The 57,269-nt window shown below is 71.2% G+C and carries 48 protein-coding genes and 1 pseudogene (2 of these 49 only partly in view); 25 read left to right on the top strand and 24 right to left on the bottom strand.

The window, feature by feature from the left end; all coding sequences use genetic code 11:
- Positions 1–147, bottom strand: the beginning of a protein-coding gene (locus WAT24_RS11790; RefSeq protein WP_336808072.1) for a GNAT family N-acetyltransferase. It extends 426 nt beyond the left edge of the window; only the first 147 of its 573 coding nucleotides appear in the window; its start codon is at positions 145–147; the stop codon falls past the left edge of the window.
- 69 nt (positions 148–216) lie between these two features.
- Between WAT24_RS11790 and folD the strand changes: the two genes are divergently transcribed.
- The 3 genes from folD to guaA all read left to right on the top strand — a co-directional run bounded on the left by folD (position 217) and on the right by guaA (position 4,423).
- Positions 217–1,074: a bifunctional methylenetetrahydrofolate dehydrogenase/methenyltetrahydrofolate cyclohydrolase FolD gene (folD, locus tag WAT24_RS11785; RefSeq protein WP_336808071.1), complete on the top strand. Its 858-nt coding sequence runs from the start codon at positions 217–219 to the stop codon at positions 1,072–1,074.
- Between the two features lie 107 nt (positions 1,075–1,181).
- Positions 1,182–2,639, top strand: a complete 1,458-nt coding sequence (gene guaB / locus WAT24_RS11780; protein ID WP_336808070.1) for an IMP dehydrogenase — start codon at positions 1,182–1,184, stop codon at positions 2,637–2,639.
- Positions 2,640–2,842: 203 nt separating this feature from the next.
- Positions 2,843–4,423 carry a glutamine-hydrolyzing GMP synthase gene (gene guaA, locus WAT24_RS11775; RefSeq protein ID WP_336808113.1) on the top strand — a complete coding sequence of 527 codons (1,581 nt, stop codon included), beginning with the start codon at positions 2,843–2,845 and terminating at the stop codon, positions 4,421–4,423.
- Positions 4,424–4,475: 52 nt separating this feature from the next.
- Here guaA and WAT24_RS11770 read toward each other — a convergent pair whose 3' ends face one another.
- Both WAT24_RS11770 and WAT24_RS11765 read right to left on the bottom strand, forming a co-directional pair.
- The gene (locus tag WAT24_RS11770; protein ID WP_336808069.1) at positions 4,476–5,240 is read right to left on the bottom strand and encodes an SDR family NAD(P)-dependent oxidoreductase; all 765 of its coding nucleotides are present in this window, start codon (positions 5,238–5,240) and stop codon (positions 4,476–4,478) included.
- 33 nt (positions 5,241–5,273) lie between these two features.
- Positions 5,274–5,906 (bottom strand): peroxiredoxin-like family protein, encoded by a 633-nt coding sequence (locus tag WAT24_RS11765; RefSeq protein ID WP_336808068.1) that lies wholly within the window; start codon positions 5,904–5,906, stop codon positions 5,274–5,276.
- A gap of 401 nt (positions 5,907–6,307) precedes the next feature.
- Between WAT24_RS11765 and tadA the strand changes: the two genes are divergently transcribed.
- Positions 6,308–6,793: a tRNA adenosine(34) deaminase TadA gene (gene tadA / locus WAT24_RS11760; protein ID WP_336808067.1), complete on the top strand. Its 486-nt coding sequence runs from the start codon at positions 6,308–6,310 to the stop codon at positions 6,791–6,793.
- A gap of 101 nt (positions 6,794–6,894) precedes the next feature.
- On the opposite strand, the gene WAT24_RS11755 is transcribed toward tadA, so the two are convergent.
- Entirely contained in the window at positions 6,895–7,728 is an 834-nt protein-coding gene (locus WAT24_RS11755) for an NAD-dependent protein deacetylase (protein ID WP_336808066.1), read from the bottom strand.
- Positions 7,729–7,871: 143 nt separating this feature from the next.
- On the opposite strand from WAT24_RS11755, the gene WAT24_RS11750 reads away from it, so the two are divergent.
- From WAT24_RS11750 to treY, 8 genes are all read left to right on the top strand, one after another.
- Positions 7,872–8,087, top strand: a complete 216-nt coding sequence (locus WAT24_RS11750; RefSeq protein WP_336808065.1) for a DUF3606 domain-containing protein — start codon at positions 7,872–7,874, stop codon at positions 8,085–8,087.
- 26 nt (positions 8,088–8,113) lie between these two features.
- Positions 8,114–11,326: a maltotransferase domain-containing protein gene (locus tag WAT24_RS11745; RefSeq protein ID WP_336808064.1), complete on the top strand. Its 3,213-nt coding sequence runs from the start codon at positions 8,114–8,116 to the stop codon at positions 11,324–11,326.
- A gap of 3 nt (positions 11,327–11,329) precedes the next feature.
- Positions 11,330–14,638: a maltose alpha-D-glucosyltransferase gene (treS, locus tag WAT24_RS11740; RefSeq protein ID WP_336808063.1), complete on the top strand. Its 3,309-nt coding sequence runs from the start codon at positions 11,330–11,332 to the stop codon at positions 14,636–14,638.
- Positions 14,635–16,830, top strand: coding sequence for a 1,4-alpha-glucan branching protein GlgB (glgB, locus tag WAT24_RS11735; protein ID WP_336808062.1), 2,196 nt, complete (start codon positions 14,635–14,637; stop codon positions 16,828–16,830). The genes treS and glgB overlap by 4 nt, the downstream gene beginning before the upstream one ends.
- Positions 16,831–16,847: 17 nt before the next feature.
- Entirely contained in the window at positions 16,848–18,959 is a 2,112-nt protein-coding gene (glgX, locus tag WAT24_RS11730) for a glycogen debranching protein GlgX (RefSeq protein WP_336808061.1), read from the top strand.
- Positions 18,956–20,740 (top strand): malto-oligosyltrehalose trehalohydrolase, encoded by a 1,785-nt coding sequence (treZ, locus tag WAT24_RS11725; RefSeq protein ID WP_336808060.1) that lies wholly within the window; start codon positions 18,956–18,958, stop codon positions 20,738–20,740. Before glgX ends, treZ begins: the two co-directional genes overlap by 4 nt.
- A gap of 123 nt (positions 20,741–20,863) precedes the next feature.
- Positions 20,864–22,954, top strand: a complete 2,091-nt coding sequence (gene malQ / locus WAT24_RS11720; RefSeq protein WP_336808059.1) for a 4-alpha-glucanotransferase — start codon at positions 20,864–20,866, stop codon at positions 22,952–22,954.
- 2 nt (positions 22,955–22,956) lie between these two features.
- The gene (gene treY, locus WAT24_RS11715; protein WP_336808058.1) at positions 22,957–25,635 is read left to right on the top strand and encodes a malto-oligosyltrehalose synthase; all 2,679 of its coding nucleotides are present in this window, start codon (positions 22,957–22,959) and stop codon (positions 25,633–25,635) included.
- Positions 25,636–25,715: 80 nt separating this feature from the next.
- Here the strand turns inward: treY and WAT24_RS11710 are convergent, their stop codons facing one another.
- The 9 genes from WAT24_RS11710 to WAT24_RS11670 form a co-directional block, all read right to left on the bottom strand.
- Complete coding sequence (locus tag WAT24_RS11710; RefSeq protein WP_336808057.1) at positions 25,716–26,000, bottom strand: hypothetical protein; 285 nt, start codon at positions 25,998–26,000, stop codon at positions 25,716–25,718.
- 467 nt (positions 26,001–26,467) lie between these two features.
- Positions 26,468–26,794: a four-helix bundle copper-binding protein gene (locus WAT24_RS11705; protein WP_336808056.1), complete on the bottom strand. Its 327-nt coding sequence runs from the start codon at positions 26,792–26,794 to the stop codon at positions 26,468–26,470.
- A gap of 116 nt (positions 26,795–26,910) precedes the next feature.
- On the bottom strand, positions 26,911–27,297 hold the full coding sequence (locus WAT24_RS11700) for an STAS domain-containing protein (protein WP_336808055.1): 387 nt from the start codon (positions 27,295–27,297) through the stop codon (positions 26,911–26,913).
- A complete protein-coding gene (locus tag WAT24_RS11695; protein WP_336808054.1) occupies positions 27,294–29,567 on the bottom strand; it encodes a SpoIIE family protein phosphatase in 2,274 nt (757 codons plus the stop codon). Before WAT24_RS11695 ends, WAT24_RS11700 begins: the two co-directional genes overlap by 4 nt.
- Before the next feature lie 124 nt (positions 29,568–29,691).
- Positions 29,692–30,255: a c-type cytochrome gene (locus WAT24_RS11690; protein ID WP_336808053.1), complete on the bottom strand. Its 564-nt coding sequence runs from the start codon at positions 30,253–30,255 to the stop codon at positions 29,692–29,694.
- Positions 30,256–30,584: 329 nt separating this feature from the next.
- Positions 30,585–30,938, bottom strand: a complete 354-nt coding sequence (locus WAT24_RS11685; RefSeq protein ID WP_336808052.1) for a hypothetical protein — start codon at positions 30,936–30,938, stop codon at positions 30,585–30,587.
- 188 nt (positions 30,939–31,126) lie between these two features.
- Positions 31,127–32,302 (bottom strand): acetate/propionate family kinase, encoded by a 1,176-nt coding sequence (locus tag WAT24_RS11680; RefSeq protein WP_336808051.1) that lies wholly within the window; start codon positions 32,300–32,302, stop codon positions 31,127–31,129.
- 13 nt (positions 32,303–32,315) lie between these two features.
- Positions 32,316–34,682 (bottom strand): phosphoketolase family protein, encoded by a 2,367-nt coding sequence (locus WAT24_RS11675; RefSeq protein WP_336808050.1) that lies wholly within the window; start codon positions 34,680–34,682, stop codon positions 32,316–32,318.
- A gap of 91 nt (positions 34,683–34,773) precedes the next feature.
- Complete coding sequence (locus WAT24_RS11670; protein ID WP_336808049.1) at positions 34,774–35,577, bottom strand: universal stress protein; 804 nt, start codon at positions 35,575–35,577, stop codon at positions 34,774–34,776.
- Positions 35,578–35,756: 179 nt separating this feature from the next.
- Between WAT24_RS11670 and WAT24_RS11665 the strand changes: the two genes are divergently transcribed.
- From WAT24_RS11665 to WAT24_RS11655, 3 genes are all read left to right on the top strand, one after another.
- The gene (locus tag WAT24_RS11665; protein WP_336808048.1) at positions 35,757–36,527 is read left to right on the top strand and encodes an SDR family NAD(P)-dependent oxidoreductase; all 771 of its coding nucleotides are present in this window, start codon (positions 35,757–35,759) and stop codon (positions 36,525–36,527) included.
- A gap of 304 nt (positions 36,528–36,831) precedes the next feature.
- Positions 36,832–37,407, top strand: a complete 576-nt coding sequence (locus WAT24_RS11660; protein WP_336808047.1) for a GNAT family N-acetyltransferase — start codon at positions 36,832–36,834, stop codon at positions 37,405–37,407.
- 13 nt (positions 37,408–37,420) lie between these two features.
- Positions 37,421–38,311 (top strand): universal stress protein, encoded by an 891-nt coding sequence (locus WAT24_RS11655; RefSeq protein WP_336808046.1) that lies wholly within the window; start codon positions 37,421–37,423, stop codon positions 38,309–38,311.
- Positions 38,312–38,349: 38 nt separating this feature from the next.
- On the opposite strand, the gene WAT24_RS11650 is transcribed toward WAT24_RS11655, so the two are convergent.
- Positions 38,350–39,150: a universal stress protein gene (locus WAT24_RS11650; RefSeq protein ID WP_336808045.1), complete on the bottom strand. Its 801-nt coding sequence runs from the start codon at positions 39,148–39,150 to the stop codon at positions 38,350–38,352.
- Positions 39,151–39,378: 228 nt separating this feature from the next.
- Between WAT24_RS11650 and WAT24_RS11645 the strand changes: the two genes are divergently transcribed.
- The 3 genes from WAT24_RS11645 to WAT24_RS11635 are packed head-to-tail and all read left to right on the top strand — an operon-like array spanning position 39,379 to position 42,023.
- Positions 39,379–40,206 (top strand): universal stress protein, encoded by an 828-nt coding sequence (locus WAT24_RS11645; protein ID WP_336808044.1) that lies wholly within the window; start codon positions 39,379–39,381, stop codon positions 40,204–40,206.
- A gap of 21 nt (positions 40,207–40,227) precedes the next feature.
- Complete coding sequence (locus WAT24_RS11640) at positions 40,228–40,665, top strand: alcohol dehydrogenase catalytic domain-containing protein (RefSeq protein ID WP_336808043.1); 438 nt, start codon at positions 40,228–40,230, stop codon at positions 40,663–40,665.
- The gene (locus tag WAT24_RS11635) at positions 40,632–42,023 is read left to right on the top strand and encodes a helix-turn-helix domain-containing protein (protein WP_336808042.1); all 1,392 of its coding nucleotides are present in this window, start codon (positions 40,632–40,634) and stop codon (positions 42,021–42,023) included. The genes WAT24_RS11640 and WAT24_RS11635 overlap by 34 nt, the downstream gene beginning before the upstream one ends.
- A gap of 17 nt (positions 42,024–42,040) precedes the next feature.
- Here WAT24_RS11635 and WAT24_RS11630 read toward each other — a convergent pair whose 3' ends face one another.
- The 3 genes and pseudogenes from WAT24_RS11630 to WAT24_RS16525 all read right to left on the bottom strand — a co-directional run.
- Positions 42,041–44,071, bottom strand: coding sequence for a PAS domain S-box protein (locus WAT24_RS11630; RefSeq protein WP_336808041.1), 2,031 nt, complete (start codon positions 44,069–44,071; stop codon positions 42,041–42,043).
- Positions 44,072–44,075: 4 nt separating this feature from the next.
- Positions 44,076–44,828 carry a response regulator gene (locus tag WAT24_RS11625; protein ID WP_336808040.1) on the bottom strand — a complete coding sequence of 251 codons (753 nt, stop codon included), beginning with the start codon at positions 44,826–44,828 and terminating at the stop codon, positions 44,076–44,078.
- 223 nt (positions 44,829–45,051) lie between these two features.
- A pseudogene (locus WAT24_RS16525) lies at positions 45,052–45,213 on the bottom strand (MerR family DNA-binding protein); the annotation flags it as partial.
- Between the two features lie 191 nt (positions 45,214–45,404).
- On the opposite strand from WAT24_RS16525, the gene WAT24_RS11620 reads away from it, so the two are divergent.
- A complete protein-coding gene (locus WAT24_RS11620) occupies positions 45,405–46,022 on the top strand; it encodes a cation efflux transmembrane domain-containing protein (RefSeq protein WP_336808039.1) in 618 nt (205 codons plus the stop codon).
- A gap of 181 nt (positions 46,023–46,203) precedes the next feature.
- On the opposite strand, the gene WAT24_RS11615 is transcribed toward WAT24_RS11620, so the two are convergent.
- Positions 46,204–46,974: a COG4705 family protein gene (locus WAT24_RS11615; RefSeq protein ID WP_336808038.1), complete on the bottom strand. Its 771-nt coding sequence runs from the start codon at positions 46,972–46,974 to the stop codon at positions 46,204–46,206.
- A gap of 159 nt (positions 46,975–47,133) precedes the next feature.
- Here WAT24_RS11615 and WAT24_RS11610 point away from each other — a divergent pair, with 159 nt between their 5' ends.
- Genes WAT24_RS11610 through WAT24_RS11585 form a run of 6 tightly spaced genes read left to right on the top strand, consistent with a single transcriptional unit; the run spans position 47,134 to position 52,742 of the window.
- A complete protein-coding gene (locus WAT24_RS11610; protein ID WP_336808037.1) occupies positions 47,134–47,838 on the top strand; it encodes an MtnX-like HAD-IB family phosphatase in 705 nt (234 codons plus the stop codon).
- A gap of 14 nt (positions 47,839–47,852) precedes the next feature.
- The gene (locus WAT24_RS11605; protein WP_336808035.1) at positions 47,853–49,256 is read left to right on the top strand and encodes an aspartate aminotransferase family protein; all 1,404 of its coding nucleotides are present in this window, start codon (positions 47,853–47,855) and stop codon (positions 49,254–49,256) included.
- A 33-nt stretch (positions 49,257–49,289) separates the two neighbouring features.
- Positions 49,290–49,574 (top strand): acyl carrier protein, encoded by a 285-nt coding sequence (locus tag WAT24_RS11600; RefSeq protein WP_336808034.1) that lies wholly within the window; start codon positions 49,290–49,292, stop codon positions 49,572–49,574.
- On the top strand, positions 49,571–50,797 hold the full coding sequence (locus tag WAT24_RS11595; protein WP_336808033.1) for a beta-ketoacyl-[acyl-carrier-protein] synthase family protein: 1,227 nt from the start codon (positions 49,571–49,573) through the stop codon (positions 50,795–50,797). Before WAT24_RS11600 ends, WAT24_RS11595 begins: the two co-directional genes overlap by 4 nt.
- Before the next feature lie 5 nt (positions 50,798–50,802).
- The gene (locus tag WAT24_RS11590; RefSeq protein ID WP_336808032.1) at positions 50,803–51,870 is read left to right on the top strand and encodes a peptidogalycan biosysnthesis protein; all 1,068 of its coding nucleotides are present in this window, start codon (positions 50,803–50,805) and stop codon (positions 51,868–51,870) included.
- Positions 51,867–52,742, top strand: a complete 876-nt coding sequence (locus tag WAT24_RS11585) for a hypothetical protein (RefSeq protein WP_336808031.1) — start codon at positions 51,867–51,869, stop codon at positions 52,740–52,742. The genes WAT24_RS11590 and WAT24_RS11585 overlap by 4 nt, the downstream gene beginning before the upstream one ends.
- 42 nt (positions 52,743–52,784) lie before the next feature.
- On the opposite strand, the gene WAT24_RS11580 is transcribed toward WAT24_RS11585, so the two are convergent.
- The 6 genes in view from WAT24_RS11580 to WAT24_RS11555 are tightly spaced (at most 45 nt apart) and all read right to left on the bottom strand, a layout consistent with a single transcriptional unit that may run on beyond the window.
- Positions 52,785–53,996, bottom strand: a complete 1,212-nt coding sequence (locus WAT24_RS11580) for a DegT/DnrJ/EryC1/StrS family aminotransferase (protein WP_336808030.1) — start codon at positions 53,994–53,996, stop codon at positions 52,785–52,787.
- A gap of 9 nt (positions 53,997–54,005) precedes the next feature.
- Positions 54,006–54,416 carry a DMT family transporter gene (locus WAT24_RS11575; protein WP_336808029.1) on the bottom strand — a complete coding sequence of 137 codons (411 nt, stop codon included), beginning with the start codon at positions 54,414–54,416 and terminating at the stop codon, positions 54,006–54,008.
- Entirely contained in the window at positions 54,413–54,772 is a 360-nt protein-coding gene (locus WAT24_RS11570) for an EamA family transporter (protein WP_336808028.1), read from the bottom strand. Before WAT24_RS11570 ends, WAT24_RS11575 begins: the two co-directional genes overlap by 4 nt.
- Positions 54,769–55,602, bottom strand: a complete 834-nt coding sequence (locus WAT24_RS11565; RefSeq protein ID WP_336808027.1) for an alpha/beta hydrolase — start codon at positions 55,600–55,602, stop codon at positions 54,769–54,771. The genes WAT24_RS11570 and WAT24_RS11565 overlap by 4 nt, the downstream gene beginning before the upstream one ends.
- Positions 55,603–55,647: 45 nt before the next feature.
- Positions 55,648–56,568 carry an efflux RND transporter periplasmic adaptor subunit gene (locus WAT24_RS11560; RefSeq protein ID WP_336808026.1) on the bottom strand — a complete coding sequence of 307 codons (921 nt, stop codon included), beginning with the start codon at positions 56,566–56,568 and terminating at the stop codon, positions 55,648–55,650.
- A protein-coding gene (locus WAT24_RS11555; protein ID WP_336808025.1) for an ABC transporter ATP-binding protein crosses the window boundary here: on the bottom strand, positions 56,565–57,269 show its 3' portion. Its footprint extends 33 nt past the window's final position; the window shows 705 of its 738 coding nt (coding positions 34–738); the start codon falls outside the window, past its right edge; the stop codon is at positions 56,565–56,567. Before WAT24_RS11555 ends, WAT24_RS11560 begins: the two co-directional genes overlap by 4 nt.

The following is a 57,269-nucleotide window of genomic DNA, read 5'->3' as shown; positions in this document are numbered from 1 at the left end:
GTACCCCGCGTGGCACCAGGGCAGCCAGCGGCCGAGGCTTTCGACCGACGCATGAACCGCCTCGTACAGCGCCGGTGCATCCTCCGCGCACCAGGGGCGGATCAGCAGGGGGCCTTCGGGAAGTTCCGTCTCGAAAGGGATGGGCACGGCCGGTCCGTTTGTGCATGCTTGGCGACCCCGGGATAATAGATGCCTTTGCAGAGCAGGCATCAGCCTATGGCCGCACGCATCCTCGACGGCAAACGCATCGCGCAGGAACTGCTGGATCGCGTGGGCCGCCGCGTCGCCGAACGCAAGGCGCAGGGCCTGCCCGAGCCGGGGCTGGCGGTGGTGCTGGTGGGCGACGACGCCGCCTCGTCGGTGTACGTGCGCAACAAGCGCAAGGCCTGCCACCAGGTGGGCTTCCGTTCCTTCGATTTCGACCTGCCGGCCAGCACCACCCAGGCAGAACTGTTCGCGCTGATCGACCGGCTCAATGTCGATCCGGCCGTGCACGGCATCCTGGTGCAGTCGCCGCTGCCGCCGCACATCGACGAGGATGCGCTGGTCGATCGCATCGATGCCGGCAAGGACGTGGACGGCTTCCAGGCGGTGAACGTCGGCCGCCTGGCACTGCGCCGCTTCGGCCTTCGACCGTGCACGCCCAAGGGCGTGATGACCCTGCTCGGGCACACCGACCGCCCGGTGCGCGGCCAGCACGCGGTGGTGGTGGGCGTGTCCAACCACGTCGGCCGCCCGCTGGCGCTGGAACTGCTGATCGCCGGCTGCACCACCACCTGCTGTCATCGCTTCACCCGCGACCTGGAGAGCTACGTGCGCCAGGCCGACATCGTGATCGTCGCGGTGGGCAAGCCGGGGCTGGTCAAGGGCGAGTGGATCAAGCCGGGCGCGGTGGTGATCGACGTTGGCATCAACCGGCTGGACGACGGGCGGCTGGTGGGCGACGTCGAGTTCGCCCCGGCGGCCGAGCGCGCCAGCTGGATCACGCCGGTGCCGGGCGGCGTCGGCCCGATGACCGTGGCCACGCTGATGGAAAACACGCTCGAGGCCGCCGAAGCCCGCGCCTCCCTGTAGGAGCGAGCTCGCTCCTGCACGGCGGTCGTGGCGGTTCGGGAAGGCGATTGTGGCGGGGTAGGGGAGAGGGCGCGTATAATCCCATCTTTGCAGCGAGACCCACCCGCATGCGCATCCTCGCCGAGGCTCTGACCTACGACGACGTGTACCTCGTTCCGGCCCATTCGGCCGTCCTGCCGCGCGACGTCGACACCTCCACCCGGCTCACCCGCAACCTGCGCCTGAACATCCCGATCGTGTCCGCCGCCATGGACACCGTGACCGAGGCGCGCCTGGCCATCACCATGGCGCAGCAGGGCGGCATCGGCATCATCCACAAGAACATGACCGTCGAGCGCCAGGCCGCCGAAGTGCGTCTGGTGAAGAAGTTCGAGGCCGGCGTGATCCGCAGCCCGATCAGCGTGGGTCCGCAGACCTCGATCCGCGAAGTGCTGCAGCTGACCCGCGCGCACAACATCTCCGGCGTGCCGGTGGTGGATGGCGAGAAGCTCGTCGGCATCGTCACCAGCCGCGACCTGCGCTTCGAGCGCAAGCTGGAAGACCCGGTGCGCAACATCATGACGCGCCAGGACAAGCTGGTCACGGTGAAGGAAGGCGCCAGCCAGGATGAGGTGCTGCAACTGCTGCACAAGTTCCGCATCGAGAAGGTGCTGGTGGTCAACGACGACTTCCAGTTGCGCGGCCTGATCACGGTCAAGGACATCCAGAAGGCCCGCGACAATCCCAATGCCGCCAAGGACGCGCACGAGCGCCTGCTGGTCGGCGCAGCGGTCGGCGTGGGCGGCGACACCGAGCAGCGCGTGGAGGCGCTGGTCGACGCCGGGGTGGACGTGCTGGTGGTGGACACCGCGCACGGCCATTCGCAGGGCGTGATCGAGCGTGCCGGCTGGGTCAAGAAGCGCTATCCGCAGGTGCAGGTGATCGCCGGCAACATCGTCACCGGCGAGGCGGCGCGCGCGCTGCTCGACGCCGGCGTGGACGCGGTCAAGGTCGGCGTGGGTCCCGGCTCCATCTGCACCACCCGCGTGGTCGCCGGCGTGGGCGTGCCGCAGATCACCGCGATCGACCTGGTCGCCACCGCGCTGAAGGACGAGATCCCGCTGATCGCCGACGGCGGCATCCGCTACTCCGGCGATATTCCCAAGGCGCTGGCCGCCGGCGCGTCCAGCGTGATGCTCGGTTCGATGTTCGCCGGCACGGAGGAGTCGCCGGGCGAGGTGGAGCTGTTCCAGGGCCGCTCGTACAAGAGCTACCGCGGCATGGGCTCGCTGGGCGCGATGGCGCTGGGTTCCAAGGACCGCTACTTCCAGGACGAGGCCGACGCCGACAAGCTGGTGCCCGAGGGCATCGAGGGCCGCGTGCCGTACCGCGGCCCGCTGCGCAACATCATCCACCAGCTGATCGGCGGCCTGCGCGCCTCGATGGGCTACCTGGGCGCGGCAACCATCGAGGACGTGCGCCAGAAGGCGCAGTTCGTGAAGGTGACGTCCGCCGGCGTGACCGAGGCGCACCCGCACGACATCCAGATCACCAAGGAAGCGCCGAACTATCGGCTGAATTCGTGAGGCGGGAGACAGCGTGGGCGCGAAGGTCCGCCTTCACGAAGTCCCCGCGGGTCGGATGAAAGACGCGGCCGTGGCCGCGTTTTCCGTAGCGCAGCCAGGCTTGCCGAGCTCTTCAGCCGCGCGCATCCGCCATTCCCTTCCCATCCCTCGCGACAACCGACGGCGTCCGTAGACCGACGACGCTCAACCGCATGGCCCATCCCATGACCGACCTGCACAGCGACAAGATCCTGATCCTCGACTTCGGCGCACAGTACACCCAGCTGATCGCGCGCCGCGTGCGCGAGCTCGGGGTCTACTGCGAGATCTGGGCCTGGGACCACGACCCCTCGCAGATCGCCGGCTTCGGCGCCAGGGGCATCATCCTCTCCGGCGGCCCGGAATCCACCACGCTGCCCGGCGCGCCCGCGGCGCCGCAGGAAGTGTTCGACTCGGGCCTGCCCATCCTCGGCATCTGCTACGGCATGCAGACCCTGGCCGCGCAGCTGGGCGGCGCCACCGAGGCGGCCGACGCGCGCGAGTTCGGCCATGCCGAGGTCGACATCGTGGCGAGCAGCCGGCTGTTCGACGGGCTCACCGACCATCCGGGCGCGCACCGCCTGGACGTGTGGATGAGCCACGGCGACCACGTCAGCAAGGCACCGCCGGGCTTCGTCGTCACCGGCGTCACCGACCGCATCCCGGTCGCGGTGATGGAGAACGAGGCCAAGCGCTGGTACGGCGTGCAGTTCCACCCGGAGGTCACGCATACCAGGCAGGGCAACGCGCTGCTGCGGCGCTTCGTGGTCGACATCTGCGGCTGCGCCACGCTGTGGACCGCCGACAACATCATCGAGGACCAGATCGCGCGCGTGCGTGCCCAGGTCGGCGACGACCACGTGCTGCTGGGCCTCTCCGGCGGCGTCGATTCCTCGGTGGTCGCCGCGCTGCTGCACAAGGCGATCGGCGACCAGCTCACCTGCGTGTTCGTCGACACCGGCCTGCTGCGCTTCCAGGAAGGCGACCAGGTGATGGCCACCATGGCCGAGCACATGGGCGTCAAGGTGATCCGCGTGGACGCCGCCGACCGCTATTTCAAGGCGCTGGAAGGCGTCGCCGACCCGGAGGCCAAGCGCAAGATCATCGGCCGCCTGTTCGTGGAGATCTTCGACGAGGAGTCGGCCAAGGTCACCGCCGCCGGCAACGGCCACGTGAAGTGGCTGGCGCAGGGCACCATCTACCCGGACGTGATCGAGTCGGCCGGCAGCAAGACCGGCAAGGCCCACGTCATCAAGAGCCACCACAACGTCGGCGGCCTGCCCGAGGACATGAAGCTCGGCCTGGTCGAGCCGCTGCGCGAGCTGTTCAAGGACGAGGTGCGCCGCATCGGCGTGGCGCTGGGCCTGCCCCGGGAAATGGTCTACCGCCACCCGTTCCCAGGCCCCGGCCTGGGCGTGCGCATCCTGGGCGAGGTGAAGCGCGAGTACGCCGAGCTGCTGGCGCGCGCGGACGCCATCTTCATCGAGGAGCTGCGCAAGGCCGACCTGTACGACAGCGTGAGCCAGGCTTTCGCCGTGTTCCTGCCGGTGAAGTCGGTGGGCGTGGTGGGCGATGCACGCGCCTACGAATGGGTGATCGCTCTGCGTGCGGTCGAGACCATCGACTTCATGACCGCGCACTGGGCGCACCTGCCGTACGACTTCCTCGGCAAGGTTTCCAACCGCATCATCAACGAGCTGCGCGGCGTCTCGCGCGTGGTCTACGACATTAGCGGCAAGCCGCCCGCCACGATCGAGTGGGAGTAGGCAGCGCCGGCCGTGACGTGCGGCGGCGCGGCCGCATGGCCGGCGCCGGACCTCAGGGTAGGGCCACGCCGGTCAACTCACGAAGGCGCGCGAGGAGCGCATCCTGGAAGGCGTGGTCCGTGGCCTGCGCGGCAGGCGGCTCCGGTTTCATGTGGTGCCAGTAACGGCCACTGATGTGCGCCTCGGGGTCCGTGCTGACGGCAAGCCAGCTCTGCGTGCGCTGCCCGGTGTCGATGCCCACCGGGGCGCCAGGGCCGCCCATCCGGGTGCGCACCCAGCCGGGGTCGACGGCGCTGCTGATCACGCCGGGCCACCGGCGCGCCAGGAAGAGGGCCAGCGCCACCACGTACAGCTTGCTCTCGGCGTAGGCCCGCGAGGGGTCCCAGCGGCGTTCCTGCCAGTCGATGTCGTCCAGCGGACCTTCGCCCTGGCGATGCAGGCCGCTGCTGAGGTAGATCAGCCGGCGAGGCCGTGCCATCAGTGCCGTCAGCATGTAGGGCGCGAGGGTGTTCACCGCCAGGGTGCCGGCGTGGCCTTCGGGGGTGGTGTCGCGGCCGGGACGGGCGTACACCCCGGCGTTGTGGATGATGGCATCCATGGTTCCGATTGCGTTGACCTGCCGCGCGATGTGCCAGGTCTGGGCGCGGCTGGCCAGGTCGCCGACCGCGACGCCCGCCGCCCGCGGAACGAGGTCCGCCAGCGTCGACGCGCGTTCCCCCGACCGTGCATGCAAGACGACCTCGTGCCCTTGCCTGAGCAGCGTCCGTGCCGCCGCGCGGCCCAGGCCATCGGTACTCCCGGTGATGAAGACGCGCACGCGGCTCTCTCCCGTCTGACGCGGTCCAGCCTCTCAGGCGGAGCCGGCGTACTGGTCCACCGCGCCGGCCATTTCCTTGAGCGTCTGCTCCATCGACTTGACGCCATAAGGGTAGAAGTTCGTCTTTACCCCTGCATCCCACTGGCGCTTGAGTTCCGGATCGGACAGATCCCAATCGCCACGGATGCCGCGGGTGAGCTCGCGCAGTTCGGCATGCAGCTCGGCGGTCGACGGCCGGCCCCAGTAGTAGTAGCCATTCCAGACCCGGTGGATCTTGAGCCCCGGTCCGAGCAGGAAGGTGTGCGGGACCATCGGGTCATGCTGGGTGTCGGTGTACTCGGGGATGTCCAGCTCGTCGCGCACCTGTCTCTTCTCGTCGTAGAGGAAGGGGTAGTGCGCGTCCAGCTGCTGGCGCAGGTTGTTGGTGGTGTGCCAATCGTCGGTGGTGATCACCACCAGCCGGCAACTGCCGACCACCAGCTGCGGATAGAAGCGGTTGAGTTCCTTCAGTTGCTCGCGGTCCTTGGGGCAGAAGAAGCCGCGGATCAGCACCAGCAGCATCGGGTCGTCCTTGCCCTGCAGGGCCGAGAGCCGGCGCGGGATCCTGGTGTGATCGGGCAGCACGTAATCGGGAAAGGATTTCCCCGGAGCGATGTCGGGATTCATGGCAGCCTCGCGCCGCGGCGGATAACGCAACGCTAGTTCCCTGTGCCTCAAGTCCGGATAAAGGCGCGCAGGCGCTGTGGCCTGCTGCCAGGTCGCGGGCCTGCCACCTGGGCTGTGCCTGCATGGACGGTGCGCAACTCGCCGGGGCGCCGACCACCAGACGATCCAGGTGCGCGCGGATGCCGGCAGGACGCCCACGCGTCACCGGCGGCGAACGGCCGGGTAGATTGGTGGATGACCGCGAGCATGCCCGTTCGGTCGGGCGCCGCGGTCCGGTCGCGTGATGCGTGCATGGCGACACTCTCGCAAAGCACGGAGCGAGCGTTGCGCCGCGGCTTGGGTGAAAATACCGCGCCGGTCGCTCGCCGCTGCCGGACGTGGTTTCCATTGCCAGGCCCCTGATGACCGACCAGCCTTCCCACAGCCCCACTTTCTCGCCGGAGGACGAAGCCTGCATGCGCCGCGCCCTGCAACTGGCGGCGCATGCGCGCGATGCGGAGAACGAGGTGCCCGTCGGCGCCGTGCTGGTGCACGGGGGCGAAATCGTCGGACTGGGCTGGAACCGCAACATCACGTTGCACGACCCGACCGCGCACGCGGAGATCATGGCCCTGCGCGCGGCCGGCGAGAAGCTCGCCAACCACCGCATCGTCGGCGCCACGCTCTACGTCACGCTGGAGCCCTGCGCGATGTGCGCCATGGCGCTGGTGCACGCGCGCATCGGCCGCGTGGTGTACGCCGCCACCGACCCCAAGACGGGCGCCGCGGGGAGCGTGTTCGACACCCTGATCTCGGAGCGCCACAACCACCGCGTGCTGGTGCAGGGCGGGCTGCTGGCGGCCGAGTCGGGCGAGATGCTGCGCGAGTTCTTCCGCTCCCGCCGGTGAGGCCGCGCGACCGGGGGAAGGAGCGCGCTTGCTCGCGATGCTATCCGCCCGCTCTGGCACGCCATCAAAAGCATCGAGAGGCATCGCGAGCAAGCTCGCTCCTACAAGGCGTCGGCGACCCGGGTCCCGGCGAGCAGGAACGACAAGGCCTGGGCGCAGGGCGCCTCCACCTTCAGGCTGAGCAGCGGGTCGGCACGGGTGCGGCCCAGGTTGACCGCCGCCACCGGCTTACCGGCGCGCGCCGCGGCGTGCACGAAGCGGTAGCCGGAGAACACCATCAGCGAGGAACCGACCACCAGTACCGCGTCGGCCTCCACCACCGCCTGCATGGCCGTGGCGACCCGCTCGCGCGGCACGTTCTCGCCGAAGAACACCACGTCGGGCTTGAGCACGCCGCCGCAGGCCGGGCAGGGCGGCACCGCGAAGCGCTCGAAGTCGCGCCCGTCGAGGTCGGCGTCGCCGTCGGGCGCTTCGCTGGCCTGAAGCGCCGCCCACGCGGGATTGCGCGCCTCCAGCTCGTGCTGGAAGTCGGTGCGCGGCAGGCGCAGCTCGCAGGCCATGCAGCGCACCTGGTCGAGCCGGCCGTGCAGGTCGATCACGCGGCGGCTGCCGGCGCGCTGGTGCAGGCCGTCCACGTTCTGCGTGACCAGCATCGACAGGCGTTCCTGCGCCTCCAGTTCGCGCAGCGCGCGGTGCGTACCGTTGGGCTCGGCGCGCCCGAAATGGCGCCATCCGACCAGGCTGCGCGCCCAGTAACGCTTGCGCGCGAGCCGATCGCCCATGAAGGCCTGGTAGCTGATCGGCGGGGTGCGCTTCCAGGCGCCGTCGGCGTCGCGGTAGTCGGGGATGCCCGAGTCCGTGCTGCAGCCGGCGCCGGTGAGCACGAACAGGCGCGGATGGGTCTCGACGAAGCGGGCGAGCGCGTTGGCATGCATGGGACAAGTATGCCGCCGGCCGCCGCATATTCCATGGCGCGAGGCGCGGTTTACGGCCATCTCATCTTTCCGTGACGGGGCCTTCAGTCATCGGGCACCAAGATGCCTTTGTCGCCGCACCCCGCGCGGCCACGGGTGATGCCATGAGCCAGTCCGACCGGACCCTGAGCACGATCAACGACAGAGATCCGTTCGCGATGCGCTATTGGTCCAAGCAACTGCGTATCTCCGAGCGCGACCTGCGCGAGGCCATCGCGGCGGTCGGCACGAGCACGCAGGCGGTGCGCCAGTACACCGGGCGGCCGCAACCCAGCCACGCAGACAAGCCCCGCGGCGCCAGCCGCCGCCATCGCGGCTGATGGCCCGGGCCAAGGGGACAGCGGACGTGCCCGCATCGACCGGCACCGGCCGCACACGCAAGAAGGCTCCCGTCGACACGGCTCCGGTCCGCGCGCCGTCCGCGCAAGGCGGCACGCCCACGACCGCTGTTCCCCGCATCCTCGCCCTGCCGGCCGGGCTGGCCCCCGACAGCGGTGCGCGCACCCCCTGGCTGGACCATGCGGCGGAGCTGGGCTTCAGTCATGTCCTGGCGCCGTCCAGCCTGCTCGAGGACGGCCTGGATGCCGTATCCACCATGGTCGGGTTGTGCCGCCGACACGGCGTCGGCCTGCTGCTCGACGTGGACGTGGGGCGCCCGTTGCCGGCGGATGCCGCCGTGCGCGCCGACCATCCGGACTGGTTCCACGCGCTGCCCGATCCACAGGTGCTGCCGGACCCGCGCAATCCGGCCCGCGAGGTCGGCGTGCGCTGGCGCTACCACGACGAGGCGGTGGCTCCGGAGGCGCTGGCCTGGTGGTGCGAGCGGCTGCGTGACGCGCTGCAGGCCGGTCTGGGCGGCTTGCGGCTGCTCTCCCTGGAGGCGGCGCCCGCGGCCTGGTGGGAACATCTGGTCGACGGCCTGCGCGCCAAGGCGCCGCAGGCGCTGTTCCTGGGCTGGACGCAGGGGCTGGCGGCGGACGAACTGTCGCGGTTGCGCCAGGTGGGCTTCGACTACGCGTTCTGTTCGGCCGAATGGTGGGATTTCCGCGCCGGCTGGCTGGCGCGCGAACTGCGCCGCGTGGCCGAGGTGGCGCCGCCGCTGGCCTGCGCCGCCGCGCCTTTCGGCGATCCTGCCGCCGATCAGGTGTTCGGCGAGCGCAGGCTGGCCGAGCGGCACCGCCGCCGCGCGGCCTGGTTCGCCGCCGCCTGCGCCGGTGGCTGGCTGATGCCGGCCGGGTTCGCCCGCGACGAGGCGCGGGGCCTGGATCTCGCCGGCCAGATCCGCGAGATCAACGCCTGGCTGGCCGGATTCGAGGCGCCGGCCCGCGAGCCGCCTTCGCTGCACATCGACGATGACTGGGTCGGCATCCTGCGCCGCCAGGGCGAGCGCGCCTGGCTGGCCCTGTTCAACGCCCGGCTCGACCAGGCGGCCGAGGTCGAGATCGGCGCCATCGCCGGCGGCGCCGCCTGCGCCTACGACGACTGGACCGCGCCGGACGGCGCGCCCGCTGCCGCACCGCTCACCCTGGCGGCGGGCGAGGTGCGCCTCCTGCAGGGCAGCCGCACCCGCCCGGTGGCTGCGCGCACCAGCGCGACCGCGCAGCGCCAGGCGCTGGCCGAGGCGACGCAGGCGCCGCGCCTGGCCATCGAGGGCATCACGCCCTGCGTCGACGGCGGCCGCTTCGCGGTCAAGCGCGTGGTGGGCGATACCGTCACCGTGGAAGCCGACGTGTTCATGGACGGTCACGACAAGCTCGCCGTGGCGCTGCGCTGGCGCGCGCTGGACGAGAAGCAGTGGCACGAGCAGCACATGGAAGCGCTGGGCAACGACCGCTACCGCGGCCGTTTCACGCCCACCCGCATGGGCCGCCACGAGTACACGGTGCAGGCCTGGCGCGATGCCTACGCGAGCTACCGCCACGAGATCGTCGCCAAGCACGATGCCGGCGTGCCGATCGCGCTGGAGCTGCGCGAGGGCCAGCACCTGGTCGAACGGACCGCCGCCGGCGCGCCGCCGGCCCGGCGCAAGCCGTTGCGCGCCCTGGCCGCCACCCTGGCCAAGACCGAGGACGAGGAAGCCCGCTACCGCCTGCTGATCGCCGAGGATACCGCCCGCGCGATGGCCGAGGGCGACCTGCGTGCGTTCGCCGTGGAGCATCCGCCGCTGCCGCTGGAGGTCGACCGCCGCGCCGCCCAGTTCGCCAGCTGGTACGAGCTGTTCCCGCGCTCGGTCACCGACAGCCCCGAGCGCCACGGAACCTTCCGCGACGTGATCGGCCGCTTGCCGGCGATCCGCGCCATGGGCTTCGACGTGCTGTACTTCCCGCCGATCCACCCGATCGGCCGCGCCTTCCGCAAGGGGCGCAACAACACGCTGACGCCGGGCGAGCACGACCCGGGCAGCCCCTACGCGATCGGCTCGGCCGAGGGTGGCCACACCGCCATCCATCCCGAACTGGGCACCCTCGAGGACTTCCGCGCGCTGCGCGACGCCGCGCAGGAGCACGGCCTGGAGCTGGCGCTGGATTTCGCCATCCAGTGTTCCCCCGACCACCCCTGGCTGACCGAGCACCCCGAGTGGTTCGACTGGCGCCCGGACGGCAGCTTGCGCTACGCCGAGAACCCGCCGAAGAAATACCAGGACATCGTCAACGTCGATTTCTACGGCGAGGGTGCGATGCCTTCGCTGTGGCAGGCGCTGTGCGACGTGGTGCTGTACTGGGCCGGCGAAGGGGTGCGCATCTTCCGCGTGGACAACCCGCACACCAAGCCTTTCCCGTTCTGGGAGTGGATGATCGCGCGCGTGCGCAGCCAGTACCCGGACGCGCTGTTCCTGTCCGAGGCGTTCACGCGGCCCAGGCCGATGTACCGCTTGGCCAAGCTCGGCTTCAGCCAGTCCTACACCTACTTCACCTGGCGCCATACCAAGCAGGAGTTCATCGACTACCTGACCGAACTCACGCAGGGGCCGCCCAGGGATTTCTTCCGCCCGAACTTCTTCGTCAACACGCCGGACATCAATCCGTATTTCCTGCAGCGTTCCGGCCGCACGGGCTTCCTGATCCGCGCAGCGCTGGCGACCACGCTGTCGGGGCTGTGGGGCATGTATTCGGGCTTCGAGCTGTGCGAGTCGGTGCCGATCCCGGGCAAGGAGGAGTACCTCGATTCGGAGAAGTACGAGATCAAGCCGCGCGACTGGGAGGCGCCCGGCAACATCATCGCCGAGATCAGCCAGCTCAACGCGATCCGACGCGAGCAGCCGGCGCTGCAGAGCCACCTCCACGTGCGCTTCCTGCGCGCCGACAACGACCAGGTGCTGTTCTTCGAAAAGACCGCCCCGGGCGGGCGCGACCGCGTGCTGGTGGCGATCAATCTCGACCCGCACCACGCGCACGCGGCCGACCTGCACCTGCCGCTGGCCGACTGGGGCGTGGCCGAGGACGCGCCGCTCACCGTCGAGGACCTGCTGCGCGACGCCACCCTGACCTGGCGCGGCGGCCGCCAGCACGTGTGGCTGGGACAGGGCATGCCGTACGCGATCTGGCGGGTGGAGGCCTGAGCGATGAGCGTCCGCGCCAAGCCCTCCGGCGGCCGAGCCCGCAGCTTCATCAACGACCCGCTCTGGTACAAGGACGCGGTCATCTACCAGGTGCACGTCAAGTCCTTCTTCGATTCGAACGACGATGGCGTGGGCGACTTCCAGGGGTTGATCGACAAGCTCGACTACATCGCCGAGCTCGGCGTGAACACGCTGTGGCTGCTGCCGTTCTACTCCAGCCCGCGGCGCGACGACGGCTACGACATCTCCGAGTACAAGGCGGTGCATCCGGACTACGGCCGGCTGGCCGACGCGCGGCGCTTCATCGCCGCGGCGCACGCGCGCGGCCTGCGCGTGATCACCGAGCTGGTGATCAACCACACCTCCGACCAGCACCCGTGGTTCCAGCGCGCCCGCCATGCCAGGCGCGGCTCGGCGGCGCGCAACTTCTACGTGTGGTCGGACACCGACCAGGCCTACGCCGGCACACGCATCATCTTCCTCGACACCGAGAAGTCGAACTGGACCTGGGATGCGGTCGCCGGCCAGTACTTCTGGCACCGCTTCTTCTCGCACCAGCCTGACCTCAACTTCGACAACCCGGCGGTGGTGCGCGCCGTGCTCGGCGTGATGCGCTTCTGGCTGGACATGGGCGTGGACGGTCTGCGGCTGGATGCCGTGCCCTACCTGATCGAGCGCGAGGGCACCAACAACGAGAACCTGCCGGAGACGCACGCGATCCTGAAGCTGATCCGCAAGGAGATCGACGAGCACTATCCCGACCGCATGCTGCTGGCCGAGGCCAACCAGTGGCCGGAGGACACCCAGGACTACTTCGGCAAGGGCGACGAATGCCACATGGCGTTCCACTTTCCGCTGATGCCGCGCATGTACATGGCGATCGCGCGCGAGGACCGCTTCCCGATCACCGACATCATGCGCCAGACGCCGGCGATCCCGGACAACTGCCAGTGGGCGATCTTCCTGCGCAACCACGACGAGCTGACCCTGGAGATGGTCACCGACGCCGAGCGCGACTACCTGTGGGAGACCTACGCCGCCGACCGGCGGGCGCGCATCAACCTCGGCATCCGCCGCCGGCTCGCGCCGTTGCTCGAGCGCGACCGCCGCCGCATCGAGCTGATGAATGCGCTGCTGCTGACCATGCCGGGCACGCCGGTGCTGTACTACGGCGACGAGATCGGCATGGGCGACAACATCCACCTGGGCGACCGCGACGGCGTGCGCACGCCCATGCAGTGGTCGATGGACCGCAACGGCGGCTTCTCCAAGGCCGACCCGGCGCGGCTGGTGCTGCCGCCGATCATGGATCCGCTGTACGGCTACCAGGCGGTGAACGTGGAGGCCCAGAGTCGCGATCCGCACTCGCTGCTCAACTGGACGCGGCGGATGCTCGCCGTGCGCAAGCGCTACAAGGCCTTCGGCCGCGGCGCGATCCGGTTCCTCTATCCGGGCAACCGCAAGATCCTGGCCTACCTGCGCGAGCATGACGACGAGCAGGTGCTGTGCGTGGCCAACATGTCGCGCACCGCGCAGGCGGTGGAGCTGGACCTGGCCGCCTTCGACGGCCGCGTGCCGGTGGAGATCGTCGGCGGCACGCCGTTCCCGCCGGTGGGGCAGTTGCCCTACCTGCTGACCCTGCCGCCGTACGGCTTCTACGCCTTCCAGCTGTGCGTGCACGCGCAGATGCCGCCCTGGCACCAGCAGCCGGCCGAGCCGATGCCCGAGTACGAGACCCTGGTGCTGCGCGGGCCGCTGGCCGAAGGGCCGGTGATGGCGCACCACCAGGGCGTGCTCGAGCGCGACGTGCTGCCGACCTACCTGGGGCGGCGGCGCTGGTTCGGCGCCAAGGATCGAGGCATCGGCCAGATCAGCCTGATGTACAGCCAGCCCTGGCCCGACCGCGGCGAGGACCTGGTGGTGTCCGAGATCGTCGCCACGCTGGACGACGGCAGCATCGAGCGCTACTGCCTGCCGATGGGGATCATCTGGGAGGACGAGAACCCCTCGCCGCTGGCGCAGCAGCTCGCGCTGGCCCGCGTGCGCCGCGGCCGCCGCGTCGGCTACCTCACCGACGGCTTCGTCCTGGATGCCTTCGTCTCCGGCCTGCTGCGCGGCCTGCGCCACCGCCTGGAACTGCCGCTCAGGCGCGGCGGCGTGATCCGCTTTACCGCCACGGCGGCCTTCGATGCGATGGCCTTCGACGAAGGCGTGGAGAACCGCTGGATTTCGGCCGAGCAGTCCAACAGCTCGCTGATCGTGCACGAGCAGGGCATGCTCAAGCTGTTCCGGCACATCTCGCACGGCATCAACCCGGAACTGGAGATGGGCCGCTACCTCACCCGCGTCGGCTACGCGCACAGCCCGCCGCTGCTGGGCGAAGTGCTGCACGTGGGCGCCGACGGCGTGCCCTCGGCCCTGGCCGTGCTGCAGGGCTTCGTGCGCAACCAGGGCGATGCCTGGCGCTGGACGCTGGATTTCCTGCTGCGCAGCTACGACGAGTTCAGCCATGCCGCCGACGACGAGGCGCGTGCGGAGATCCTGGCCGGCTACGACAGCTTCGCGGCCGCCGTGGGCACCCGCCTGGGCGAGCTGCACGCGGTGCTGGCCCAGCCCAGCGACGACGAAGCGTTCCGGCCGGAGGCCGCGACCGCGGACGACACCGCGACCTGGGCCGGCGAGGCGCGCGCGCAGTTGCGGCGCGCGATGGAGGCGGTCGAGTCGATGGACCCCGCCGACATCCCGATGCGCGAGCAGCGCGAACGCCTGCTGGCCCGCCGCGACGGCCTGTGCCGGCGCATCGACGCGCTGGCCGCCCGGGGGCAGGGCGCGCTGCGCACGCGCGTGCACGGCGACTTCCACCTGGGCCAGGTGCTGGTGGTGCAGGGCGATGCGTGGCTGATCGACTTCGAGGGCGAGCCCGCGCGGCCGCTGGCCGAGCGGCGGGTGAAGACCACCCCGCTGCGCGACGTGGCCGGCTTCCTGCGCTCGCTCGACTACGCGGCCGCCGTGGCGCTGCGCGGCGAGGACGGCGTGGCGCCGCTGGAGGATCCGCTGTTCGCGCCGTTCCTCGAGCGCTTCCGCCTGCGCGCCTCGGAAGTGTTCCTGGCCGCCTACGTGGGCGTGCTCGAGCGCGCCCCGGTGCGCTGGGTGGACGCAGTGGCGCTGGTGCCGCTGCTGGAACTGTTCCTGCTGGACAAGGCCGCCTACGAGATCGCCTACGAGGCCGCCAACCGGCCCGGTTGGCTGGACGTGCCGGTGGAGGGCCTGCTGCGGCTCACCGACGAGGCGGCGATCGGGGAGGACACGTGAGCGGGTGGGAACTCCAGGGTGGCGCGGGACCGGGCGCACTCGACCCGGGCACCGTCGACGCGCTGTTGCACGCGCGGCACGGGGACCCGTTCGCCGTGCTCGGCCCGCATCCGCTGGACGGCGCACGCATCGTGCGCACGCTGCAGCCGGGAGCGCACGCGGTGGAGGCGATCGGCCCGCAAGGGGAGATGCTGGCGCCGCTGTACGAGCAGGCGCCCGGCCTGTTCGCCGGCATCGTGCCCGGCGAAGGACGTTACCGCCTGCGCGTGCACTGGCCCGGCGCCGTGCAGGAGCTGGAGGATCCCTACCGCTTCGGCCTGCTGCTCGACGAAGGCGGACTCGATGCGCTGTCGCGCGGCGAGCACCCGCAGCCGCATCACCTGCTCGGCGCGCACCCGGCGACCCGCGACGGCGTGCCGGGCGTGCGTTTCGCGGTGTGGGCGCCGAACGCGCGCCGGGTCAGCGTGATCGGCGATTTCAACCAGTGGGACGGCCGCCGGCACCCGATGCGCCTGCGCCTGCCGCACGGCGTATGGGAGCTGTTCGTGCCGGGCCTGCTGCCCGGCGCGCGCTACAAGTACGAGGTGCTGGGTGCCGACCATGTCGTGCGGCAGAAGGCCGACCCGGTGGCATGGGCCACCGAGGCGCCCCCGGCCACCGCCTCGGTGGTCGCCGACGACGCGCCGTTCCGCTGGACCGACCAGGCCTGGATGGCCGAGCGCGCCGTCCGCCAGCGCCTGGATGCGCCGCTGTCGATCTACGAACTGCACGCAGGCTCCTGGTGGCGCGACGCGCAGGGCGAGCCGCCCGGTTGGGACGGCCTGGCCGAGCGGCTGATTCCCTACGTGAGCGGCATGGGCTTCACCCACATCGAGCTGCTGCCGATCGCCGAGCACCCGTTCGGCGGCTCCTGGGGCTACCAGCCGCTGGGCCAGTACGCACCGACCGCGCGCTTCGGCCCGCCCGAGGCGTTCGCCCGCTTCGTCGACCGCTGCCACGAAGCCGGCCTGGGCGTGATCGTCGACTGGGTGCCGGCGCACTTTCCCACCGACGCGCACGGCCTGGCGCAGTTCGACGGCACCGCGCTGTACGAGCACGCGGACCCGCGCGAGGGCTTCCATCAGGACTGGAACACGCTGATCTACAACCTGGGCCGCAACGAGGTGTCCGGCTTCCTGATTGGCAGCGCGCTGGCCTGGCTGGAGCGCTTCCATGTCGACGGCCTGCGCGTGGACGCGGTCGCCTCCATGCTCTACCGCGACTACAGCCGCAAGCACGGCGAGTGGGTGCCGAACATCCACGGCGGACGCGAGAACCTCGAGTCGATCGCTTTCCTCAAGCGCTTCAACACCGTGGTGCACCAGCGCCACCCGGGCGTACTCACCATCGCCGAGGAGTCGACCGCCTGGCCGGGCGTCACGCGATCGCCGACCGAGGGCGGCCTGGGTTTCGACTACAAGTGGAACATGGGCTGGATGCACGACACGCTGCAGTACCTGTCGCGCGATCCGATCCACCGGCGCTGGCACCACCACGAGATGACCTTCTCGATGGTGTACGCGTACTCGGAACATTACGTGCTGCCGCTCTCGCACGACGAGGTAGTGCACGGCAAGCGCTCGCTGCTCGGCCGCATGCCCGGCGACGACTGGCAGCGCTTCGCCAACCTGCGCGCCTACTACGGCTTCATGTGGGGGCACCCCGGCAAGAAGCTGCTCTTCGCCGGCGGCGAACTGGCCCAGCCCACCGAATGGAACCATGACGCGCAACTGCCGTGGGAGCTGCTGGACGACCCGCGCCACCGCGGCGTGCAGCGGCTGCTGCGCGACCTCAACCGCCTGCTCGCGCGGGAGCCGGCGCTGCATGCCTGGGACGGCGAGCCGCGCGGTTTCCGCTGGGCGATCGGCGACGACGCGGACAACAGCGTGTTCGCCTGGTTGCGTTTCGCCGAGCACGCGCGGCCCGCGCTGGTGGTGAGCAACCTCACGCCCAGGCCCTTGCGCGACTACCGCATCGGCGTCCCGCGGGAAGGGCGCTGGCACGCGGCGATCGACACCGACGCGACCGCGTACGGAGGGTCCGGCGCCGGCCAGGCCGAGGCCTGGGCCGAACCCGTGCCGGTGCACGGCCAGCCGCATTCGCTGGCGCTCGCGCTGCCGCCGCTGGCCACCGTGATCTACCTGGCCGACTGAGACGCATCGAGACGCCCATGCCGATGCTGCCCGAGCGGATGCAACCCGGACGCCCGTATCCCCTGGGAGCCCAGTGCGACGGGATCGGCACCAACTTCGCGGTGTTCTCCGCGCACGCCGAGCGCATCGAACTGTGCCTGTTCGATCCGTCCGGCCGGCGCGAGATCGCCCGCTACGAGCTGCCCGAGTGCACCGACGAGATCTGGCACGGCTACCTGCCGCGCCTGCGCGGCGGCCAGCTTTACGGCTACCGCGCCTACGGGCCGTACGAGCCGGAGCAGGGGCATCGCTTCAACCCCAACAAGCTGCTGCTCGATCCCTATGCGCGCCAGCTTGCCGGACATCTGCGCTGGTCAGACGTGCTGCACGGCTACCGCGTGGCCTCGCCGCGCGCGGACCTGTCCTTCGACCGGCGCGACAGCGCCGCGGCCATGCCCAAGGCGGTCGTGGTGGACGAGCCGTTGCGCTGGAAAGGCCATGACGTGCGCCCACGCACGCCCTGGCCGCAGACGGTGATCTACGAGGCGCACGTCAGGGGCCTGACCCGCACGCTCAAGCGCGTGCGGCCGCACGAGCGCGGCACCTTCCTGGCGCTCACCGACCCGTACGTGATCGACCATCTGGTCCAGCTCGGCGTGACCGCGATCGAGCTGTTGCCGGTCCACGCCTTCGTGCAGGATCGCCGCCTGACCGAGATGAAGCTGCGCAACTACTGGGGTTACAACACGCTGGCATTCTTCGCGCCGGAGCCGACCTACCTGGCCGAAGGCACGCTGGGCGAGATCCGCGCCGCGGTGCAGGCGCTGCACGCCGCCGGCATCGAGGTGATCCTCGACGTGGTCTACAACCACACCGGTGAGGGCAGCGAGCTCGGCCCCACGTTGTCCTTCCGCGGCCTGGACAACGCCAGCTACTACCGCCTGCTGCCGGACGATCCGCGCCACTGCATCAACGACACCGGCACCGGCAACACCCTCAATACCGCGCACCCGCGCGTGCTGCAGCTGGTGATGGATTCGTTGCGCTACTGGGTGGAGGCGTTCCACGTGGACGGCTTCCGTTTCGACCTTGGCGTGACGCTGGGCCGCGAAGCACACGGCTTCGATCCCTGCGCCGGCCTGTTCGACGCCATGCGCCAGGACCCGGTGCTCAACGGCGTCAAGCTGATTTCCGAACCCTGGGACGTGGGGCCGGGCGGCTACCAGCTGGGCAACCACCCGCCCGGCTTCGCCGAGTGGAACGGCCAGTTCCGCGACGACGTGCGCCGCTTCTGGAAAGGCGATGCCGGCCTGCGCGGCGTGCTGGCCGGGCGGCTGCAGGGCTCGGCCGACCTGTTCGACCGGCAGGGCCGCCGCCCGTGGGCCTCGGTCAACTTCGTCACCGCGCACGACGGCTTCACGCTGCAGGACCTGGTCAGCTACGCGCAGAAGCACAACGAGGCCAACGGCGAGGACAACCGAGACGGCGCCAACGACAACGAAAGCAGCAACCACGGGGTCGAGGGCCCCACGGACGATCCGGCCGTGTTGCAGGCCCGCGGCCGCGCCAAGCGCGCCATGCTGGCCACCCTGCTGTTCTCGCACGGCACGCCGATGCTGCTGGGCGGCGACGAGTTCGGCCGCACCCAGGGCGGCAACAACAACGCCTACTGCCAGGACAACGAAATCTCCTGGTTCGACTGGAAGCTCGCGCAGTCCGAACGCGGCCGCGCGCTCGCCGATTACGTGGCGCGCCTGATCCGCCTGCGCGAGCAGCATCCGACGCTGAGCGCGGCGCACTTCATGCACGGCGGCGACGACCTGCTGCCGGGCCTGCCACCGGTGTCCTGGTTCAACGAGCGCGGCCAGGCCATGAGCGAAAACGAGTGGAACTACGCCGAGGGACGCCTGCTGATGCTGCGGCGCGTGCTGCCGCGGGGCCGGCGCCATCTCGACGTGACCCTGTTGCTGATCAACGGCACCGGCGAGGCCCACACCTTCGTGCTGCCGGGCCCCACGCTGCCCTGGCGCCTGCGGGTGGACAGCGCGGCGCCGGAGGCCGCCGAGCGCAACGTCGAAGGCGGCCAGCTCGAGGTGCAGGGCAGCAGCGTGGTGCTGCTCTCGGCCACGCCGCGGCGGGAGGAGGGATGAGCGCACGGTTCCGCCATGCCATGCCCTACGGCGCCGAGCTGCGCGACGACGGCGTCACCCGATTCCGCTTGTGGGCACCGGACACCGAGCACGTGCAGCTGGAACTGGACGGCCGCCTGCACCCGATGCAGGCGCTGGACGACGGCTGGCACGAATGCACCCGGCCTGCGCCGCCCGGCACGCGCTACCGCTTCGCGGTGCGCGAGGACCTGCGCGTCCCCGATCCGGCCTCGCGCCTGCAGCAGGGCGGCGACGTGCACGGCGCGAGCATCGTCGTCGATCCGCACGGCTACGCCTGGCAGCACCCGGACTGGACGGGGCGGCCCTGGCGCGAGGCGGTGGTCTACGAGCTGCACGTGGGCGTCTGCGGTGGCTTCCGCGGGGTGCGCGAGGATCTGCCGCGGCTGCACGCGCTGGGCGTCACCGCGATCGAGCTGATGCCGCTGGCGCAGTTCCCCGGCGTGCGCAACTGGGGCTACGACGGCGTGCTGCCGTTCGCGCCCGCGGCCGCCTATGGCACCCCCGAGGAGCTCAAGGCGCTGGTCGATGCCGCGCACGGGCTGGGGCTGATGGTGATCCTGGACGTGGTCTACAACCACTTCGGCCCGGACGGCAATTACCTGGGCGAGTACGCCTCGCCGTTCTTCCGCCGCGGCGGACCGGAAACCCCCTGGGGCGCCGCGATCGACGTGGCCCTGCCGCAGGTGGGCGACTTCTTCGTGCACAACGCGCTGTACTGGCTGGAGGAGTACCGTTTCGATGGCCTGCGCCTGGATGCCGTGCACGCGATCGGCAATCCCGGCTGGCTGGCCTCGCTGGCCGCACGCGTGCGCGCGGCAATGGGCCGGCGGCAGGTGCACCTGATCCTGGAGAACGAGGCCAACCAGGCGCACCTGCTCGGCGGCCCCGGCTTCGACGCGCAGTGGAACGACGACTTCCACAACGCGCTGCACGTCCTGCTCACCGGCGAGACGGGCGGCTACTACGGCGCCTACGCGGACGACCCGCTGCGGCACCTGGTGCGCTGCCTCGCGGAGGGTTTTGCCTGGCAGGGCGAGACGATGCGCGGGCGCAGCCGCGGCGAACCGAGCGCGGCGCTGAGTCCGCTGTGCTTCGTCGATTTCCTGCAGAACCACGACCAGGTCGGCAACCGCGCGCTGGGCGAGCGGCTGGAGACGCTGGTGGACGCCCGGCGCCTGGAGGCCGCCTACGCGCTGCTGCTGCTCACGCCGTCGGTGCCGATGCTGTTCATGGGCGAGGAGTGGGGCAGCCGCACGCCGTTCCTGTTCTTCACCGACCACCAGACCGAGGCCCTGCGCGAGGCCGTGCGCGAGGGACGGCGCAAGGAGTTCGCCGAGTTCGAAAGTTACGGCTGCGCCGACACGCTGCCCGACCCGAACGCCGCCTCGACCTTCGAGCGCTCGCGACCGGACCCGCACGAGGCTGCCAGCCCGCGGGGTCTGGCGCGGCTGACCCTGATCCGGCTGCTGCTGGCGCATCGCCAGCGTCACCTGGTGCCGCAGCTGGAACAGGCGCGGCCGCTCGGCGCGCAGGCGCTCGGCCCGCGTGCTCTGCGCGCCCGCTGGCGGCTCGGCGAGGCCTGCCTGTGCGTCTACAGCAACCTCGGCGACGCGCCGGTGCCCATCGACGCTGCGCCGACGCCCGATGCGCGATGGTTGCACGGCGAGGCATCGGCGCTCGCCGACCTGGCCGAGGGTCGGCTCGCGCCAGCCTGTACCCTGGTCTGTCTGGAACCCCTGCATGAGTCTGCCCGAGCGTGACGCGTCCTTCCCCTTGCGCCTGCCGGCGAACGGGGAGGGGAGCGTCCCGGGCGCGCAGGAGCCATCCCACTCCGTCGCCTTTGCACGGGCGACGTCACTCGCGCCGGTCTGCCGGAACGCGCCATGACCGATTTCGACGCGCGCCTGGTCGAACTCGCCGGGCAGGCCGGTATCGACGTGCACTGGCGCGATGCCAACGACCGGCCGCAGGAAGTGGCCATGCCCACCCTGCGTGCCGTGCTCGAGGCGCTGGACCTGCCGTGCGCCAGCGACGGCGACCTCGACCTCAGCTTCGAACGCCTGCGCCGCGAGCGCGAGGACGCCGCGCTGCCGCGTTTGCTCGTGGCTGACGCCGGCGCGACGTTCGAAGTGCCGCCCGCCGCGGCCGCGCGGCGCTACCGGTTCGAGGACGAGCAGGGCGCACCGGTGGGCGAGGGCAGCCTGCCGGCGGGCGAGCGCACCCTGCGCGCCCCCGACGGCGCCGGCTATTACCGGCTGCTGCTCGACGAGGATGCCTGCTTGCTGGCGGCCGCCCCCGCACGTGCGTTCGGCGTGGGCGACGTGGGTGGCGTGCACCGTCCCTGGGGCATTGCGGTGCAACTGGCCAGCCTGCGCCGTCCGGGCGACGGCGGCGTCGGCGACTTCACCGCGCTGGAGCAGTGCGCGCGCGCGGCGGCCGCCCGCGGCGCCGACGCGCTGGCGATCAGCCCGGTGCACGCACTGTTCGCCGCCGAGCCGGAGCGCTACAGCCCGTACGCGCCTTCCAGCCGCCTGTTCCTCAACCCGCTGTACGTCGACCCGGCGCGGGTCGGCGGTGCGAATGCGCTGCGCACGGTGGCCGACGCGCACAACCTGCGCCAGGAGCTGGCCGAACTGGAGTGGCTGGAGCTGATCGACTGGCCACGCGCGGCACGCGCGCGCATGACGCTGCTGCGCGCGCTGTTCGACTGGTCGTCCGCCGATTCCGAACTGACCCGCCAACTGTCCGCCTTCCGCTGCGCACAGGGCGAGCCGCTGGAACGGCACGCCCGCTTCGAAGCGCTGCAGTTGCACTTCCGCGCGCACGGCACGCCCGGCGGCTGGCAGGCGTGGCCGGCCGAGTACCACGACCCGACCGGCCACGCGGTGATCGAATTCGCCCGCGAGCACAGCCGCGACGTCGCCTTCCATGCCTTCCTGCAATGGCTCGCCGCGCGTGGCCTGGAGGATGCGCAGCACACCGCGCGGCGGGCTGGCATGGGCATCGGCCTGATCACCGATCTGGCGGTCGGCACCGATCCGGGCGGCAGCCAGGCCTGGAGCCACCAGGGCGAGCTGCTGCACGGACTGTCGGTGGGCGCGCCGCCGGACCTGCTCAACCGCAACGGGCAGGACTGGGGGCTGACCACCTTCTCTCCGCTGGGATTGCGACGCAGCGGCTATGCCGGCTACCTGGCGATGCTGCGCACCGCGTTGGCGCATGCGGGCGGCGTGCGCATCGACCACGTGCTCGGGCTCAAGCGATTGTGGCTGGTGCCGCACGGCGCCGGCGCCACCGGCGGCGCCTACGTGCGCTACCCGTTCGACGACCTGCTGCGCCTGCTAGCGCTGGAGTCGCAGCGCAGCCGCGCCATCGTGATCGGCGAAGACCTCGGCACGGTGCCGGCCGACTTCCGCCAGCGCATCGCGCAGGCCGGCGTGCTCGGCATCCGCGTGCTGTGGTTCGAACGCGCCGCGGACCGCGGCTTCATCGCGCCGCAGCACTGGTCGGCCGATGCGGTCGCCACCACCAGCACCCACGACGTGCCCACGGTCGCCGGCTGGTGGTGCGGGCACGACCTGCAATGGCGGTCGCGCGCGGGCCTGGCCGAGCCCGGCGTGGACGAGGCCGCCGAGCGTGCCGTCGATCGCGACCGCCTCTGGCGCGCGCTGTGCGCCTCCGGGGCAGCGCAGGACGCGGGCGGGACGCCGGACGAGAACCGGCCGCCGGCCACCGACGACACCGTGCCGGTGGCGGTCGCCGCGGCAAGCCAGGTGGCGCGCACGCCGGCGCCGCTGGTGCTGATCCCGGCCGAGGACCTGCTCGCGCTCACCGACCAGCCCAATCTTCCCGGCCCGACCGACGCGGTGCATCCCAACTGGCGGCGGCGGTTGCCCGAAAGCTCGGCCACGCTGCTGGACGGCCCGGTGGCGCAGGCCTGTTGCGGCGTAGTCGCCGCCGTGCGGGAGGCCTGAGCGTGCCGACATCGGGCATTCCACGCGCGCTGGCGCGGCTGCAGTTCCATGCCGGGTTCACCCTCGACGATGCGGCCGCGCTGGTCGGCTACTACGCCGGGCTGGGCGTGAGTCACCTGTACGCCTCGCCGCTGCTGGCCGCGCGCCCGGGCTCCACCCACGGCTACGACGTGATCGACTGCCACCGCATCAATCCCGAACTGGGCGGCGAGGCGGCACTGCGCAGGCTGGTCGCCCGCGTGCGCGAGCACGGCATGGGTCTGGTGCTCGACATCGTGCCCAATCACATGTTCGCCGGCGCGGGCAATGCCTGGTGGATGGACGTGCTGGCGCACGGGCGGGCCAGCCGCTACGCCGGCTACTTCGACATCGATTGGCGCAGCCCCGACCCGCTGGTGCGCGGGCGCGTGCTGTTGCCGATCCTGGGCAAGCCGTACGCGCAGGCGCTGCGCGACGGCGACGTGCGGCTGGTGGCGGAGCCGGCGGCCGGCTTCGCCGTGCAGGTCCACGACAGCGTGCTGCCGCTGGCTCCGGCGGACGCCGGGGCCCTGCGCGGCAGCGGCGATCCCGAGGCGGTGCTGGCCGCCCACGACGGCACGCGCGAGCACGGCTTCGCCCGCCTGCATGCCCTGCTGCAACGCCAGCACTACCGGCTGGCGCTGTGGAAGCTGGCCAACGACATGGTCGACTACCGGCGGTTCTTCGACATCAACGAACTGGTCGGCCTGCGCATGGAGCGCACGCGCGTGTTCGAGGACAGCCATGCGCTGGTGTTCCGGCTCTACGCCGAGGGGCTCATCGACGGTGTGCGCATCGACCACGTCGACGGCCTCGCCGATCCGCACCGCTATTGCCGCCAGTTGCGCCATCGCCTGCGCCGGCTGCAGCGCCAGCGGCCCGCCTGGGCATCGCGCGGCCCGGCCTACGTGGTGGTGGAGAAGATCCTGGCCGAGGGCGAGCGGCTGCGCCCGACCTGGCGCATGGACGGCACGACCGGCTACGAGTTCATGGACCAGGTCGACGCGCTGCTGCACGACGCGGCGGGCGAGGGCATGCTCACCGAGCTCTGGCGCGCCATCAGCGGCGAGCGGGCGGACTTCGCCGCGGTGGCGCGCGCGGCGCGGCGGCAGATCGTGGTCGACAGCTTCGAGGCCGAGCTCGATCGCACCGCGCGCGCGTTGTTCGACGCCGCCCGTGCCGCCGTGGCCACGCGCGACGTCAGCCTGGCCGCGATCCGCCGCGTGCTGGTCGAGCTGCTGGTGCATTTCCCGGTGTACCGCACCTATGCCGGCGGGCTGGGCCGCGACGCCATCGACGAGGCGGTGTTCCAGCAGGCCTACGCGAAGGCCCGGCACAGCGTGCGCATCGAGGACCGCGAACTGCTCGCGGAGGTCGCCGCCTGGCTCGGCGGCCAGGCACCGCGCGGGCTGCCGCCCGGCCGCGTGCGCCGGGCCCGCGAGCGCGCCATGACCATCTTCCAGCAGGCCACCTCGCCGATGGCGGCGAAGGCGGTGGAGGACACCGCCTGCTACCGCTACGGACGCCTGCTGTCACGCAACGAGGTCGGCGCCGACCCCGGCCATCTGGCGCTGGACGTGCCGGCCTTCCACACCCTCTGCGCCGAGCGCGCGCGCGACTACCCGCACAACCTGCTCGCCACCGCCACCCACGACCACAAGCGCGGCGAGGACGCCCGCATGCGCCTGGCGGTGCTTTCCCAGGCGGCCGTGGCGGCGCCGTGGGCGAGTACGGTCACGCGTTGGCGCGAACGCAACGCGGATCTGCGCGGCACCGTCGACGGTGCTCCGGCGCCATCCCCGGCGGACGAGTACATGCTCTACCAGACCCTGGTCGGCGCCTGGCCCCCCGAACTTGCGCCGGACGACGCCGAGGGCCTGGGCGCGTTTGCCGCGCGCATCGGCGAGTGGCAGCGCAAGGCGCTGCGCGAAGCCAAGCGCCGCACACGCTGGACCCGGCCCAACGAGCCCTACGAGGACGCCTGCGAGGGCTTCCTCGCCGGCCTGCTCACCCCGGGCGCTGACTTCGGGTCCGCGCTGCACGGCTTCGTGCGTCGCATCGCCGCCGCGGGGGCGGCCAACAGCCTGGCGCAGACCGTGCTGCGGCTGACCACGCCCGGCGTGCCGGACACCTACCAGGGGACCGAGTTCTGGGACTTCAGCCTGGTCGATCCGGACAACCGCCGGCCGGTCGACTTCGCCGCGCGCCGGGCCACGCTGGCGAACCCGGCATCGTGGGATGCGTTGCTGCGTGACTGGCGCAGCGGCGCGCTCAAGCAGCGAGCGATCCGCGAGCTGTTGCAGCTGCGCGCGCGCCACCCGGCCGTGTTCGCCCGCGGCGGCTACCGGGCGCTTGCCGTGCAGGTGCAGGACGGGCAGGACAGCGGCCGCCTGCTCGCCTTCGAGCGCGCGCTCGACGGGCGCGTGGTGGTGGTGCTGGTGCTGCGGCACACCGCCGAGGTGCTGCTCGACGCCGACACGCCTGCATGGGACGCCGCCGCCACCGCGGCCCTGTTGCCGCAGGGCGCGCGCGTCCGCGGCGTGGCGCCGGGGCGCTACCGCCAGGTGCTGGGTGAAGGCGAGGCGCCGGTGGGCGATAGCCTCGATCCGGGCGCGTGGCTGGCGCCACTGCCGGTGGCTGTGCTGGAGCGAGTGGGCGATTGAGCGGCAGTGCCCCGGATCTGCAAGAAAAAAGGGGCGCGGTCGGCGACCACGCCCCTGTTCGGATGGCGGACCGGGCCGGCTCAGATCAGCCAGCAGGTCGTCGGCTGCGAGGGCACGATGTGCGGGATGCCGGGCATCGGCAGGTCGTCCATGTCGTCGTCGGGGACGCGCGGCGTGCGGCGATCCTCCGGCGGCCATTCGTCGTGGCGCTCGCGCCGGTGATCGGTGGGCGTGCGCTGCTCGCCCGGCCACGGGTCGTGCGGACGCTGCTCCGGACCGATCATGGGCCCGTTGATGGTCCAGTCGTGGTCGCGGATGACGAAGCCGGGATGGCGGCGGATGATGGACGGGCTGCGCAGGTTCATGACAAGACACACGTCTAAACAATTGGATGCCAGTATCTTTTTCGCGCTGTCTAGAGGGCGCGAAGACAACCCTGCCCGCCGCTTAACGGACCCATCGGTACGCGCCACCGCCAACCGCAGTCGCACGCCCGCCACCCAACGCCGGCCGCGGACGACAGCATGCCCGCGCCCGACAGGGCCCGGGCGCAGGCGTGCGCAGCGGGTGCGCCGTTCGGGTGAGCGTGCCCGAGGCAGCAGTCCTCGTCGCGACCGTACGCCTTGCCGTGCGATGCGTGGGAGGCGGCGATCTGCTGCGGCGAGGAGCCGACGGCCATGCGCCGACGGGCGCCAGCGCCAGCATCAGCCAGACGAGCAAGCCGATCGCGAACAGGCCGCTCTCGCCGCCGCGGAGGCGGTCGTCAACCGTGGAGAAGGCTCCATGCGGCGCGGGGCGTCCTTAGTCCTCGCGGCGGGATGACGGCGCGCTGTCAGGCAGCCATCTTGCGGCAACTGTCCGCGCAGGTGCGGCAGGCCTGCACGCACTCCTCCATGTCGCCCACCTGCGCGCAACTGTCGGCACAGGCGCTGCAGATCTCCGCGCAGGCACGGCACACGGCCGGATGCTGCGGCGAGCGGTTGAGCATCACGGCCGCGGCGGCGCGGCAGATCTCGGCGCAACTGAGCATCAGCCGCATGTGTTCGGGCGCCGCGTGGGCGCCGCCCCGTTCCAGGCACATGCCCGCCGCGTTCGACTGGCAAGCCTGGTAGCAGCGCAGGCAGTCCTGGATGCAGCCCTGCAGGTCGCTCTGCGACATGTCGTACCTCGCGTGTCGGCCCGTGCCCTTCGCACGTGCGCGGCATGATGCCCGGCAGACCGTACCGCCGGCGTGAGCATCGTGCGCACGCCGGCGCGAACCGCGCGGAGGTACGGCTACTCTTCCGCCGCCTGCGCGACCTGCCGCTGGATGGTGTCGAGGTAGTCGTCCAGCTCGCGCACGCTGGCGAAGATCTCCTTCAGCGGCACCGCCTTGACGATGTCGAAGACCTTGCGCACCTGCGGCTGCGGGTTGAGCACCAGGGTGTGACCGTTGCGCTCGCGCATGGTCTTGCGCACCCTGGCGAAGCTGCGCAGGCCGGCGCTGCTGATGTACTCGAGCGAGGCGAGGTCCAGGACCAGGGTGCCACCCTCGGGCAGTCCGGCGAGCAGCGTCTGCGCGGTCTCGTCGAAGGCGCCGAAGGTGGTGGCATCCAGCCGCCCACGCAGCCGGAGCATGGCGCGTTCCGGAGTGGAATGCTCGGTGTGGATGCTGAGGCTCATGCGATCGTCACGTCCTGTTCGTTGGGGAAATGGAGACGCAGGTGGTTGCCCCCGGCGTCGTGCGAATAGTCCATCTCGCGCACCATGGAGCGGACCAGGTGGATGCCCAGGCCGCCGACCGCGTCCTGGTCGGCGAGGTCGCCGGTCAGCGCCGGCGGCGGTGCGCCGGTGGGATCGAACGGCACGCCGTCGCTGTGCAGCTCGACCACGATGCCGTCGTCGGTCAGCTGCATGCGTACGCCGATGGTGCCCTCGCGCCGGTCCGGATAGCCGTGCTCGACGATGTTGACCATCATCTCCTCCAGCACCAGCTGCACGTCGCTGCGCAGCGACTCGCTCACGCCGGCACGGTCGAGCGCGCGGTCGCAGCGGGCGATCGCCTCGAACACGTCGGGCACCGTGTTGCGTAGGGCCATGGTCAGCACGGGATCGGGTCTCCGGGATTCCTGGTGGAGCCAGCTCAGCGCCAGCACGGTGATGTCGTCGGCCTGGCTGGCGCCGTCGACGAAACGGTCCACGTCCGCCAGCAGCCGGCTGGTGTAGCCGGCCGCGGAGGAAGGCAAGGGCGGCGCGAGCAGGCTGTCGAGCAAGCGCTGCGTGCCGAACATGGCCTGGGTGCCGTCGGCCGCCTCGGTGATGCCGTCGGTGTAGAGCAGCAGGGTGTCGCCCGGCCGCAGGACGATCTCGTGGGCGGGGTAGACCGCCTCCTCGTCCAGGCCCACGGCCGCGCCGGTCTCGAACTCGAGCAGGCGCACGCTCTCGCCGTCGCACAGCACGGGCGGCTCGTGTCCAGCGCTCGCCAGCACGAGCGTGCCGTCGATGGTGTCCAGCACGCCGCAGAGCAGGGTGACGAACATGCAGCCGTCGTTGTTGCGGCACAGTTCCTGGTTGAGCAGGCGCAGCAGCTCCTGCGGCGTGTGGCTGCGCGGCGCCAGCGCCTTGGCCAGGGTGATCGTGCGCGCCATGAACAGGGCGGCCGGGATGCCCTTGTCGGAGACGTCGCCGACCAGCAGGTAGAAGCGCCGCTCGTCCAGCATGAAGTAGCTGTACAGGTCGCCGCCGACGGCGCGGGCCGGGCGCAGCGCCGCGTGCAGCTCGAAGTTCGGGCAGTGCGCGTCGAGGTAGTGCTCCTTGGGCAGCAGCGCGGTCTGGATCTGGTGCGCGATCTCCAACTCGCTGGCCAGGCGCTGCTGCTCGCGGGTGGCCTCGGTCAGCTGCCGCAGGTGTTCGGCCAGCTGGTGGCGCATCTGGTCGAAGGCCCCGGTCAGGCGACCGATCTCGTCGCGCCGCCCGGTGGCCGGCAGGTCGAAATCCAGTTCGCCACGCGCCACGTGCTCGGCGCGATGCACCAGCACGCCCAGCGGGGCGAGCGTACGCCGGATGATGGTCAGCGTGATGAGCGCGATGCCGATCAGCGCGAACAGCCCCAACGCCATGCCGCTGAGGAACAGGATGCGCACGTCGGCGTAGATCTGCGCCTCCGGCATCACCAGCCCGAGCGACCAGAACGTACCCTTGATCGGCGAGGGATAGATCCACACCGGCCCGTCTGCGGCCTGGGCCAGTCGCACCGGCGCGCCGTCCTGGCGCGCCATCGCCTGCAGTAGCGCCGGCGCGCCGGCCTGGCCGACCAGCGCGGTCTGGTCGTGCGCGAGGTAACGGCCGTCGCTGCCGAGCACGAAGGTGTAGGCACCGGCCGGCTTGCGCAGCGTCTCGAGGATCCTCTGCAGCCATTCCAACGTCACGTCGGCATTCACCACGCCGACCGCCTGTCCGCCGCGGCGGATCGCCACCGAGTAGTTCACCAGCAGGCGCTGGCGCGAGCGCGAATGGAACGGACGCTGCCAGCACCCGGTATCGCAAGCCAGCCCGCCCAGGAACCAGTACTGGTCCCAGTAGTGCACCAGGTCGCCCGCCAGGTCGCGCTCCTGCACCGAGCCGTCGTCCTGCCGGCTCACGAACGGGGCCGGGCTGCGTGTCCGGTGCGGCAGCGGCGCGATCGCCAGCCCGGCGAGATCGGGATCGGCGCGCAGGCTGGTACGCAGCAGGCCCTCGGCGTCGCGGGTGTCCGAAGCGGCAATCGCCGCGAGCAGCCGGGTCGATGCGGCCACGCGGCCCAGCCGCGCCTCGATGCGGTCGGCGGCCGCCCGCGAAAGGGCCAGCGCCTCGCCGTGGGTGTGCACGAGGATCTGCTCGCGCGTCTGCACGAACAGCGCCATGCCGACTACGACCAGGACGAGCACGGATCCGACCAGCAGCCAGAGAGCCATCCTTGATGCGACGCTGCGCCAGGCCATCTCGTTCCCCTGTAAGCGGTCCGCATCAAGCCATGGAGGGCTCCAGGGGGCAAGGCCGGTGCGGGGCCGTCCGGTGCCGGATGTGATGCGGTTCTCGCTATGGCCGGTGCGCCTGGTGGCCTCCCGCGTCCATGTCTTGGTCCGGCGGCGCCCTGGCGACCATGTCCCGGTACTGCTGCGGCGACAGGTCCGGCAGCTTCTGGAGGAACGCGACCATGCTCCAGATCGTGCCGTCGTCGTGGCTGGTGCCCCAGGCGGGCATGGCGCTCATCTTGATGCCGTGCTTGATCACCCAGAACGCCTGCCTGGGGTCGACCCGCACCCGCGAGAGGTCGGGCGGCTGTGGATACAGCCCCGGGCGGATTTCCGACTCGCGCATGCCCGGTTCGAGGTGGCAGCCGGTGCACATGGCGTCGTACTGGCCGGCGCCTTCCAGGATCCGTCGCGGATCCTGCAGGTCGGGCACCACGAGGTCCCGCGCGTGCCGTTCGATAGAGCGCTCGCGCAAGGTCTGCATCAGCGCGTACACGGGCGGGGAATGGTGATCGTCGGCGCCGATGTCGTAGAGGCCCGAGTAGACGAAGCCGGCGGCGCCCGCGACCAGCACGCCCAGCAGCACGAGCGCCGTGACGAGGTACCGCCGGAAAACCCGTTTCACCATGCTCTCCCGTCCAACCGACGCCCGCCCAGGCCGCCGGAATCTGCTGCCGTCGGCATGCACGCCGGCAACGTAACGGCCGGGCAGGCGCCCGAGCAAGGGGCACGGTTGCGACCGCAACCGGGCTTCGCCGGCATTCGACCGGGCGTCTGCACGGGCGACGACGGGGCGATGGTCGATCGAGCCGCACGGATAACGGCACACCGGCCGCGCTCGCCGGGCACGGCCACCGGCACGCCAGCCGATGGCCAGCCAGCGGGGGCGCGCTCCGGATCGCGCGGAAGGGCAGGCCGGGCGACGCGTCCGCGGCGCATCGGCCTCCCGCGGGTGCCTCAGGGCTTGGTGAATCCCATGTGCAGCGTGATCCTGTCGCCGCTCTTGAGGTTGGCGACGGCGGAGGGCGGGAAATGCAGCTTCAACGGCATGCCTTCGGCCGTGGCACCGACCAGCCCGGTCTGCATGTCCACCGAGTCGACGGTCGCCGGCATCGCATGCATGCCCATCATGTGCATGCCCTTCATGCCGCTCATGCTGTCGCCGCCGTGCATTGCGCCCATCGTGTCCGGGTTCTGCCCGGTGTCGGTCGGCGTGTCCTGGGCCCAGGCCGCGCCGCCGCTGCCCAGGACGAGCGCGAGCGCCAGGGTGCCGAGCAGGCGAACGGAGGTCTTGCGCGCGTATGTCTTCATGGCTGCTCTCCTGACCAGGGGGCATGGAGCCTGCGCCCGGCACCGTGTAGGGAAATTGAAGCTCGCGGGCGGCAAGCGGGCCCGTCGGTCCGCGTGTCGCCGTGCTCGCGATGCTCCTGATTCCAGGGCCGTCGGCTAAAGGCATCGCGGGCAAGCTCGCTCCTGCGAAAAGCGCGGGCGCTGCCCCGCTACCGGGCCGGCCCGGCCACCAGTGCGTAGACGTGGCGGCTGATCTGCCGCTCTTCCTGCGTGGGGATGATGCGCACCTGGCAGTGCGCGCCTGCGGCCGGCGGGGCATCGGCCGGTGCCGCGCCAGGCCCCGGCCGCACGCCGGCCCATGCCAGTCCCGCGCAGACCGCCTCGCGCAGGGCCGCGTCGTGCTCGCCGATGCCGCCGGTGAACACCAGGGCGTCCATGCCGCACAGCACGGCAGCCATCGCCGCGATCTGCTTGCGCACCGACAGCACGAACATCGCGACCGCCAGCCGCGCGGCCGGTTCGGTCCGCGCCGCCTCGCGCAGCCGGCGCAGGTCGCCGCTGATGCCGGAGACGCCGAGCAGGCCGGAACGGTGGTCGACCAGCCGCTCCAGTGCGGGCGCGTCCATGCCCTTTTCGCGGGCCAGCCAGGCGAGCACGCCCGGATCGACGTCGCCGCAACGGGTGGCCATCATCACGCCACCGCTGGGTGTCATGCCCATGCTGGTGTCGACCGAGCGACCGTCGCACACCGCCGTCACGCTGGCGCCGCTGCCCAGGTGAGCGATCACCAGCCGCGCGGGCGCATCCGGCCAGGAGGCCAGGATCGACGCGCAGGACAGGCCGTGGAAACCGTAGCGGTAGACGCCGTCGGCCTGCAGCGCGCGATCCAGCGGCAGCACCCGCGACACCTCGGGCAGGTCGGCATGGAACGCGGTATCCAGGCAGGCGACGTGGGGCAGGTCCGCAAAGCGCGCCTGCGCGGCGTGCACCACCGCCAGGGCCGCCGGCACGTGCAGCGGCGCGAAGGCGCAGGCCGCCTCGAGCCGGGCCAGCACCGTGCCGTCGATGACCGCGTGGGTGCGCAGCTGCGGGCCGCCGTGCACGATGCGATGCCCCACCGCGTCCGGCGCCGGTACCCTGGCCTCGCGCAGCAGCCGGACGATGCGCCTGAACGCCTGCACGCCGTCGGCGACCGCCGCCGTTTCCTGGTGGATGACGGTGCCGTCGGCGTCGCGCAGGCGAAGCACGCCGGCCGAATGGCCGATCGCCTCGGCCTCGCCGCACAGCCGCGCGACCGCGTCGCGCCGGTCGACGCGGTACAGCCCGAACTTCAGCGACGAGGAGCCGCTGTTGAGCGCGAGTACGTGCAGCGCCGGGCCGGCCACGCCGACGCCGCCCTCACGCCGGCGTCCAGCGCCACTGCGCGACCTCGGGCAGGTCCTCGCCGTGTTCGCTGACGTACAGGCGGTGGCGCTCCATGGTGGCCCAGTAGCGGTCGGTCGCCGCCGACGCGAGCGAGGCCAGGCGCGGCACACGCAGGATCGCATCGAGCGCGAGCTGGAAGCGGTCCAGGTTGTTCATCACCGCCATGTCGAAGGGCGTGGTGGTGGTGCCTTCCTCCTTGTAGCCGCGCACGTGGAAGTTGTCGTGGTTGTGGCGGCGATAGGCCAGGCGGTGGATCAGGCCCGGGTAGCCGTGGAAGGCGAAGATCACCGGTCTGTCGCGGGTGAACAGGCCGTCGAAGTCGTGGTCGCTGAGCGCGTGCGGATGCTCGCCCGGCGGCTGCAGCACCATCAGGTCGACCACGTTGACCACGCGCACGCGCAGGTCCGGCGCGTACTCGCGCAGCAGGGTGACCGCGGCGAGCGTCTCCAGCGTCGGCACGTCGCCGGCGCAGGCCATCACCACGTCCGGTTCGCCGCCTGCCTCGTTGCCTGCCCAGTGCCAGATGCCGGCGCCGGCGCTGCAGTGGCGCGTGGCGGCGTCGATGTCGAGCCACTGCCATTCGGGCTGCTTGCCAGCCACGACCACGTTGACGTAGTTGCGGCTGCGCAGGCAATGGTCGGCCACCGAGAGCAGGCAGTTGGCGTCCGGCGGCAGGTAGATGCGCACCACGTCGGCCTTCTTGTTGGCCACATGGTCGAGGAAGCCCGGGTCCTGGTGCGAAAAGCCGTTGTGGTCCTGCCGCCACACGTGCGAGGTCAGCAGGTAGTTGAGCGAGGCGATCGGCGCGCGCCACGGGATCTGCCGGGTGGTCTTGAGCCACTTGGCGTGCTGGTTGAACATCGAGTCGATGATGTGGATGAACGCCTCGTAGCACGAGAACAGGCCGTGCCGGCCGGTCAGCAGGTAGCCTTCCAGCCAGCCCTGGCACAGGTGCTCGCTGAGCACTTCCATCACGCGGCCCTGCGGCGCGAGGTTCACGTCGACCGGTTCGATGTCGGCCATCCATTCCTTGGCCGTCACCTCGAATACGTCCTGCAGCCGGTTGGAGGCGGTCTCGTCGGGGCCGAACAGGCGGAAATTGCGCGCCTGCGCGTTGAGCTTCATCACGTCGCGCAGGAAGCGTCCGAGCACCCGGGTGGACTCGGCACGGACGGTGCCCGGGCCCTCCATCTGCACGGCGTAGTCGCGGTAATGGGGCAGGGTGAGCGGCTCGAGCAGGATGCCGCCGTTGGCGTGCGGGTTGGCGCCCATGCGCCGGCGCCCGGTCGGCGCCAGTTCGGCGAGCTCCGGGCGCAGCCGGCCCTCCTCGTCGAACAGCTCGCGCGGGCGATAGCTCAGCAGCCACTCCTCCAGCATCCGCACGTGCGCCGGATCGTCGAAACCCTTCAGCGGCACCTGGTGCGCACGCCAGGTGCCCTCCACCGGCAGGCCGTCGACCACCTTCGGGCCGGTCCAGCCCTTGGGCGTGCGGAACACGATCATCGGCCAGCGCGGGCGCGGCGGCGGGCGGTCCGGCGTGGCGCGGGCGGTTCGCTGGATCTCACGGATGCACGCCAGCGCCGCGTCCAGCGTGGCGGCGAGCTGGCGATGCACCTGCACCGGCTCGTCGCCCTCGACCAGCAGCGGGTCGTAGCCGTAGCCGCGGAACAGGTCGGTCAGTTCGTCCGGCGTGATCCGCGCGAGCAGCGTGGGGTTGGCGATCTTGTAGCCGTTGAGGTGCAGGATCGGCAGCACCGCGCCGTCGCGCGCGGGATCGAGGAACTTGTTCGAGTGCCAGCTGGTGGCCAGCGCGCCGGTTTCCGCCTCGCCGTCGCCCACGATGCAGGCGACGACGAGGTCCGGGTTGTCGAACGCGGCACCGAAGGCGTGCGCCAGCGAATAGCCCAGTTCGCCACCTTCGTGGATCGAGCCGGGCGTTTCCGGAGCGACGTGACTGGGCACGCCGTAGGGCCAGGAGAACTGGCGGAACAGCCGGCGCATGCCGTTGCGGTCGCGCTCGATGTCCGGGTAGCGCTCGGTGTAGGAGCCTTCCAGATAGCTCTGCGCGACCAGGCCGGGACCGCCGTGACCGGGGCCGATCACGTAGATCATGTCCAGGTCGTATGCCCTGATCAGGCGGTTGAGATGCACGTAGATGAAGTTGAGGCCGGTGGTGGTGCCCCAATGGCCGAGCAGGCGCGGCTTGATGTGCTGGCGCTCCAGCGGCTGCTCCAGCAGCGGATTGTCCTGCAGGTAGATCTGGCCCACGGTCAGGTAGTTGGCCGCGCGCCAGTAGGCATCCATGCGCTGGAGCTGATCCTCGGACAGCGGCGTGGGCATGGGCGACTCCGGCGCGCGAGCTGGCATTTCGGTGAACATAAGGGCGGCTCCGCTTGGATCGGGCGTTTTTCCGGTGAACGCCGTGCGATGGTCAGTGCGCCACCAGCACGGGCAGGCGGGCGTTGGTCAGCACGTGATGGGTGGTGCCGCCCAGCACGAGCTCGCTGAGCCGGGAGCGCCCCCAGGCCCCCATCACCAGCAGGTCGGCCTGCATGGCTTCGGCTTCGGCGAGGAGGGCGGCACCGGCGTCGCCGCCCGGGTCGAACGAGTGCCAGCGCTGGACCGAGACCCCCTGGCGGGCGAGCCAGTCCCCCAGCGGCAGCGGCGGCGGGCCGAAGTCCGGCAGCGAGCTGCGCCTGCCGTCGAGCAGGTGGACCACGCCGGCCTCGCGCAGCAGCGGCAGGGCCGCGCGCACCGCCTCGGTCGATTCGCCGGTGCCGTTCCACGCGACCAGCACCCGCTGTGGCGCCTGCGCCACCTCGGAGCGTTCCGGCACCAGCAGCGTGGGAACGCCGCCGGCGAACAGGGTCCGCGTCACGTGATCGAAACCGATCGGCAGGTCCGCATAGCCGTGCGGCAGTGGGCTCACCATCAGGTCCGCCATGCGCGAGCGCGCGGCCAGCACCGGCACGTAGAGTCCGCGCAGCACCTCCCAGGCACCGGCCACGCCGGCCCGGTCGCACAGGCCGCGCCACCAGGCGTCGCGGCGGCGCGCCGATTCCTCCTCCGCCTCCATGATGGCAAGGGCCTCCGGCACGGCGGCCACGGACGGAAACTGCTGGACGATGTGGACGCCGGTGACGAAGGCCCGCTGCCGGGCGGCGACCGCGAGGCCCAGTCCGATGGCAGGCGCGTCGTCCTCCATGCGGTCCACGTTGATGATCATCTCGTACATGGCGGCATCCCCGAGGCAGGACGCCATGCTCGGCGACGGTGGACACCCGCCTGTTGACCAGGATCAAGCACGCGTCCGACCGGTTGGCGCCGCCACGCGCGACCGTGTTGACCATGGTCAAGTCGCCCGGGCCATGCATGCCTACGCTGGGCTGCGATGGAACACAGGCGAGGTGCGCGATGAACAGGCTCGACGGCAAGGTAGGCATCGTCACCGGTGGTGCGGTAGGCATCGGTGCCGCCTGCGTGCGGCGCATGGCGGAAGAGGGCGCGCGCGTGGCGACCCTGGACCGCCAGGACGAGGCGGGGCACGCCCTGGCCGCCGAGCTCGCTGCCCAGGGGCGCCAGGTCCGCTACATCCATGCCGACGTGGCCGCCGAGGCCGAGGTCGCGCGCGCCATCGGCGCAACCGTCGAGGCGTTCGGGCGGCTGGACGTGCTGGTCAACAACGCCGGCATCGCCGGGCCCGACAAGCCGACCCACGAACTCAGCGAAGAGGAGTGGGACCGCGTGCAGGCGGTCAACGTGAAGGGCGTGTTCTTCTGCACCAAGCACGCGATCGCACACCTGCGCCGTGCCGGTGGCGGCAGCATCGTCAACCTGTCCTCCATCTACGGCCTGGTCGGCGCGCCGGACGTGCCGCCCTACCACGCGTCCAAGGGCGCCGTGCGGCTGATGAGCAAGACCGACGCGCTGCAGTACGCGGCCGACGGCATTCGCGTCAACTCGATCCATCCGGGCTTCATCTGGACGCCGATGGTCGAGGGCTACCTCGCCGGCCACGGTGGCGACCCGCAGGCGCAGCGCCAGCAGGTCGGCGCGCTGCACCCGCTGGGGCACATGGGAGAGCCGGACGACATCGCCTGGGGCGTGGTCTACCTGGCCTCCGACGAGGCCAAGTTCGTCACCGGCAGCGAACTGGTCATCGACGGCGGCTATACCTGCCGCTGAGGAGACGCGCATGTTCAAGCATATCCTGCTGCCGACGGACGGCTTGCGGGTCATGCTGGTGCGGTGTTCAAGCTGCCGGCGCTGCGCTGGCGCCGCCCGACGCCATGGGCTTCTCCGGATGGGGTGCGATGATGCTGGGATCGGTCGGCTGGCTGGCACTGCTGCACGCGGGCATTCCACGTCGCCGTCAGGGCGAGGGTGGGCCGTTGGAAGGCAGCACGCGGAGTTGACGCGGATCAATCCGGCCTGCGCGCCGGCATGGCCCAATGCGGCCGAAGGCCACATCGCAAGCGAGGGTTCCACCATGCCCGCCTCTCCGTCCGAAACGATCCCTGCCACCAACGGCAACGCGCCGTTCAAGTCGCTCGAAGGCAGTCACTGGATCGACCATCTCCGGGACGGCACGCCCGTGCTGATCCGTCCACTGCAGCCGAACGACCGCGCCCGCGAGGAAACCTTCCTGCGGATGCTTTCGCCGGACTCGCGCCGCTTCCGCTTCCTGTGCACGTTCAAGGACGCGAGCCCCCGGCTGGTCGACCAGCTGATGGACGTGGACTACGACCGCCGGATGGCTTTCGTGGCGTTGGCGCACGAGGAAGGCCAGTTGCGCGAAGTCGGCGTCAGCCGCTACAGCGCCACCAACGACAACCTCCGCTGCGAGTGCGCGGTCACCGTGGCGGAGAACTGGCGTCATCGCGGACTGGCCGTGCTGCTCATGCGGCACCTGATCGACACGGCGCGCGAGCACGGCTTCCAGCAGATGTTCTCCATCGACGCGGGCGACAACGAGCCGATGCGCGACCTGGCCACCTTCCTGGGCTTCCGCCGCTCGCTGGATCCGGACGATCCGAGCCAGGTGCTCTACACGCTCGACCTGTAACGAGGACGCTGCCATGTCCGTTTCCTTCGGTACCCAGGTGCCGTGGCTACCGTCGGCCGCAGCGCAGGCCATGCGCGGCGCGGGGAAGCCCGCCGACATCCTGGCGATCGCGACCGGCACCGAGCCGTGGAACCCGGCCGTGCAGGTCGCGGCATCGCTCGCCGCGCGCTGGGGCAGCCTGCTCACGGGGTGTTTCGTCGATGCCGCCCTGCGCATGCTGCGGGGCCCGGAAAGCGAACCCTCGGCGCTCGGCCTGCTGCTGGACACGCCGCTGCGCGATACCGAGGAGGGCGCCGCCTTCCGCGGCTTCGCCCGCGAGAAGGGTGTGCTCCACGCTTCCTGGGTGGTCGCCCGCTCCGGCCTTGCGCGGGTGCTGCGCGAGCTCGGAGTGTGGAACAGCCTGGCCGTGCTCGAGCGCGACCTGGTCGAAGAGGAGGCGATGGCCGAGGTGCTCGGCGAGGCGCTGCTGACCTGCCGATTGCCGAGCCTGGTGCTGCCGCCGGGCTGGGATCGCCCGGCGCACTTCTCGCGCGTGCTGGTGGCCTGGGACGGCAGCACCGAAGCCACCCGCGCCATCCACGCCGCCTTGCCGTTCCTGCAGGAGGCCCGGCGGGTGGTGCTGCTGGATGGCGGGCATCGGCACGTGCAGGAAGGGGAGGCCTACGCGCCTCGCTTCGAGCCATTCCTCTACCTGGCGCGGCACGAGATCGAACCCGATCCGATGTGCGTGGGTATCCCGGCACACGTGGCCGGCGCGAGTCTGCTGAAGAAGGCCGAGCAGGTCGGCGCGGATCTGGTGGTGATGGGCGCCTTCGGACATTCCCGCCTGCGCGAGCGCGTGCTGGGCGGAGCGACCCGCCACGTGCTCTGCCATGCCCGGATGCCGATCTTCCTGCAGCACTGAAGCTTCGCGCCGCGGGCGGTGCCCCGGCACCCCGCGGTTCAGGACCTGAGAAACATCGGCAGGCGGCTGCCCGCGAGCACGCCGGTCGTGGTCGCGCCAAAGCACCGCTCGTCGCGCCAGCGACGCCCGCTCGCGCCCATCACAAGCAGGTCCGCGTGGTGCTCGCTGGCGTACATCAGGATCTGCCCGACGACATCCTCGTCCGGCCCGTCCAGCGACTCCACCGCCGAGACGGACACGCCATGGGCGTGCAGATGGGCGAGGGCGTCGGCTCGCGGCCCGGCGTCGGGCTTGCCCGGTTGCAGCAGCACCACCGCCTGCGCGAGCCGCAACAGTGGCAGGGCCGCGTGCAGCGCGCGACTGGAGGCGACGGTGCCGTTCCAGGCGACGGCCGCACAGATCACAGGGGCCGGTGCGAGGCCGGCGTCGGGCACGGCGATGCAGGCGGCACCGGAATGCAGCGTCTCGCGGATCAGGCGCTCGTCCTCGGGGTGGGGGGAGACAGCGCAGGGCAGCACCACCACGTCGTTCCAGTTGCCCGCCAGCGCCAGCGCGTCGGCGGTACGGCCGATGGCCACCTGCCAGCGCGCATCGCGCACGCCCAACTGCCTGGCCCATTCGGCGAAGCCGTGTCCGGCCAGCATTGCCTGCTGCAGTTCGTCCTGCATGTAGGCGGACATTTCCTCGGCCAGCAACGGCGGCCCCGGCATCGGCGCATGGCGTGCACCGACGTACAGGCCGGTCAGTACCGCCTGCGTGGTCGCCGCCAATCGGGCCGCGTACCGCACGCTGGCATGCCAGCTCCGGAAGCCCGGGCTGAGGACGACGACGTCGCGCACCGAGCGCACCTCTCGTAGGTCTCTGGGTGGCAGCGTGCCAGCGCACGCCGCACCCCCAGTTGATCCACGTCACCGCCACCGGTGCCCGGCTTCGAAGCGTTCGAGATCGAGGAGCAGCAAGGCGCGGTGCGATTGATCTGCATCATGCCCCGCGGGCCCCGGCGGGCTAGCGTGGCGGTGCTGCCACGTCCACGCCGCAGGCAGTCCACCGCTTCGAGGGAAGACGCCATGTACGACATCGTGGTCAACGCCATCAACTTCGAAACGTGGCCCCGCGGCGCGCAGTACGGCGCCAGGCTCGCCGCGCTGATGGAGGCGTCGCTCACGGGCGCCTACATTTATCCCTCGCCGCTCTACGCAATGCCGAGCTTCAGCACGCCCGAGCTGATCCAGGCGGTGACCGACACGGCGCGGGTGCTGGAGGCCGGCGCGATGGCTGCCGAGCGGCCCTTCGTCGCCTGGGCGAACGACATGGGCGTGGAGCGTGCCGCCTGGATGGTCGGCCAGGGCCACCTGTCCGATGCGCTGGTGCAGATCGCGACCTGGCACGACCTGCTGGTGCTGGAGCGCCATCCCGAATGGACCTGGGCCTCGCCACCGGACCTGGCGATCCTGGTGCTCGCCGTCGGCTTGCCCTGCATCGTGGTGCCGCCCGAGCCGGTGGGCGAGGTTTCACTCGCGCGCATGGCGGTTGCCTGGAACGGCTCCACCGAGGCGATCCGCGCCGTGCACGCTGCGCTGCCGTTGCTGCAACGCGCCAGCGAGGTGGTGCTGCTGCGTGGCGCCTCCAAGGACGCCTTCCAGGAGGTCTCCTGGAAGCCGCCGTTCGACATCGACGCCTACCTCGACCGCCACGGCATCCACGCCCGCTCGCAGGATCTCGCCTGCGAGGACGACGAGGTCGGCGAGGTGCTGCTGGAGCAGGCCGACCGCCTGCATGCCGACTTGCTGGTGATGGGCGCCTACGGCCGCAGCCGATTCAGCGAATGGGCGTTGGGCGGCGCGACCCGCTACGTGCTGTGGAACGCACGGCTGCCGGTACTGTTCCGCCACTGAGGGCCTGTCGCCGTGCATGCGATGGTGCTCGAGACCGTCGGCCAGCCGCTGGTGCCGCGCGACCTGCCGACGCCCGTGCCGGGCCCGGGCGAGGTCCGGCTGCGGGTGGAGGCCTGCGGCGTGTGCCGCACCGACCTGCACGTGATCGACGGCGAACTGCCTGGTGTGCACCCGCCGGTGGTTCCCGGCCACGAGGTGGTCGGCGTGGTGGACGCGCTCGGACCGGACATGGCCGAACCCGCGCCGGGGCAGCGCCTCGGCGTCCCATGGCTGGGGTCGGCCTGCGGTGTCTGCGACTACTGCCGCAGCGGGCGCGAGAACCTTTGCGACGCGCCGCAGTTCACCGGCTACACGCGCCCGGCGGTTTCGCCAGCCATCTGGTCTCACGCGCGGCGTTCTGCATTCCGCTCGGCGAGGTGGATCCGGTGGCGACGGCGCCGTTGCTGTGCGCCGGCCTGATCGGCTGGCGGGCCTTGCTGAAGACCGGGGAGGCGCGCAGCATCGGCCTCTACGGCTTCGGCGCGGCCGCCCACCTGCTGACCCAGGTGGCGAGGGTCCAGGGGCGACGCATCTTCGCGTTCACCCGGCCGGGCGATACCGCGGCGCAGGCGTTCGCGCGGGGGCAGGGCGCGACCTGGGCCGGCGATGCCGACATGCGCCCGCCCGAGCCGCTTGACGCAGCCATCATCTTCGCACCGGCCGGCGAGCTGGTGCCGCTGGCGCTGCGCGCCGTGCGCAAGGGCGGCCGGGTGGTGTGCGGGGGCATCCACATGTCCGACATTCCCGCGTTTCCGTACCGGCTGCTGTGGGAGGAGCGCGAACTGGCGTCGGTGGCCAACCTGACCCGCTCCGACGCGCACGGCTTCTTCGATGCGGCCGCGCAGGCGGCGGTGCACGCCACCACCCGCCGCTATCCGCTGGCGATGGCCAACCGGGCCCTGGACGATCTGCGGCACGGACGGTTCGAGGGTGCCGCGGTGCTGGTGCCGTACGCGGGGCGGCTGTTACGGATCGTTACACAGGGTTGCGCGGCGGTGGTCGGGCCGTTGCACCGGCTCGCTAGCCTGCAGCTGTCTTCGCCGCAGCGACACGAGATCCGAGCCATGAACGCGATCGCCATCCCCTCCCTGCCTTCCGTTCCGGCGGCGTCTCAGCTCTTGTCCGGCGCGATCGACATCGAACAACTCAAGCGGCACGTGCCCGTGCTGCGCCGCAAGCTGGTCGCCGGCCAGCATGCCTACCGTGCGGGGCAGCCGTTCCACGCGATCTTCCTCGTGCACGCGGGCTTCCTGAAGGCGAGCGAGCTGTCCGAGGACGGTCGCGAGCGGGTCACCGGCTTCCGCATGCGCGGCGACCTGGTCGGGGTGGAGTCGATCGGCCTGGCCGGCTACTCCTGCGACGTGGTGGCGCTGGACGGCAGCGAGATCTGGGAGCTGCCGTATCCGCCGGTGCTGCTGGCCTGCCTGCAGATGCCCGAGCTGCAGATGCGCCTGACCGCCGCGCTGGCCGAGGAGATCCGCAGCGACCGCGCCTGGATGCTGGCGCTGGGCACGCTGAGCGCGGACCAGCGCGTGGCCGCGTTCCTGCTGGACATGGCCGAGCGCCACATGCGCCTGGGTTTCAGCCCGCGCCACTTCCTGCTACGCATGGGCCGGGCGGACATCGCCAGCTTCCTCGCGCTCAAGCACGAGACGGTCACGCGCGCGCTGTCGCGGCTGGACCGCCTGCAGTGCATCGCCGTGCAGCGGCGCGAGATCCGCGTGCTGGATCCGGACGGCCTGCGGCGCATGGCCCGGCAGGGCAGTTGCGTGCACTAGGCAGGGCAGGGGGCGATTCAGTCGCCTCGTTCGAGCGCGCGCGCCAGGGCCTCGCCGAGTTGCTCCAGGCGGTAGGGCTTGCGCAGCAGCTCGACGCCGCTGCGGGCCGCCTCGTCGGCACCGATCGCCGAGCGTTCGTAGCCGGAGGCAAGCAGCGCCGGCAAGCGTGGGCGCAGCGCGCGGGCCTGCCGCACCAGCTCGAAGCCGGTCTGGCCGCTGCCCAGCACCACGTCCGAGAACAGCAGCTGGATCCTGGGCTCGTCGCGCAGTTGCCGCAGCGCCTGCGCGGCATCGGCGGCCTCCAGCGTGTCGTAGCCGAGCGAGCGCAGGAAGCGCACCGCCACCTTGCGTACGCCCGGTTCGTCCTCGACCACCAGCACCAGCACGTGCCCGGACGCCACGGTCGTGTCCCGCGCGACGGCCGGCGACTCGTGCACGCCGTGGGCGACGGGCAGCAGCAGCTCCACCCGCGTGCCCTGGCCGGGCTGGCTTTCGATGGCCAGGTACCCGCCGGACTGCTTGACGAAGCCGTAGACCATGCTCAGGCCCAGGCCGCTGCCCTTGCCGGCATCCTTGGTGGTGAAGAAGGGCTCCAGCGCGCGGTTGAGCACCTCGCGCGACATGCCGCTGCCGTTGTCTTCCACGACGAAGGCGACGTAGCGCCCCGGCGCTAGCTGGCCGTCGGCTCCGGCGTCGATGCGGCGCTCGCGCGCGCTGATCGAGAGCAATCCGCCCTCGGCCATGGCATCGCGTGCGTTGAGCGCGAGGTTGACCAGCGCCGTCTCCAGCTCGCCCGCGTCGGCCTGCACGGCCGGCACGTCGCTCGGGCAGTCCAGGCTCACGCGGATGCGTGCGCCGAGCGTGCGCATCAGCATGTCCGCCAGTTCCGAAAAGGCCTGCTGCGGGCGCACCGGCCGCGGCGTCAGCGACCGCCGCCGCGCGAAGCCGAGCAGCTTGCGGGTGAGGTTGATGCAGCGGTCGACCGCGCGCGAGGCGCTTTCGATCAGCTCGTGCGCGTCGGCGGTGCGGTCACCGTACTCGGCATCCAGGATCTGCAGGTTACCCGAGACGATGGTCAGCAGGTTGTTGAAGTCATGGGCGATACCGCCGGTGAGCTGACCGAGCGCGTCCAGGCGCTGGGCATGCGAGAGCTGCTCCTCGCTGCGGCTGCGCTGGATCGCCGCGGCCAGCATGTTGGCGGCCAGCTGCAGGAAATGCAGCTTGTCGCTGTCGTAGGCGCCGGGCTCGCGCGCCAGCGCAAGCAGGACGCCCGGCTCCTGGCGATCGAGCAGGGGCACTATCGCCGCGTCGCCGAATCCGTGCGCGGCGAGCGTGGCCCGCAGCGCGGGCAGATCGTCGGCCGCCGCCTCGTGCGCCAGGGTACGTGCCGCACGCTCGCGCCCGGCCAGTTGCCCGGCCTGCCGGTCACGCCCCAGGGCATCGGTGAGCGCCTGCGCCAGCGCCGCCGCGATGCCGCTGGCCGCGCGTACCGGCAGGGCCGAGCCGTCCGCATCGCCAAAGGCGATCGCCACGCCTTCGGCGCCCAGCGCCTCGGCCAGCAGGGCGAGCACCGCCCTGAGCGCCGCCTCCTCGCGCCCGGACTCCAGCACCAGCTTGCCCAACTGCGCCAGGTAGGTGTCGTAGCGGGCGCGCTGCAATGCCTGGCGCGCCCGCTGGGTCTCGGAAATGTCGCGGATCGAGGCGGCGAACATGCCGGTGCCGATCGGGCTGAGCGCGATCTCGACCGGGAACGCCTCGCCGTTGCGGCGCACGCCGGTCAGCTCGTAGCCGGCGCCCATCGGCCGCACGCGCGGCTGCGCCATGTAGCGCGAGCGGTGCGCGATGTGCGCGGCGCGCACGCTCTCGGGCAGCAGGCTCTCGATGCGCAGGCCGAGCATGCCGGCCGGCGGGTAGCCGAACAGCCGGTGCGCCTGCGGGTTCGCCAGCACGATGTTGCCTTCGCGATCGACCACGACCATGGCGTCGGGCGCGGTCTCGAACAACGTGCGGAAAAGATCTTCGTTGCCGGCGGGGGAGGGCAGCGACACGGCATCACTCCTGGCGGACGGTGCCGCTGAAAACGTAGCCCGCGCCCCGCACCGACTTGATCAGTGCGGGTGACGCCGGGTCCGCCTCGATCTTGCGCCGCAGGCGCCCGATCTGCACGTCAATGGCGCGGTCGTAGGGGCCGGCGTCGCGGCCGTAGAGCTGGTTCATCAGCTCGTCGCGGGACAGCACCCGGTTGGCATGCGCCACGAACACGCGCAGCAGTTCGTACTCGCCGCTGGTGAGCGGCACCGGGGCTCCGCCGGGCCCGATCAGGTTGCGCCCGTGCAGATCGAGCCGGTAACCCGCGAACAGGTAGGCGGGCGCCTGCCTGTTCGCCGCGGGCCGTGCGCGCTCGCCGGACCGCCGCAGCACGCTGCGGATCCTGGCCAGCAGCTCGCGCAGGTCGAACGGCTTGGTGACGTAGTCGTCGGCGCCGACCTCGAGCCCGACGATGCGGTCCACCGAATCGGCGCGACCGGTCACGATGATGACCGGCCCGCGCCAGTGCTCGTGCAGGTGTCGCGTCAGCTCCAGGCCATCCTCGCCGGGCAGGCCCAGGTCCAGCAGCACCAGGTCGACGCCGTCGGCGGCCAGCAGGGCGAGCATCGCCTTGCCGCTGTCGACCGCGCTGACCCGGAATCCCTGCGTGGACAGGTAGCGCTTGAGCAGCGCGGCGATTTCCGCATCGTCGTCCACCACCAGCAGGTGGGTCTGGCGAGGGGCTTCCGTGGGGTTGGAGGAAGAAGGTGCCGACACGCAGGGCCCATCCGGGTTTGGAGACGCTTCTTCGCAGGATGTTACACACAAGGCGGCCACGCACGGGTGTGGCGGCGCTTCGCGGACACCGGGAGCGGCGCCGCGAATCGGCCCACGATGCCATCATCGTCGTCGTGCGCGCCGGACGTCGGCGCGTCCAGCGATTCGAGGATGACGCAAGCGGGGCGTGTGCCTGGCTGCGCATTTCGATCAGCTGCCGCAGCTGGCCCGCCGACGCGGCCAGCTCGCGCTGCTTTCCCTCCACTTCAGCCAGGTGGATGCGTGCCAGCCTGTCGATGCCCGCGCAGGGAGCGTCCGCACCGCGGGCCGGATCGCGCAGGCAGCGGATCGCGTCCTGCCCGAAGCCCAGTGCGCGGCTGCACACGATGAAGCGGGGTGTCGACGTCCCTGGCCCTGGGAGTGGTCGCCGGAATCCGGACGGGCCGATGCGCTCGTAACGGCGCACGGCTTCCGGGCGGCCTCCCGTTTCCGGGCCGGCTCGCTGATGCGCATGGTTGACTCCGTAGCTGGCGCGGACCTAGTAGCCTAGCTTCCTGCCGATCCGTAAAACCCGCCATGTCCTGCTGCGATCACGACCGCCCGTTGGCCCACACTGGCGCCCAGCGTCGCGTGCTTTGGGCCGTGCTGTTCGTCAACCTGCTGATCTTCCTTGGCGAGTTCGGTGCCGGCCTATGGGGTCGGTCTACGGCGCTGCAGAGCGATTCGCTGGACAGCGTGGGCGACGCCATCGTCTATGGCGTCAGCCTGCTGGTGGTCGGCGGCACGGTCCGCGCCCGCGCCGGTGCGGCCCTCCTCAAAGGCGTCGTGCAGCTGGGGTTTGCCGCTGCCATCCTCGGCGAGGTGGTGCACCGGGCGCTGGCCGGGCCGAGTCCGATGGCCGTGGTGATGGCCTGGGCCGCGGCGGCGGCGCTGCTGGCCAACGCCAGTTGCATGCTGTTGCTGGCCCCGTATCGGACGCAGGATCTCAACATGCGCTCGGTGTGGCTGTGCTCGCGCAACGATGTGGTGAGCAACGTGGCGGTGCTGCTCACCACCGCGCTGCTGACGCTGACCGACTGGGGCTGGCTGGATCTGGTCTTCGGAGGCGCGGTCGCATTGCTGTTCGCCATCACCGGCGCGCGGGTCGGCGCCGCGGCGACCAGGGACCTGCGGTCCGCGGCTTCAACGCACTGAGGGCCACACAGGCCATGCGCGCACTGGTGCTCTGGACGGAAGCTGATTACGTAACGGCAGGGCGGGCAAGGATGGCGGCAACGCGCCAACCCGCCAGATCAGCGTCCAGATCGTATTTGACATAATAGACATTATGCGCAATTTAGCAGCCGAGCAAGGCCGCCACCATCCGTCCGTACCGTCATTCGGCTCGAACGGTTCCACGTCCCCCGCCGGCGGGACGTTGGCGGAAAAGCGCGATGCACAGCAGGATCAAGCCCAGCAGGACCAGCGAGGCGGCATAGCGGCTGAGGGCGAAGCCGCCGTGGTTCACCGGCTTGTCCAGCAAGTCGCCGATCACCGCACCCAATGGGCGCGTGAGCACGAACGCCGCCCAGAACAACAGCGTGCGGGAGACGCCGGTCCACAGGTAGGCCGCCCCGATGGGCAGCAGGAGCGCGCCGAAGATGCCGGCGCTCCCGAGATAACCCATGGCCATGCTGTCGGCCGTCCAGTCGCCCAGGGCGGTGCCCAGGGTCTGCGAGAACATGATCGTGATCCAGTAGAAGACCTCGCTCCGGGTCGAACTCACGGTGTCCACGCTCACCGAGCCCAGCACTCTGTACCAGGTGAACAGCGACGCGAGCAGCAGCAACGACAGGATGCCCGCGCCTCCGGCATAGCCGATGCCGAGGGAGCGGTCGGCGAAATCAGCCAGGGTCGTGCCCACCGTGGTGGTGGCGATGACCGCGATCCAGTAGAGCAACGGGTGGAACCTGCTCGCGCGGATCTGTGCCGCCACCGCCGCGGCGAAGACGCCGGTGAAGATCGCGGTGCTGAGAAGGTAGCCCAGGCCCAGCGACATGGACAGCGCGTCGCCACCGGTTTCGCCCAGGGTCGTTGCGAAGATCTTGATGATCCAGAAGCCCAGGGTGACCTCGGGTACCTTGCTCGGCGCTCTCTGTCGTTGCATGCCGTCGATGCCGTCGATGGATTGGTCCGACCCTAGTGCAGCGGACTTAGACCCGACTTAGCACGGGCTGCTGTAGGTAAGGCGCCCTCCGGATGGGGAAAGGAGCCGGAAAGATCGCGTGGCTAGTGTCCCCTTCAGCCTCCCTGCCCTGGCGATCCCATGAGCCCGACCGGCTGGACCATCCTCTGCGACTTCGACGGCACCATCTCCGTCGAGGACGTCATCGATTCCCTGCTCGACCGGTTCGGTCGACCGGGCTGGGAACAGCTGGAGCACGACTGGCGCGCGGGCCGGATCGGTTCGCGCGCCTGCATGGGCGGCCAGGTCGCCCTGCTGGACATGAGCCGGGAAGAGCTCGATGCGCATCTCGACGGGCTGTCCCTCGACCACGGCTTCGCCGGCTTCGTCGCGGCGGTGCGCGGATGGGGCGTGCCGCTCCAGGTAGTCAGCGACGGCCTGGACCATGCGATCGACCGCCTGCTCCGCCGCCACGGCCTGGAGGGCTTGCCGGTCGCCGCGAATAACCTGAGGCCCGGTACGCCACCGCAGCACTGGCAGCTGACCTCGCCATTCCAGGCGGCCGGATGCGCCAGCGGCACCTGCAAGTGCGCCTGCGTGGAGAAGGCGCGGGACGGCGAGCGCAAGGTGCTGCTGATCGGTGACGGCGCCTCCGACTTCTGCGCGGCGGACCGCGCGGATTTCGTGTTCGCCAAGCACCGGCTGATCGAGCACTGCCGCGCCGCCGGCATTCCCTATGCGCCGATCACCTGCTTCGACGACGCACTGGCGCTGCTGCCCGCACTGCTCGACGGCAGCCTCGCCGGCGAGCCTGCCCCGGCTTCCCCCTTCCCCATCCCCGCCTAGCCTCCGGACGCCCGATGAACGCTTTCGACAAGCACGCCTCCCTGGTGATCGACGACGCGCAACTGCTCGCCGACGAGGCGCAGTACAGCTCCTTCGGCGACACCGTCCACTACGTGGATCCGCCGAAGATCTTCCGCCGCTGCGAAGGCAGCTGGATGTACGACAGCGCGGACGTGCCGTTCCTGGACCTGCAGATGTGGTACTCGGCGGTCAACTTCGGCTACGCCAACCCGCGCCTCAACGACACGCTCAAGCACCAGGTCGACCTGCTGCCGCAGGTGGCCAGCCAGTACCTGCACCAGACCCGCATCGAGCTGGCCAAGGCGATCGCGCTGGACGTGCAGGGCAAGTTCGGCCGCAAGGGCCGTGTGCACTTCAATGTCGGCGGCGCGCAGGCGATCGAGGATTCGCTCAAGCTCGTGCGCAATGCCAGCAACGGCAAGAGCCTGATGTTCGCCTTCGAGGGCGGCTACCACGGCCGCACGCTGGGCGCCTCGTCGATCACCTCCAGCTACCGCTACCGCCGCCGCTTCGGCCACTTCGGCGAGCGCGCGATGTTCATCCCCTTCCCCTACCCGTTCCGCCGGCCCAGGGGCATGACCGCCGACGAATACTCCGACGCCTGCGTGCGCCAGTTCGCCCGGCTGTTCGAGACCGAGTACAACGGCGTTTGGGACCCGAAGGTCAACCAGGCCGAATACGCGGCCTTCTACGTCGAGCCGATCCAGGGTACCGGCGGCTACGTGGTGCCGCCCAGGCACTTCTTCCGCGATCTCAAGAAGGTGCTCGACCAGTACGGCATCCTGCTGGTGGTCGACGAGATCCAGATGGGTTTCTGGCGCACCGGCAAGCTGTGGTCGATCGAGCATTTCGGCGTCACGCCGGACGTGCTCGTGTTCGGCAAGGCGCTGACCAACGGCCTCAACCCGCTCTCGGGCCTGTGGGCGCGCGAGGAACTGATCAACCCGACCGTGTTCCCGCCTGGTTCCACCCACTCCACCTTCAACTCCAACCCGCTCGGCACCGCGCTGGGCCTGGAGGTGATCCGGATGGGCTGCGAGCTCGACTACGAAACCACCGTGCCGGCCAAGGGCGCGCATTTCCTCGATGGCCTGCGCGACCTGCAGAAGCGCCACAAGGAGATCGGCGACGTCGATGGCCTGGGCCTGGCGCTGCGCGCCGAGATCTGCACCGAGGACGGCTTCACGCCGAACAAGGCGCTGCTCGACCGCATGGTCGACATCGGCCTGGCCGGCGACCTCAAGCACGACGGCAAGCCGATCGGCCTCGTGCTGGATGTCGGCGGTTGGTACAAGAACGTGATCACGCTCGCGCCCTCGCTGGACATCACCCACGAGGAGATCGACCTGGCCATCGCGCTGCTCGACCAGCTGCTGACCCGTGCCAAGCGCGGCTAGGCTCCACCGCAACACCGCCCCGTGGAGGCGACCATGAACCAACCGCTTTCCGATGAAGCCATTCGCGAACAGGTCTTCGCCATCATCACCAGGCAGGCTCACGTCGAGCCGGGCGCGCTGCGCCCGGACGCCACGCTGAAGGATCTCGGGGTGGGTTCGCTCGAGGCGATCGAACTGATCTTCGACATCGAAGAGCATTTCGACATCGTGTTCCCCGATACGCAGGCGAGCTTCGACAGCGATACCGTGCAGAACCTGTTGAACGCGGTGAAGGCGGCGCTGGAAGCCAAGCCGGGCGGAGCCGAGGCCGCCGCGTGATTACCCCCGGGCGCCGCATCGCCATCACCGGCATGGGCGCGGTCAGCGCTTTCGGCGAGGGCGCGCAGGCCCTGTGGCAGGGCCTGCGCGCGGGCACCAGCGCGATCGCTCCGCTGCGCCACGAGCGTGCCTCGCAACTGCGGGTGCGCGTGGCCGCGCAGGTGCCGGACAGCTTCGACCCTACCGTCCATTTCGACGAACGCACACTGCCGCTGCTGGATCGCACCGCCCAGTTCGCCCTGCTGGCCGCGCGCGAGGCGGTGGCGCAGGCAGGCCTGGAATGGAACGCCGCGGAACGGAAGCGGCGTGCGGCGGTGGTCATCGGCACCGGCGTCGGCGGCGAGAACACCCAGGGCGAGCAGGCGCGTCGGCTGTACGCGGAAAACGCCACCCGGCTGAACCCGCTGACCATCGTGCGCGCGATGGCCAATGCGCCGACCAGCCAGGTCAGCATCGCCTACGGGCTGTGTGGTCCGTCCTTCGGCGTGGTCAGCGCCTGCGCCTCGTCCAACCACGCCATCGCGCAGGCCGCGCTGCTCATACGCGCAGGCCTGGCGGACGTGGTGGTCACGGGCGGTACCGAGGCCTGCTTCACCTACGGCGCGCTGCGTGCGTGGGAGGCCATGCGCGTGCTCGCCGACGACACCTGCCGGCCGTTCAGCGCCGACCGGCGCGGGTTGGTGCTCGGCGAAGGCGCCGGCGTGTTCGTGCTGGAGGCGATGGAGCACGCGCAGGCGCGCGGCGCCCGTCCACTCGCCGAACTGGTCGGTACCGGCATGAGTGCCGACGCCGGCGACATCGTGGCGCCGGACCCGGCCGGCGCAGTCGCCGCCATGACCCAGGCGCTGGAGGATGGCGGCCTCGCGCCCGAGGATGTCGATTACGTCAATGCGCACGGCACCGGCACGCTCGCCAACGACCCCAGCGAGACCCGCGCGGTACGCCAGGTGTTCGGCCGGCACGCCGACCGGCTGGCGGTGTCCTCCACCAAGTCCATGCACGGACACGCGCTGGGCGCCTCCGGCGCGCTCGAGCTGGTCGCGGTACTGGGCGCCTTGCGCGAGGGCATCGTCCCGCCCACTGCGAACTTCGAGCGCAGCGACCCGGCCTGCGACCTGGATTACGTGCCCAACGTCGCGCGCGCGATGCCGGTGCGCGCCGCGCTCAGCAACTCGTTCGCCTTCGGCGGGCTCAACGCGGTGCTGGCGCTGAAACGGGCCTGAGGCGCATGCCCGTGGCGTTTTCCACCGCACTGGAGCCCGCGGCGCTGGTCGAGCACTTCGTGGCGCATCCGCCACAGGGCTTCACGGCGCAGCGCACGGCCTCCGGCATGCCCTCGTTCCTGGCCCCGTTCGACCTGCTGACCACCGCCGACGACGCCCTGCGCCGACGGCTCGGGTGCCTGCCCTTCTACCGCGCGTGGGGGCACCTGCTGCGCTGGCGCACGCGCTTCGTCGGCTGCACCGTGACCGAGTACGCGCCGTTGCCTGCGCAGGCCTCGCCGGCCGCGCTGGCGCGCGAGCTGTTCGAGGCCTATGCACGCGAACGCGCCTTGCTCATCGTCAAGGACCTGCCGCAGGACTCGCCGCTGCTGGACGCAGCCGCCAATGCCCAGGCCGAGGCCCTCGCCACCGAGCTGGCCGCCCGCGGCTTCGTGCTGCTGGAAGGCATGCCGCTGGCCTGGGTGCCGATCGACTTCGGATCGGTCGATGGCTACCTCGCCCGGCTCTCGGCCGCACGGCGCAAGGACATCCGGCGGAAGCTGCGGTCCCGTGCGCAGCTGGAGGTGGAGGCGCTCGCCACCGGTGCGCCGACCTTCGCGGACCCTGACGTGATCGACGCGTACTATGCGCTGTACCGCAACGTGCACGCGCAAAGCACCATCCACTTCGACCTGCTCGGGCGGGAATTCCTGCGCCGCGTCCTGCAGGACGCGACCAGCGCGGGGGTGGTGTTCGCCTACCGCAGCGCCGGGCGGCTGATCGGCTGGAACCTCTGCTACGTCCACGCCGGCAAGCTGGTGGACAAGTACGTCGGCTTCGCCTACCCGGAGGCCCGCGCGCACAACCTCTACGCGGTGAGCTGGATGCACAACCTGGACTATGCGCGCATGCACGGCCTAAGCCACTACGTGGCCGGCTGGACCGACCCGCAGATCAAGGCCTATCTCGGCGCGCGGCTCAGCCCGACGCGGCATGCCGTCTACCTGCGCAATCCCTTGCTGCGCGCCCTGCTCCGTCGCCTGGCCGGGCACTTCGAGGGCGAGGCGGCCAGTCCGATGGAGGCCGCCACGTGAACCGCCCGCTGGTGCTGGACATCGATCATTCGGTCGGACCGCTGGCGCAGCGGCTGGTCATCCCGCTGGCGCACTGGCAGGAGTCGCTGCGCTTCGGCTGTTCGCTGGGCACGCTGGCGCGGTTCCGGCGCGGCCTGGACGACGCCTGGCCCACCGGCCACGCCACCGCCATGCTCGGCAGCGGCGACTTCCACCACCTGAGCTGGCCGCTCATCGAGCGCGTGCGGGCGGACCGCCCGTTCCAGGTAGTGGTGCTGGACAACCATCCGGACAACATGCGCTATCCCTTCGGCGTGCACTGCGGCTCCTGGGTCCGGCGCGTGGCGCGGTTGCCGCAGGTGGAGCACGTGCACGTCGTCGGCATCTGTTCGGGCGACATCCGCCTGGCCCGCGCCTGGGAAAACTACCTGGCTCCCTTGCGTCGCGGCCGGCTGAGCTACTGGAGCGTCGGGGTCGACGTGTCCTGGGCCGGCCGCGCCGGCCTGGGCAGCGCCTTCCACGGCTTCGACACGGTGGCCGCCCTGGTGGAAGCGTTCTGCGCCGCGCAGCGCGCGCGGCCGCGGCCGACCTACCTGTCCATCGACAAGGACGTGTTCGCGCCCGAGGTGGCGATGACCAACTGGGACCAGGGACGGCTGCAGCTGGACGACGCGCTGGCCATCATCGGCAGCCTGCGCGGCGGGCTGGTGGGCAGCGACATCACCGGCGAGATTTCCGCCTACCGCTACCGCAGCTGGTGGAAGCGGCGCCTGTCCGCGCTGGACGGCCAGGCGCCGGTGGACGAGCGCGAGCTGGCGCGCTGGCAGGCGCAGCAGCACGCGCTCAATCAACGGTTGCTGGCCGCCATCGGCGAGCGCGTCGAGGCGGATTGATCCCAGGGCACGACCTGGCCAGAGCGCACGCCGGACGAGCGCTCAGCCGACCACCCGTTCGATCACCGTGGCGATGCGGTCGAACGCGGCATCGTCCAGCCAGGGGCTGTTGCTGACGGTCAGCGTGCGCTGCGCGAACGCGCGGGCCTGCGGCACCCGCGCGTGCGGCACCCGATCGGCGAGATAGGCGTAGTCCGGCAGCGCATGGATGAACAGCCGGCTCACGCCGAGGCCGGCGGTCCACAACCGCGCCAGCGCTTCGTCGCGGCTGCGTTCGTCCGGCAACTGCAGCAGCAGGCAGGGCCAGGTGCCCTGCGTGCCGGGCGCGTCGTCGAGAACGCCCACGCCCTCGATACGTCGCAGCCGGGCCAGGCGTGCCTGCGCCTGCAGGCGCGCCTCCGCCAGGAAGGCGGGAAGACGCGCGGCGGCATGCGCCCCGACCGCCTGCCGCCAGCGGCCGACGCGGTGCAGCGGAACGGTCGCCGGGAAGGCGTCGCCCACGGCGCCGACCGCATCGCCGCGGCGCAGGGCCCGCCGCAGGGGACGGCCATAGGCCAGCGCCAGCCCGCGCGGCCGGTACAGCGCGGCGAGCGCCAGCAGCTCGACGCACCGGCGGGCCTCCCAGGCCAGGCCACGGGGCACCTGCCGCGTCCCCGCCTGGTGCAGGGCCCGGCGCAACTGCGGGTCGCGCGTCAGCAGCAGGCCGCCCTCGTAGATCGACAGGCCCTTGCCCGCGGCGAGGCTGAAGAACGCCAGGTCGCCGCGCAGCCCGACGCTGCGCCCGCGGTCGCGCGCCCCCAGCGCCTGCGCGGCGTCCTCGATCACGAACGCGCCCACCTGCGCGGCGATGGCCGCGGTCGTGTCCACGTCGGCGACGCGACCGGCGAGGTGGGTGGGCACCACGGCCAGCGTGTCCTCCTGGCAGGCCGCGGCGAGCGCTTGCGGGTCCATGTCGTAGTGCCCGGGGCGCAGGTCGCACAGGCGCAGCTGCAGGCCCGCCTGGTTCACCGCGATCGCCACCAGCGGGCAGGTATAGGCCGGCACCACGACCACGGACCGGCGCGGCTGGCGCGCCTGCAGCACCCGCAAGGCCAGCAGCAGCGCGGCGGTGCCGGAGCAGGTCAGCTGCAGCGAGGGCGTTTCCAGCTGGGCCGCGAGGCGCCCGGCCAGGTCGGCACGGCCGGGCCACAGATCGGCCAGGCGCAACGGCAGGCCGGCGGTCGGCGGAATTTCGCGGCGGGGCGCGCGCGCCATCGCGATCGCTCAGGCCGTCCCGGCCACCGGCTCGCCGGCGATCGCATGCGCTTCGCGGGCCTCGGCCAGCCCCAGGCACACGATGCCGGCCACGATCGCGGCGGCGCCGACGACGCGAGGCGCCGTCAGCGGCTCGTGGAACAGCCACACCGACAGCAGCATCACGCTTACCACTTCCAGGTGCGACGCGGCGAACGCCGGGCCGATCGGCGCGTGCCTGAGCAGGCTCATCCAGGTGAAGAACGCCCCGAGGTAGCCGAGCACCGCGCCGTAGATCCACGGTTCCCTCAGCAGCCGCAACACCCAGGCCAGGTTCGCCGCCACCGGCAGGGCATGCTGGCCGGCCAGCTTGAAGGAAAGCTGCGACAGCGTGTCGAAGGCCATCAGCAGCAGGAACCCGGCCAGGTAGAACCGCCTCATGCGCCCGCTCCCACGACGGCCACGCCGAGGCCGACCAGGGCGATGCCGAGCAGCCGAAGGCGGGTGAGCTTCTCGCCGAACAGCCAGCGCCCGGCCAGCATGATCGCCACGATGTTGATCGAGCCCAGCAGCACGCCCTCGGACAGCGGCAACAGCGACAGGAACGCGACCCAGACCAGGAACTCCAGCGCGTAGCAACCGATGCCGAGCCAGAGCCAGGGCCGCGCCGCCATCCAGCGCCAGCGCGCCAGTCCCTCCCCCGCCGACGTGTCGCCCGCCGCCGCCTTGAAGGCGAGCTGGCCGGTGCTGTCCAGCACGATGTTCGCCGTCCACAGGGCCAGGGTGAGCGGGGTCATGCCGGCACGGGATGCCCGTGGCGCGCCGCCACCACCTGGAAGAACCGGGCGGAGCGCTCGATCAGCGTGCGCCGTTCCTTGTCGATGGTGATCATGTGGTAGCTGTCCTGCAGCAGCAGAAGCTCGGACGGCGCGCTCACGCCGCGCAGCACCAGCTCGGCGTTGCGCACGCTCGCCACGTCGTCGTCGCTGGCGTGCGCCACCAGGCACGGCGCGGTGACCTGGTGCAGTTGCCGGCGCACGCGTGCCGACAGCTGGTAGAGGTCGGCCAGCGAATGCCAGGGATTGCCCAGCAGCCCGGCAATGGTGCTGTCGCCGCTGCGCATGGCGGCGCTCACCTGCTCGCGCAGGCGCTCGTCGCGCAGGCCGTACGGCGGCTGCTCGAGGAAGACGCGGTTGCGTCCCAGGCCCAGCGTCTTGAGGAACGGCAACAGGAACGACAGGCGCGCCAGCCACGGGATGCTCCAGCCGTCGTAGCGGAACGTGGCGCCGTAGACGCCCACGCCGGCCACCTGCCCCGGGCGGTCGGCAGCGAGCTTGAGCGCGAGCAACGCGCCCATCGACAGGCCGCCCACGAACAGGTGGTCGACCCTCGCCCGCATCGCGTCGGCGGCGGCCTCCACGCTCGCGTACCAGTCGCGCCAGCCGGTCGCGAGCAGGTCGTCGGTGTCGCCGCAGTGCCCGGCCAGCTGCATGCCGTGCACGGTGAAACCGGCACCGTGCAGACCCTTGCCGAGCAGGCGCATCTCCATCGGCGTCCCGGTCAGGCCGTGGATCAGGAGGACGCCGAGCCGGCCGCCCTCAAGGTAGAAATCGCTCTTGCGGATCACGCTGCGTACTCGGTGGTTGCGTCCAAAGCCTTGCACGAGGCCGTTTCAGTGGGCTTTCGCCGCACCTGGGGTGGGTGCGCCGAAGCGGACCAGCACGCGCTGGCCCACGCGCAGCGGCGTGGGCCCGTCGAAGGCGAGCACGCATTCGACCGTGCGCGAATTGATCCGCTGCTGCGGGTCGTCTTCCAGCGAGGAGGGGCCCACGAGCTGGCCGATGCGCAGCACGTGCGCCGGCCAGGGACCGGCCCGGGGATTGCCGTCGGCGGTCACCTGGGCGGGCATGCCGGCCTTCACCGCGTCCACGTAGGCCTCGCTGAGGTCGGCCCGGACCCGTCGCGGCGCATGCGGCAGCAGCACGAAGAGCGCGCCGGACTGCGGGCCCACGAGGGTGCCCGGCTGCGCGGCGACGCGGATCACGTCGGCATCCACCGGTGCGCGCAAGGTGCCCCGGGCCAGCTCGAAGCGGGCCGAGGCGAGCTTCTGCTCGGCCATCGTCACCGCGGCGCGTGCGGCCTGCCGTTGCGCCCGCAGTTCGCCCGCCGCCGCCTGGGCGTCGTCGGCGCTCTGCCCGTCGCCGGCGCCGGCGCGGACGGCGGCCGCCAGGCGCCTGGCGCGCACCTGCGCGGCGCCGAGGCGGGTATCGATCAGGCCGGCCTGGGCACGCGCCTGGTCGAGTTCCGCCTGCGCCACCACCACGGCCAGCTGGGCCGGTTGCGGGTCCAGCTCCGCCAGGACCTGGCCGCGGCGCACCGCCTGCCCTTCGTGCGCGTGGACCTGCGCCAGCGTGCCCTCGCGGGACATGCCGAGGTTGAGCAGGCCCCCATCGACTTCGACGAGCCCGCGCGCGACCGCGGCGTAGGCCGGTCCAGGCGGGCTGGCGGGGGGATCATCGTGCCGGGCGCAGGCGGCCAGCAGCAGCGAGGCCAGCAGGACGGCCGACGCGCGTCGGGTGTGGGGGGACATCATGATCCGGCTCCGTGGAGGGCGTGCGCCGGCGTGACGCGCCGGTCGCTGAGGATGCGACCGTCTTCCATCGCCAGCACGCGGTCGGCGTGGCCGATCAGGCGGGGATCGTGGCTCACGCACAGCACGGTGGTGCCGTGGTCCCGGGCGATGCGGTGGAGGATGTCGATGACGATCTGGCCGTTGCTGGCGTCGAGCGCGCTGGTGGGCTCGTCGGCGAACAGCAGTTGCGGCTGCTTGGCCAGGGCGCGGGCGATCGCCACGCGCTGCTTCTCGCCGCCGGACAGTTCGGCAGGCAGGAGCTTCATGCGATGCGCCAGGCCCACCTCTTCCAGCGAGCGCTCCGCGCGCTCCCGGGCCTGCCGCCGGCTCAGGCCGAGGTAGTCCAGCGGCAGTTCCACCTGCTCGAGCGCGGTCAGCGCGGGAAAGAGATTGAAGCCCTGGAACACGAAGCCGGTGTGCCACAGGCGGAAGCGCTCCAGCGCGGCGCCATCCAGGCGACTCAGTTCGGCGTCGAGCGCGAACACGCGCCCGGCATCGACGGGCTGCAAGCCGCTGAGGATCGCCAGCAAGGTGCTCTTGCCGCAACCGGAGGGCCCGGAGATCAGCGTCAGCTCGCCCGCATGGATCGCGATCGACAGGCCATCGAGCACCTGCGTGCGCGTGGCGCCGGAGACGAAGGCCTTGGCGATGGCCTCGGCGCG

This window comes from Fulvimonas yonginensis (assembly GCF_037137055.1).
Classification (GTDB): domain Bacteria; phylum Pseudomonadota; class Gammaproteobacteria; order Xanthomonadales; family Rhodanobacteraceae; genus Frateuria_A; species Frateuria_A yonginensis.
The sequence above is the reverse complement of the archived record's forward strand: the minus strand, read 5'-3'. Positions and strand labels throughout refer to the sequence as shown.

Excerpts from the sequence above, each read along its gene's own strand:
- folD (WP_336808071.1), top strand. The coding sequence starts at position 217 with ATGGCCGCACGCATCCTCGACGGCAAACGCATCGCGCAGGAACTGCTG.
- guaB (WP_336808070.1), top strand. The coding sequence starts at position 1,182 with ATGCGCATCCTCGCCGAGGCTCTGACCTACGACGACGTGTACCTCGTT.
- guaA (WP_336808113.1), top strand. The coding sequence starts at position 2,843 with ATGACCGACCTGCACAGCGACAAGATCCTGATCCTCGACTTCGGCGCA.
- WAT24_RS11765 (WP_336808068.1), bottom strand. The coding sequence starts at position 5,906 with ATGAATCCCGACATCGCTCCGGGGAAATCCTTTCCCGATTACGTGCTG.
- tadA (WP_336808067.1), top strand. The coding sequence starts at position 6,308 with ATGACCGACCAGCCTTCCCACAGCCCCACTTTCTCGCCGGAGGACGAA.
- WAT24_RS11755 (WP_336808066.1), bottom strand. The coding sequence starts at position 7,728 with ATGCATGCCAACGCGCTCGCCCGCTTCGTCGAGACCCATCCGCGCCTG.
- WAT24_RS11750 (WP_336808065.1), top strand. The coding sequence starts at position 7,872 with ATGAGCCAGTCCGACCGGACCCTGAGCACGATCAACGACAGAGATCCG.
- treS (WP_336808063.1), top strand. The coding sequence starts at position 11,330 with ATGAGCGTCCGCGCCAAGCCCTCCGGCGGCCGAGCCCGCAGCTTCATC.
- glgX (WP_336808061.1), top strand. The coding sequence starts at position 16,848 with ATGCCGATGCTGCCCGAGCGGATGCAACCCGGACGCCCGTATCCCCTG.
- treZ (WP_336808060.1), top strand. The coding sequence starts at position 18,956 with ATGAGCGCACGGTTCCGCCATGCCATGCCCTACGGCGCCGAGCTGCGC.
- malQ (WP_336808059.1), top strand. The coding sequence starts at position 20,864 with ATGACCGATTTCGACGCGCGCCTGGTCGAACTCGCCGGGCAGGCCGGT.
- WAT24_RS11710 (WP_336808057.1), bottom strand. The coding sequence starts at position 26,000 with ATGAACCTGCGCAGCCCGTCCATCATCCGCCGCCATCCCGGCTTCGTC.
- WAT24_RS11705 (WP_336808056.1), bottom strand. The coding sequence starts at position 26,794 with ATGTCGCAGAGCGACCTGCAGGGCTGCATCCAGGACTGCCTGCGCTGC.
- WAT24_RS11700 (WP_336808055.1), bottom strand. The coding sequence starts at position 27,297 with ATGAGCCTCAGCATCCACACCGAGCATTCCACTCCGGAACGCGCCATG.
- WAT24_RS11695 (WP_336808054.1), bottom strand. The coding sequence starts at position 29,567 with ATGGCTCTCTGGCTGCTGGTCGGATCCGTGCTCGTCCTGGTCGTAGTC.
- WAT24_RS11690 (WP_336808053.1), bottom strand. The coding sequence starts at position 30,255 with ATGGTGAAACGGGTTTTCCGGCGGTACCTCGTCACGGCGCTCGTGCTG.
- WAT24_RS11685 (WP_336808052.1), bottom strand. The coding sequence starts at position 30,938 with ATGAAGACATACGCGCGCAAGACCTCCGTTCGCCTGCTCGGCACCCTG.
- WAT24_RS11675 (WP_336808050.1), bottom strand. The coding sequence starts at position 34,682 with ATGCCCACGCCGCTGTCCGAGGATCAGCTCCAGCGCATGGATGCCTAC.
- WAT24_RS11670 (WP_336808049.1), bottom strand. The coding sequence starts at position 35,577 with ATGTACGAGATGATCATCAACGTGGACCGCATGGAGGACGACGCGCCT.
- WAT24_RS11665 (WP_336808048.1), top strand. The coding sequence starts at position 35,757 with ATGAACAGGCTCGACGGCAAGGTAGGCATCGTCACCGGTGGTGCGGTA.
- WAT24_RS11660 (WP_336808047.1), top strand. The coding sequence starts at position 36,832 with ATGCCCGCCTCTCCGTCCGAAACGATCCCTGCCACCAACGGCAACGCG.
- WAT24_RS11655 (WP_336808046.1), top strand. The coding sequence starts at position 37,421 with ATGTCCGTTTCCTTCGGTACCCAGGTGCCGTGGCTACCGTCGGCCGCA.
- WAT24_RS11645 (WP_336808044.1), top strand. The coding sequence starts at position 39,379 with ATGTACGACATCGTGGTCAACGCCATCAACTTCGAAACGTGGCCCCGC.
- WAT24_RS11640 (WP_336808043.1), top strand. The coding sequence starts at position 40,228 with ATGGTGCTCGAGACCGTCGGCCAGCCGCTGGTGCCGCGCGACCTGCCG.
- WAT24_RS11620 (WP_336808039.1), top strand. The coding sequence starts at position 45,405 with ATGTCCTGCTGCGATCACGACCGCCCGTTGGCCCACACTGGCGCCCAG.
- WAT24_RS11615 (WP_336808038.1), bottom strand. The coding sequence starts at position 46,974 with ATGCAACGACAGAGAGCGCCGAGCAAGGTACCCGAGGTCACCCTGGGC.
- WAT24_RS11610 (WP_336808037.1), top strand. The coding sequence starts at position 47,134 with ATGAGCCCGACCGGCTGGACCATCCTCTGCGACTTCGACGGCACCATC.
- WAT24_RS11605 (WP_336808035.1), top strand. The coding sequence starts at position 47,853 with ATGAACGCTTTCGACAAGCACGCCTCCCTGGTGATCGACGACGCGCAA.
- WAT24_RS11600 (WP_336808034.1), top strand. The coding sequence starts at position 49,290 with ATGAACCAACCGCTTTCCGATGAAGCCATTCGCGAACAGGTCTTCGCC.
- WAT24_RS11590 (WP_336808032.1), top strand. The coding sequence starts at position 50,803 with ATGCCCGTGGCGTTTTCCACCGCACTGGAGCCCGCGGCGCTGGTCGAG.
- WAT24_RS11580 (WP_336808030.1), bottom strand. The coding sequence starts at position 53,996 with ATGGCGCGCGCGCCCCGCCGCGAAATTCCGCCGACCGCCGGCCTGCCG.
- WAT24_RS11575 (WP_336808029.1), bottom strand. The coding sequence starts at position 54,416 with ATGAGGCGGTTCTACCTGGCCGGGTTCCTGCTGCTGATGGCCTTCGAC.
- WAT24_RS11570 (WP_336808028.1), bottom strand. The coding sequence starts at position 54,772 with ATGACCCCGCTCACCCTGGCCCTGTGGACGGCGAACATCGTGCTGGAC.
- WAT24_RS11560 (WP_336808026.1), bottom strand. The coding sequence starts at position 56,568 with ATGATGTCCCCCCACACCCGACGCGCGTCGGCCGTCCTGCTGGCCTCG.